The 57303-nt window shown below is 66.0% G+C and carries 52 protein-coding genes and 3 tRNA genes; 16 read left to right on the top strand and 39 right to left on the bottom strand.

Translation table 11 applies throughout. The features are described 5' to 3' along the window. The first annotated feature begins 7 nt into the window (after positions 1–7). The 5 genes from RT97_RS07785 to RT97_RS07765 all read left to right on the top strand — a co-directional run bounded on the left by RT97_RS07785 (position 8) and on the right by RT97_RS07765 (position 5539). A complete protein-coding gene (locus tag RT97_RS07785; protein ID WP_042578214.1) occupies positions 8–1528 on the top strand; it encodes a 3-hydroxyacyl-CoA dehydrogenase in 1521 nt (506 codons plus the stop codon). Positions 1529–1561: 33 nt separating this feature from the next. After that, positions 1562–2341, top strand: a complete 780-nt coding sequence (locus tag RT97_RS07780) for an oxepin-CoA hydrolase, alternative type (RefSeq protein ID WP_042578213.1) — start codon at positions 1562–1564, stop codon at positions 2339–2341. A gap of 61 nt (positions 2342–2402) precedes the next feature. Then, entirely contained in the window at positions 2403–3122 is a 720-nt protein-coding gene (locus RT97_RS07775) for a Crp/Fnr family transcriptional regulator (protein WP_042578212.1), read from the top strand. A 1-nt stretch (position 3123) separates the two neighbouring features. Then, the gene (locus tag RT97_RS07770) at positions 3124–4230 is read left to right on the top strand and encodes a phosphotransferase (RefSeq protein ID WP_042578211.1); all 1107 of its coding nucleotides are present in this window, start codon (positions 3124–3126) and stop codon (positions 4228–4230) included. A 37-nt stretch (positions 4231–4267) separates the two neighbouring features. Further along, positions 4268–5539, top strand: a complete 1272-nt coding sequence (locus tag RT97_RS07765; protein WP_042578210.1) for an acyl-CoA dehydrogenase family protein — start codon at positions 4268–4270, stop codon at positions 5537–5539. An 82-nt stretch (positions 5540–5621) separates the two neighbouring features. Here the strand turns inward: RT97_RS07765 and RT97_RS07760 are convergent, their stop codons facing one another. From RT97_RS07760 to RT97_RS07740, 5 genes are all read right to left on the bottom strand, one after another. Continuing rightward, a complete protein-coding gene (locus tag RT97_RS07760; RefSeq protein WP_042578209.1) occupies positions 5622–6104 on the bottom strand; it encodes a GNAT family N-acetyltransferase in 483 nt (160 codons plus the stop codon). Next, a complete protein-coding gene (gene glmM, locus RT97_RS07755; protein WP_042578208.1) occupies positions 6101–7438 on the bottom strand; it encodes a phosphoglucosamine mutase in 1338 nt (445 codons plus the stop codon). Before glmM ends, RT97_RS07760 begins: the two co-directional genes overlap by 4 nt. Then, positions 7435–8247 carry a dihydropteroate synthase gene (gene folP / locus RT97_RS07750; protein WP_042578207.1) on the bottom strand — a complete coding sequence of 271 codons (813 nt, stop codon included), beginning with the start codon at positions 8245–8247 and terminating at the stop codon, positions 7435–7437. Before folP ends, glmM begins: the two co-directional genes overlap by 4 nt. A gap of 118 nt (positions 8248–8365) precedes the next feature. Beyond that, on the bottom strand, positions 8366–10282 hold the full coding sequence (gene ftsH, locus RT97_RS07745; RefSeq protein ID WP_042578206.1) for an ATP-dependent zinc metalloprotease FtsH: 1917 nt from the start codon (positions 10280–10282) through the stop codon (positions 8366–8368). A 167-nt stretch (positions 10283–10449) separates the two neighbouring features. Continuing rightward, positions 10450–11118, bottom strand: coding sequence for an RlmE family RNA methyltransferase (locus tag RT97_RS07740; protein ID WP_042578205.1), 669 nt, complete (start codon positions 11116–11118; stop codon positions 10450–10452). A gap of 88 nt (positions 11119–11206) precedes the next feature. Between RT97_RS07740 and RT97_RS07735 the strand changes: the two genes are divergently transcribed. Next, positions 11207–11686 (top strand): YhbY family RNA-binding protein, encoded by a 480-nt coding sequence (locus tag RT97_RS07735; protein WP_042578204.1) that lies wholly within the window; start codon positions 11207–11209, stop codon positions 11684–11686. A gap of 41 nt (positions 11687–11727) precedes the next feature. After that, positions 11728–12447, top strand: a complete 720-nt coding sequence (locus RT97_RS07730; RefSeq protein ID WP_042578203.1) for a hypothetical protein — start codon at positions 11728–11730, stop codon at positions 12445–12447. A gap of 37 nt (positions 12448–12484) precedes the next feature. On the opposite strand, the gene RT97_RS07725 is transcribed toward RT97_RS07730, so the two are convergent. The 21 genes from RT97_RS07725 to rpsB all read right to left on the bottom strand — a co-directional run bounded on the left by RT97_RS07725 (position 12485) and on the right by rpsB (position 34174). Further along, complete coding sequence (locus RT97_RS07725) at positions 12485–12901, bottom strand: DUF4149 domain-containing protein (protein WP_042578202.1); 417 nt, start codon at positions 12899–12901, stop codon at positions 12485–12487. An 11-nt stretch (positions 12902–12912) separates the two neighbouring features. After that, positions 12913–13389: a transcription elongation factor GreA gene (gene greA, locus RT97_RS07720; protein WP_042578201.1), complete on the bottom strand. Its 477-nt coding sequence runs from the start codon at positions 13387–13389 to the stop codon at positions 12913–12915. A gap of 64 nt (positions 13390–13453) precedes the next feature. Continuing rightward, entirely contained in the window at positions 13454–14323 is an 870-nt protein-coding gene (locus tag RT97_RS07715; RefSeq protein WP_042578200.1) for a Kdo hydroxylase family protein, read from the bottom strand. 8 nt (positions 14324–14331) lie between these two features. Next, on the bottom strand, positions 14332–17580 hold the full coding sequence (gene carB / locus RT97_RS07710; RefSeq protein WP_042578199.1) for a carbamoyl-phosphate synthase large subunit: 3249 nt from the start codon (positions 17578–17580) through the stop codon (positions 14332–14334). Then, positions 17573–18766 (bottom strand): glutamine-hydrolyzing carbamoyl-phosphate synthase small subunit, encoded by a 1194-nt coding sequence (gene carA, locus RT97_RS07705; RefSeq protein WP_042578198.1) that lies wholly within the window; start codon positions 18764–18766, stop codon positions 17573–17575. The genes carB and carA overlap by 8 nt, the downstream gene beginning before the upstream one ends. A gap of 138 nt (positions 18767–18904) precedes the next feature. Continuing rightward, positions 18905–19690 (bottom strand): TrmH family RNA methyltransferase, encoded by a 786-nt coding sequence (locus RT97_RS07700; protein WP_042578197.1) that lies wholly within the window; start codon positions 19688–19690, stop codon positions 18905–18907. An 8-nt stretch (positions 19691–19698) separates the two neighbouring features. Further along, positions 19699–20418: a ribonuclease HII gene (gene rnhB, locus RT97_RS07695; protein ID WP_042578254.1), complete on the bottom strand. Its 720-nt coding sequence runs from the start codon at positions 20416–20418 to the stop codon at positions 19699–19701. Further along, on the bottom strand, positions 20390–21538 hold the full coding sequence (gene lpxB, locus RT97_RS07690; protein WP_080898224.1) for a lipid-A-disaccharide synthase: 1149 nt from the start codon (positions 21536–21538) through the stop codon (positions 20390–20392). The genes rnhB and lpxB overlap by 29 nt, the downstream gene beginning before the upstream one ends. Positions 21539–21548: 10 nt before the next feature. Next, positions 21549–22337: an acyl-ACP--UDP-N-acetylglucosamine O-acyltransferase gene (gene lpxA / locus RT97_RS07685; RefSeq protein WP_042578252.1), complete on the bottom strand. Its 789-nt coding sequence runs from the start codon at positions 22335–22337 to the stop codon at positions 21549–21551. 28 nt (positions 22338–22365) lie between these two features. Then, complete coding sequence (fabZ, locus tag RT97_RS07680; RefSeq protein ID WP_253278177.1) at positions 22366–22833, bottom strand: 3-hydroxyacyl-ACP dehydratase FabZ; 468 nt, start codon at positions 22831–22833, stop codon at positions 22366–22368. Positions 22834–22835: 2 nt separating this feature from the next. Continuing rightward, entirely contained in the window at positions 22836–23813 is a 978-nt protein-coding gene (gene lpxD, locus RT97_RS07675) for a UDP-3-O-(3-hydroxymyristoyl)glucosamine N-acyltransferase (protein ID WP_042578196.1), read from the bottom strand. A 14-nt stretch (positions 23814–23827) separates the two neighbouring features. Beyond that, entirely contained in the window at positions 23828–24373 is a 546-nt protein-coding gene (locus RT97_RS07670) for an OmpH family outer membrane protein (protein WP_042578195.1), read from the bottom strand. Further along, entirely contained in the window at positions 24374–26809 is a 2436-nt protein-coding gene (bamA, locus tag RT97_RS07665) for an outer membrane protein assembly factor BamA (protein ID WP_042578194.1), read from the bottom strand. It lies immediately after the preceding gene. 39 nt (positions 26810–26848) lie between these two features. Continuing rightward, positions 26849–28219 carry an RIP metalloprotease RseP gene (gene rseP, locus RT97_RS07660; RefSeq protein ID WP_042578193.1) on the bottom strand — a complete coding sequence of 457 codons (1371 nt, stop codon included), beginning with the start codon at positions 28217–28219 and terminating at the stop codon, positions 26849–26851. A gap of 24 nt (positions 28220–28243) precedes the next feature. Further along, positions 28244–29431 carry a 1-deoxy-D-xylulose-5-phosphate reductoisomerase gene (gene ispC / locus RT97_RS07655; RefSeq protein WP_042578192.1) on the bottom strand — a complete coding sequence of 396 codons (1188 nt, stop codon included), beginning with the start codon at positions 29429–29431 and terminating at the stop codon, positions 28244–28246. Beyond that, the gene (locus RT97_RS07650; protein ID WP_042578191.1) at positions 29428–30273 is read right to left on the bottom strand and encodes a phosphatidate cytidylyltransferase; all 846 of its coding nucleotides are present in this window, start codon (positions 30271–30273) and stop codon (positions 29428–29430) included. The genes ispC and RT97_RS07650 overlap by 4 nt, the downstream gene beginning before the upstream one ends. Positions 30274–30294: 21 nt before the next feature. After that, positions 30295–31014, bottom strand: coding sequence for a polyprenyl diphosphate synthase (uppS, locus tag RT97_RS07645; RefSeq protein WP_042578190.1), 720 nt, complete (start codon positions 31012–31014; stop codon positions 30295–30297). Positions 31015–31022: 8 nt separating this feature from the next. Then, positions 31023–31583: a ribosome recycling factor gene (gene frr, locus RT97_RS07640; protein ID WP_042578189.1), complete on the bottom strand. Its 561-nt coding sequence runs from the start codon at positions 31581–31583 to the stop codon at positions 31023–31025. 11 nt (positions 31584–31594) lie between these two features. Then, complete coding sequence (pyrH, locus tag RT97_RS07635) at positions 31595–32317, bottom strand: UMP kinase (protein ID WP_042578188.1); 723 nt, start codon at positions 32315–32317, stop codon at positions 31595–31597. A 96-nt stretch (positions 32318–32413) separates the two neighbouring features. Then, the gene (tsf, locus tag RT97_RS07630) at positions 32414–33337 is read right to left on the bottom strand and encodes a translation elongation factor Ts (RefSeq protein ID WP_042578187.1); all 924 of its coding nucleotides are present in this window, start codon (positions 33335–33337) and stop codon (positions 32414–32416) included. A gap of 81 nt (positions 33338–33418) precedes the next feature. Next, the gene (gene rpsB, locus RT97_RS07625) at positions 33419–34174 is read right to left on the bottom strand and encodes a 30S ribosomal protein S2 (protein ID WP_042578186.1); all 756 of its coding nucleotides are present in this window, start codon (positions 34172–34174) and stop codon (positions 33419–33421) included. Between the two features lie 212 nt (positions 34175–34386). On the opposite strand from rpsB, the gene RT97_RS07620 reads away from it, so the two are divergent. Both RT97_RS07620 and RT97_RS07615 read left to right on the top strand, forming a co-directional pair. Then, positions 34387–35712, top strand: coding sequence for an amidase (locus tag RT97_RS07620; protein ID WP_042578185.1), 1326 nt, complete (start codon positions 34387–34389; stop codon positions 35710–35712). A 55-nt stretch (positions 35713–35767) separates the two neighbouring features. Further along, on the top strand, positions 35768–37021 hold the full coding sequence (locus RT97_RS07615) for a D-amino acid dehydrogenase (RefSeq protein ID WP_042578184.1): 1254 nt from the start codon (positions 35768–35770) through the stop codon (positions 37019–37021). Here the strand turns inward: RT97_RS07615 and RT97_RS07610 are convergent. Further along, entirely contained in the window at positions 37011–37439 is a 429-nt protein-coding gene (locus RT97_RS07610; protein WP_042578183.1) for a hypothetical protein, read from the bottom strand. The two genes, RT97_RS07615 and RT97_RS07610, sit on opposite strands and share 11 nt — an antisense overlap. 30 nt (positions 37440–37469) lie before the next feature. Between RT97_RS07610 and RT97_RS07605 the strand changes: the two genes are divergently transcribed. Further along, positions 37470–38930 carry an NAD(P)H-hydrate dehydratase gene (locus RT97_RS07605; RefSeq protein ID WP_042578182.1) on the top strand — a complete coding sequence of 487 codons (1461 nt, stop codon included), beginning with the start codon at positions 37470–37472 and terminating at the stop codon, positions 38928–38930. A 7-nt stretch (positions 38931–38937) separates the two neighbouring features. On the opposite strand, the gene RT97_RS07600 is transcribed toward RT97_RS07605, so the two are convergent. Next, entirely contained in the window at positions 38938–39705 is a 768-nt protein-coding gene (locus tag RT97_RS07600; protein ID WP_042578181.1) for an SDR family oxidoreductase, read from the bottom strand. A gap of 48 nt (positions 39706–39753) precedes the next feature. Then, a complete protein-coding gene (gene rnr / locus RT97_RS07595) occupies positions 39754–42024 on the bottom strand; it encodes a ribonuclease R (RefSeq protein WP_253278176.1) in 2271 nt (756 codons plus the stop codon). An 81-nt stretch (positions 42025–42105) separates the two neighbouring features. Between rnr and RT97_RS07590 the strand changes: the two genes are divergently transcribed. Together RT97_RS07590 and RT97_RS07585 are read left to right on the top strand one after the other, a co-directional pair. Then, positions 42106–42190, top strand: a tRNA-Leu gene (locus RT97_RS07590). 164 nt (positions 42191–42354) lie between these two features. After that, positions 42355–42439, top strand: a tRNA-Leu gene (locus RT97_RS07585). A gap of 78 nt (positions 42440–42517) precedes the next feature. On the opposite strand, the gene rimO is transcribed toward RT97_RS07585, so the two are convergent. The 6 genes from rimO to RT97_RS07555 all read right to left on the bottom strand — a co-directional run bounded on the left by rimO (position 42518) and on the right by RT97_RS07555 (position 48547). Beyond that, a complete protein-coding gene (gene rimO / locus RT97_RS07580; protein ID WP_042578180.1) occupies positions 42518–43924 on the bottom strand; it encodes a 30S ribosomal protein S12 methylthiotransferase RimO in 1407 nt (468 codons plus the stop codon). A 78-nt stretch (positions 43925–44002) separates the two neighbouring features. After that, on the bottom strand, positions 44003–44563 hold the full coding sequence (gene phaR, locus RT97_RS07575) for a polyhydroxyalkanoate synthesis repressor PhaR (protein ID WP_013541748.1): 561 nt from the start codon (positions 44561–44563) through the stop codon (positions 44003–44005). Between the two features lie 70 nt (positions 44564–44633). Then, entirely contained in the window at positions 44634–45137 is a 504-nt protein-coding gene (locus RT97_RS33785) for a hypothetical protein (RefSeq protein ID WP_253278175.1), read from the bottom strand. A 36-nt stretch (positions 45138–45173) separates the two neighbouring features. After that, a tRNA-Val gene (locus RT97_RS07565) sits at positions 45174–45250 on the bottom strand. Positions 45251–45298: 48 nt separating this feature from the next. After that, on the bottom strand, positions 45299–47488 hold the full coding sequence (locus RT97_RS07560; protein WP_253278179.1) for a RelA/SpoT family protein: 2190 nt from the start codon (positions 47486–47488) through the stop codon (positions 45299–45301). A gap of 63 nt (positions 47489–47551) precedes the next feature. Further along, positions 47552–48547 (bottom strand): alpha/beta fold hydrolase, encoded by a 996-nt coding sequence (locus RT97_RS07555; protein ID WP_042578178.1) that lies wholly within the window; start codon positions 48545–48547, stop codon positions 47552–47554. Positions 48548–48573: 26 nt separating this feature from the next. On the opposite strand from RT97_RS07555, the gene RT97_RS07550 reads away from it, so the two are divergent. Continuing rightward, a complete protein-coding gene (locus tag RT97_RS07550; RefSeq protein ID WP_042578249.1) occupies positions 48574–49344 on the top strand; it encodes a 3-hydroxybutyrate dehydrogenase in 771 nt (256 codons plus the stop codon). A gap of 89 nt (positions 49345–49433) precedes the next feature. On the opposite strand, the gene RT97_RS07545 is transcribed toward RT97_RS07550, so the two are convergent. Together RT97_RS07545 and RT97_RS07540 are read right to left on the bottom strand one after the other, a co-directional pair. Continuing rightward, positions 49434–50135, bottom strand: coding sequence for an SIMPL domain-containing protein (locus RT97_RS07545; protein ID WP_042578177.1), 702 nt, complete (start codon positions 50133–50135; stop codon positions 49434–49436). A gap of 49 nt (positions 50136–50184) precedes the next feature. Next, complete coding sequence (locus tag RT97_RS07540) at positions 50185–50478, bottom strand: hypothetical protein (protein ID WP_253278174.1); 294 nt, start codon at positions 50476–50478, stop codon at positions 50185–50187. A 235-nt stretch (positions 50479–50713) separates the two neighbouring features. Here RT97_RS07540 and ompR point away from each other — a divergent pair, with 235 nt between their 5' ends. Continuing rightward, a complete protein-coding gene (ompR, locus tag RT97_RS07535; protein ID WP_007837017.1) occupies positions 50714–51445 on the top strand; it encodes an osmolarity response regulator transcription factor OmpR in 732 nt (243 codons plus the stop codon). Between the two features lie 74 nt (positions 51446–51519). Further along, positions 51520–52929 carry a sensor histidine kinase gene (locus tag RT97_RS07530; RefSeq protein ID WP_042578175.1) on the top strand — a complete coding sequence of 470 codons (1410 nt, stop codon included), beginning with the start codon at positions 51520–51522 and terminating at the stop codon, positions 52927–52929. Positions 52930–52947: 18 nt separating this feature from the next. On the opposite strand, the gene ispF is transcribed toward RT97_RS07530, so the two are convergent. Beyond that, a complete protein-coding gene (gene ispF, locus RT97_RS07525; protein WP_042578174.1) occupies positions 52948–53439 on the bottom strand; it encodes a 2-C-methyl-D-erythritol 2,4-cyclodiphosphate synthase in 492 nt (163 codons plus the stop codon). Then, a complete protein-coding gene (gene ispD / locus RT97_RS07520) occupies positions 53436–54149 on the bottom strand; it encodes a 2-C-methyl-D-erythritol 4-phosphate cytidylyltransferase (RefSeq protein ID WP_052810602.1) in 714 nt (237 codons plus the stop codon). The genes ispF and ispD overlap by 4 nt, the downstream gene beginning before the upstream one ends. Before the next feature lie 119 nt (positions 54150–54268). On the opposite strand from ispD, the gene mfd reads away from it, so the two are divergent. Then, positions 54269–57303, top strand: a 3035-nt coding sequence (gene mfd, locus RT97_RS07515) for a transcription-repair coupling factor (protein ID WP_042578172.1), incomplete at its 3' end; no start/stop codon positions are given.

Below are 57303 nucleotides of genomic sequence, written 5' to 3'. Positions count from 1 at the left end.
TCATCAAATGACAGTGAACTACCAAAGGATCGGGCTCATCGGCGCCGGCGCCATGGGTCGCGGAATTGCGCAGATCGCCGCCCAGGCCGGCAGCGAAGTGCTGCTTCTCGACAGCTTCGCGGGTGCCGCCGAACGCGGGCGCGAAGCCCTCATCGCCCAATGGAACAAGCTGCACGAAAAGGGCAAGCTCGACGCAGCGGCCCGCGATGCGCAGATCGCACGCGTGCGGGCGGTCGATACGATCCAGGCGCTCGCCGGCTGCGACCTCGTCATCGAGGCTGTGATCGAAGACCTCGAAGTCAAGCGCAAGCTCTTCCGCGAAATCGAGACCGTGGTGGCCCCGACGGCCACGCTGGTCACCAACACTTCGTCGCTCTCGGTCACGGCCATCGCAGCCGGCCTCTCGCATCCGGAGCGCTTTGCGGGCTTTCACTTCTTCAACCCCGTGCCGCTGATGAAGGTGGTCGAGGTGGTGGCGGGCTTCAAGACCGCGCCCGAGGTCTGCAAGCAGCTTGCCGGCTACGCGGTGCAGATGGGCCACAGCGCGGTGCAGGCGCAGGACACGCCCGGCTTCATCGTGAACCACGCGGGGCGCGGCTACGGCACCGAGGCGCTGCGCATCGTGAGCGAAGGCGTCACCGACTTCGCGACCATCGATCGCATCCTCAAGGACCAGGCGGGCTTTCGCCTCGGCCCGTTCGAGCTGCTGGACCTGACGGCGCTCGACGTGTCGCACCCGGTGATGGAGTCGATCTACCACCAGTACTTCGAGGAGCCGCGGTTCCGCCCGAGCGTGATCACCGCGCAGCGCCTGGCCGCTGGCGCGCTCGGCCGCAAGACCGGCGAAGGCTTCTATCGCTACACCGATGGCGTGATGCAGCGGACGCCCGAGGCCCCCGCGCCCGTGGTGGACGGCACGCCCTCAGTCTGGGTTTCGCCCCGCGCTGCACGCCGTGCCGAGTTGCTGCGCCTGATCAACACGCTGGGCGCCCAGATCGACAGCGGTGCCACGGCCGCGCCGCACTCGCTGATCCTCGTGGCCCCGCTGGGCTTCGACGTGACCACCGTTGCGGCGGTCGAGCGCCTGGACGCCACGCGCACCGTCGGCATCGACATGCTGATCGACGACGCCGCCACCAAGCGCCGCGTGCTCGCCACCAACCCGGCCACCCGCCGCGACATCCGCGATGCCGCGCACGCCCTCTTCGCGCGCGACGGCAAGGCGGTGAGCGTGATTCGCGACAGCGGCGGCTTCGTCACGCAGCGCGTGATCGGCACCATCGTCAACATCGCCACCGACATGTGCCAGCAGCGCGTGTGCTCGCCGGCCGACCTCGAGACGGCCGTGCAGCTGGGCCTCGGCTACCCGCGCGGCCCCCTGGCCATGGGCAACCTCTACGGCCCGACCAACATGCTCGAGGTGCTGTTCAACCTGCAGACGGTCTACGGCGACCCGCGTTATCGCCCGAGCCCGTGGCTGCGCCGCCGCGGCGCGCTGGGCCTGAGCCTGCTGCACGAAGAAGAATAAATAAACCACCAACCGACTGGAAACGCGACAGCGATGACCGCCGAACTCAAGAGCACGAGCGAAGGCAGCACCATGGTGCTGACAATCGCCAATCCCACCCAGCGCAACGCGCTGGGCCCCGAGATCTACGCCGCCGGCATCGAGGCGCTCAATGGCGCCGAGAGCAGCAGCGAGATCCGCAGCGTCGTCATCGTGGGCGAAGGCGCATGGTTCTGCGCCGGCGGCTCGCTGCAGCGCCTCTTGGCCAACCGCGAACTCGACCGCTCGGTGCAGGCCGAGAGCATCGAGGGCCTGCACAACTGGATCGATTCGATCCGCACCTTTCCCAAGCCGATCATCGCGGCCGTCGAAGGCGCTGCGGCCGGCGCGGGCTTTTCGCTCGCCCTCGCCTGCGACTTCGTGGTGGCGGCGCGCGATGCGGTGTTCGCCGCCTCCTACAGCAACGTGGCGCTGTCGCCCGACGGGGGCCTCAGCTGGCACCTGGGGCAGCAGCTGCCGCGGCAGCTTGCCAGCGAATGGCTCATGAACGGCGAGCGCATCGGCGCGCCGCGCCTGCATGCGGCCGGCCTGGTGAACGAGCTCACCGAGAACGGACAGGCCCTGGCGGGCGCGCTGTCGCTGGCGAAAAAGCTCAACGCCCGCGCACCGAACTCGCTGGCCAGCATCAAGGAACTGCTGAGCGAAGCGCGCGGCGCCACGCTGGCCGCGCAGCTGTCGCAGGAGCGCGATCACTTCGTGCGCAACCTGCACCATGCGAACGCGGGCATCGGCATCGCCGCGTTCCTCGAGAAGAAACCGCCGCAGTACGAGTAGCGCCTTATGGCGTCGCTCCCGTGACACCCCCCAGCTTTCCAGTCGCCGAGAGGACAGACCAATGGACGACCCCATTCTTACCATCGAAGAACGTGAAGCGATCAACAGTGGTCGCTGGTTCTCTTCCTTATCTCCATCGCTACGGCACGACATCCTCCGATGCGCTTTCGTCAAACGCTACAAAGACGGCGACCTGATCGCCGCACGCGGCGACCCACCCGAACACTGGATTGCCTGCGCCAAGGGCGCGGTGCGGGTCAGTTCGACGGCCGTCTCGGGCAAGCAGGTGACGCTGACGTACGTGGAGCCGGGCATCTGGTTCGGCGACGTGGCGATGTTCGACGGGGACCGGCGCACGCACGACGCCTATGCGCATGGAGACAGCACCATCCTTTGCGTGGCGCGCGCCGACTTCCAGAAGATCCTCAACTCGCACGTGGAGCTGTACGAGGCGCTGATGCGGCTGCAGGCGCGCCGCATCCGCACGCTGTTCGGGCTGGTGGAAGACCTCAACACCCTGCCCTTGCGCGCCCGGCTGGCCAAGCAACTCATTCACCTGGTGCGCAGCTACGGCGTGCCGAACCTGGACGACGGCAGCCAGATGCGCATCGGCCTGCAACTGGCGCAGGAAGAACTGGCGCAACTGCTGGGCGCATCGCGCCAGCGGGTCAACCAGGAACTCAAGACCATGGAACGCGAAGGCACCATCCGGATCGAGCCGGGCGGCCTTGTGGTTCTGGATCGCGCCGCGCTCATGCGCGTCTCGGAAGCGGATATCTGACATGAGCCAGGACTTCTCCAACTTCGTCGGCACCCGCGCGGTGTCGCAGCAGCACGCCTTCGACATCGAGGTGCTCGCCGCCTGGCTCGAAAAGAATCTCGAAGGCTTCAAAGGGCCGCTGACCGTCGAGATGTTCAAGGGCGGTCAGTCGAACCCGACGTACAAGCTCGTCACGCCGTCGCAAAGCTACGTGATGCGCGCCAAGCCCGGCCCGGTCGCCAAGCTGCTGCCCTCGGCGCATGCGGTGGAGCGCGAGTTCAAGGTCATGAGCGGCCTGCAGGGCACCGACGTGCCCGTGCCGCGCATGCACTGCCTGTGCGAGGACGAATCCATCATCGGACGCGCCTTCTACGTGATGGAGTTCATGCAGGGCCGGGTACTCTGGGACCAGTCGCTGCCCGACTTCAGCAACGCCGAGCGCGCGGCCTACTACGACGAGATGAACCGCGTCATCGCGGCGCTTCACACGGTCGACTTCGCAGCGCGAGGCCTGGCCGACTACGGCAAGCCCGGCAATTACTTCGAGCGCCAGATCGGCCGATGGAGCAAGCAATACAAGGCCTCTGCCGACGGCGCCGGCGAACTGTCGCAGCCGATCGAGGCCATGGAGCGCCTGATCGACTGGCTCCCCGCGCACATGCCGGCAAGCGCGCGCGACGAGAGCAAGGTCTCGATCGTCCATGGCGACTACCGCCTGGACAACGTGATGTTCCACCCCACCGAGCCGCGGATCATCGCGGTGCTGGACTGGGAGCTCTCCACGCTGGGCCATCCGCTTGCGGACTTCAGCTACCACTGCATGTCGTGGCACATGCCCCCCACCACCGGCCGCGGCATCGGCGGCGTCGATGTGGCTGCGCTGGGCATTCCCACCGAAAGCGAATACATCGCCCGCTACTGCGAGCGCACGCGCATCAGCACGCCCGAGGCGCTGGCGCCGGACTGGAATTTCTATCAGGCCTACAACCTGTTCCGCATGGCTGCAATCCTGCAGGGCATCGCGAAGCGGGTCGAGGCCGGTACCGCATCGAGCGAGCAAGCCGTGGCGTCAGCACGCGGCGCGAGACCGATGGCCGAGATGGCCTGGCAATTCGCCCAAAAGGCGTAACCAGGCACCTCCCCCGACAACCCCACCAGGAGACAGCATGGACTTCGAATATTCGGCCAAGACCAAGGAACTGCAAAAGCGCGTCAAGGCGTTCATGGATGAAAACATCTACCCGGCAGAGGCCGAGTACAGCGCCGAACTTGCTGCGAACACCGCTGCCGGCAAGCGATGGACCGCCTTGAAGACCGTGGAGAAGGTCAAGGAGAAGGCCAAGGCCCAGGGCCTCTGGAACCTCTTCCTGCCGGTCGACAGCGCCTCGGCCTCGGGTTACGCGGGCGCTGGCCTCACGAATCAGGAATACGCGCCGCTGGCCGAAATCATGGGTGCGGTGCCATGGGCGAGCGAAGCCTTCAACTGCTCTGCGCCCGACACCGGGAACATGGAAACCATCGCCCGCTATGGCTCCGAGGAGATCAAGGCGCGCTGGCTCAAGCCGCTGCTCGAAGGCCAGATCCGCTCGGCCTTCGCGATGACCGAACCCGACGTGGCATCGAGCGACGCCACCAACATCTCGACCCGGATCGAACGCCAGGGCGACGAGTACGTGATCAACGGCCACAAGTGGTGGATTTCGGGCGCTGCCGATCCGCGCTGCGCCGTCTTCATCACCATGGGCAAGAGCGATCCGGACGCGCCACGCCACTCGCAGCAGAGCATGGTGATCGTGCCGGCCGATGCCAAGGGCATCCGCATCGTGCGTCCGCTCAACGTGATGGGCTACGACGACGCGCCGCACGGCCACGTCGAGATGTATTTCGAGAACGTGCGCGTGCCCGTCGACAACATCCTGCTGGGCGAAGGCCGCGGCTTCGAGATCGCCCAGGGCCGCCTTGGCCCGGGACGCATCCACCACTGCATGCGCCTGATCGGACTGGCCGAGCGCGCGCTCGAGCTGATGTGCAAGCGCGCCTCCTCGCGCGTCGCCTTCGGCAAGACCGTCGCCTCGCAGACCGTGACGCAGGAGCGCATCGCCGAAGCGCGCTGCAAGATCGACATGGCGCGCCTGCTCACGCTCAAGGCCGCCTGGCTGATGGACGTGGCCGGCAACAAGGTCGCCAAGAACGAGATCGCGATGATCAAGGTGGTCGCGCCGAGCATGGCCTGCCAGGTGATCGACTGGGCGATGCAGGTCCACGGCGGCGGCGGCATGTCCGATGACTTCCCGCTCGCCTACGCCTATGCCGGCGCGCGCACGCTGCGCTTCGCGGACGGCCCGGACGAAGTGCACCGCAATGCGATCGCGAAGTGGGAGCTGGGCAAGTACGCGCCCAGCAAGACCGACGCCGAGGCGCCCGTCACGCGCTTCTGATTCGTCGTCTTGCACCCTCTCCCCTCGGGGAGAGGGTTGGGTGAGGGCCGATGGCGATCAATTCGCCTCGGCCCTTTCCTTTTCAGAGCTTCTTCTGAAGAAAGACCGCGTGCCCGAAAGCCGGATCGAGCTGGGAGCCGGCGAAACCCTCGCGCTCATAGGAGCGCAGCGCCGATGCGTTGCCCGACAGCACTTCGAGCGTGAGCTTGCAGGCGCCCCGCCTCCGCGCCTCCTCCTCAACCCGCGCGAACATCTGCTGCGCCACGCGCTGGCCGCGATGACTGGGCAGCACGACCACGTCGTGCACGTTGACCAGCGGCTTGCAGGCGAAGGTCGAGAAGCCCTCGATGCAATTGATCAGGCCCACGGGCGTGTCGCCATCGAAGGCCAGCACGCTGAAGGCCTGCGGACGTGCCGCCAGCGCGGCCGGCAGGCCTTCGCGCACGGCGGCAGCCAGCGGCGTGCCGCCACCGGCCGGATCGCGGGCGTAGGCGTCGAGCAGCTCGACCAGCGCCGCGGCCTGCGCGGCATTGCCGTAGTCCGCGATCAGGGTCTCGACGCTCATTGCGCCGGCTCCAGCGTGGCAGCGAGGCGCTTTGCGCACGATTGCGACTGCGCCGCGTCGCGCGCCTCGACCATCACGCGAACCAGCGGCTCGGTGCCGCTCGCACGAATGAGCACGCGGCCCCCGTCGCCCAACTCGGCCTCGATGCGCTGGGTTTCGCTGGCCAGCGCCTTGTTGCTCTTCCAGTCCTGACCGGGCGCGAGGCGCACGTTGATCAGCGTCTGCGGGAACAGCGTGACGCCTTCGAGCAGCTGCGCCACCGTCTTGCCGCTGCGCACGCACGCCTGCAGCACCTGCAGCGCGCTCACGATGCCGTCGCCGGTGGTGTGCCGGTCGAGCGCGAGCAGATGGCCCGAGCCTTCGCCGCCAAGGATCCAGCCGCGTTTGTCGAGCTCTTCGAGCACGTAGCGGTCGCCGACCTTGGCGCGCACGAACTCGATGCCCTGGCGGCGCAGCGCGACTTCCACCGCCTTGTTGGTCATGAGCGTGCCGACCACGCCCACCGGTTTTTCGCCGCGCGCGATGCGCTCGGCCACCATCAGGTAGAGCAGTTCGTCGCCGTTGAAGAGACGGCCGCTGGCATCGACCAGTTGCAGGCGGTCGGCGTCGCCGTCGAGCGCGATGCCGTAGTCGGCCTTCTGCGCCGTCACCGCGGCGACCAGCGCTTCGGGGTGGGTCGCGCCGAAGCCCTTGTTGATGTTGAGCCCGTCGGGCGCACAGCCGATGCTTGTCACTTCGGCGCCCAGCTCGTGGAACACATTGGGCGCCACCTGGTAGGCGGCACCGTGCGCCGCATCGACCACGAGCTTCATGTCGCGCAGCGTGAGGTCGTTGGCGAAGGTGCTTTTGCAGAACTCGATGTAGCGGCCGGGCGCATCGTTCAGGCGGCGCGCCTTGCCGATGTCGGCGGAAGCGGCCCACACCGGCGCCTCTTCGAGTGCCGCCTCGACCGCCAGCTCCCAGGCATCGTCGAGCTTGGTGCCCTGCGCGCTGAAGAACTTGATGCCGTTGTCCGGAAAGGCGTTGTGGCTCGCGCTGATCACCACGCCCAGGCTGGCGCGCTGCGCCCGCGTGAGGTACGCCACACCCGGCGTGGGCAGCGGGCCCAGCAGCACCACGTCGACGCCGGCCGAGTTGAAGCCCGATTCGAGCGCCGATTCGAGCATGTAGCCGGAAATCCGGGTGTCCTTGCCGATCAGCACCGTGGGGCGCGACTGGCTCTTCTTGAGCACGCGGCCCACGGCGTGCGCGAGACGCAGCACGAAGTCGGGCGTGATGGGCGATTGGCCGACCGTGCCGCGGATGCCGTCGGTGCCGAAGTATTTGCGGGTCATGGGGTTTCCTCTTTTCTTTGTTGTGGTTGTTCTGACGCTTTCATCGCGCGCCATACGGCGAGGGCCGCCACCGTGTCGCGCACGTCGTGCACCCGCACCACGGCGGCGCCGCGGTCCACGGCCAGCACTGCCGCTGCAACGCTCGGCACGATGCGCTCGCCCGCGGCCTCGATGCCGGTGACCGCGCCGATCGACGACTTGCGCGACCAGCCCAGCAGCAACGGGTAGCCGGCGTCGAGCAGCTCTCGCTGCCGTCCCAGCAAGGCGAAATTCTGCGCAACGGTCTTGCCGAAGCCGACGCCTGGGTCCAGCGTGACGCGCGACGGATCGATCTGCAGCGCGCGAAGCTGCGCCACCTGCTCCGCCCAGAACGCCATCACTTCGGGGATCACGTCGCCCTGCATGGGCACGGCCTGCATCGTCTGCGGATCGCGGTGCATGTGCATCAGGCAGATGCCGCAAGAGGGATGCGCCGCGACGGCTTCGCGCGCGCCGGGCTGGCGCAGCGCCCAGATGTCGTTGACGATGTCCGCGCCCAGGTCGAGCACGGCGCGCATGATCTCGGGCTTGTAGGTGTCGATGGAGAGCGGCACGTTCAGCTTCACGGCCTCGCGCACCACGGGCAGCACGCGTGCCAATTCCGCATCGAGCGGCACGGCGGGGCTGCCGGGGCGGGTCGATTCACCGCCGATGTCGAGGATGTCGGCGCCCTCGTTCAGCAACTGCTCGCAATGCCGCAGCGCGGCTTCGGTGGAGGCATGCGCGCCGCCATCGGAAAAGGAATCGGGCGTGACGTTGACGATGCCCATCACGCGCGGCTGGGCGAGGTCAATCCTGAAGCGCGACGTCTGCCAGACCGCTCCTGCACCGGGCTCACCATGGAAAACGGGGCCAGAGGCCCCGTTGTTGCTTGGTATCAAGCCCACCTCAAGCGGCGGTCGGCGCCGGGTCGGTATTGACGGCCGGCGTGCCGCCACTGCCACCGCTGCCCGAAGGAGGAGTGCGCGGCGTCCAGTCCTTGGGCGGACGCGGTGCGCGGCCGGCCATGATGTCGTCGAGCTGTTCGCTGTCGATGGTTTCCCATTCGAGCAGCGCCTTGGCCATCGCGTGCATCTTGTCGCTGTTCTCTTCGATCAGGCGGCGCGCCAGGGCGTACTGCTCGTCGATGATGCGGCGCACTTCGCCGTCGACCTTTTCCATGGTCTGTTCGCTCATGTTCGTGGTCTTGGTGACCGAGCGGCCAAGGAACACTTCGCCTTCGTTCTCGGCGTAGACCATCGGGCCCAGCGCATCGGTCATGCCGTAGCGCGTGACCATGTCGCGGGCGATGGAGGTCGCACGCTCGAAGTCGTTGCTGGCGCCGGTGGTCATCTGGTGCATGAACACTTCTTCGGCGATGCGGCCACCGAACAGCATGCTGATCTGGTTGAGCATGTATTCGCGGTCGTAGCTGTAGCGGTCTTGCGCCGGCAGGCTCATGGTCACGCCCAAGGCGCGGCCGCGCGGAATGATCGTGACCTTGTGGACCGGGTCGCACTTGGGCAGCAGCTTGCCGATGAGGGCGTGGCCGGACTCGTGGTAAGCCGTGTTGCGGCGCTCTTCCTCGGGCATGACCATGCTCTTGCGCTCGGGACCCATGAAGATCTTGTCCTTGGCCTTCTCGAAGTCCTGCATCTCGACCACGCGCGCATTGCGGCGTGCAGCCATCAGGGCGGCTTCGTTGCAGAGGTTGGCCAGGTCGGCGCCGGACATGCCGGGCGTGCCGCGGGCGATCACGCTCGGGTTCACGTCCTGGCCCAGCGGGACCTTGCGCATGTGCACGCCGAGGATCTGCTCGCGGCCGCGGATGTCGGGTAGCGTCACGTACACCTGGCGGTCGAAACGGCCGGGGCGCAGCAGCGCGGCGTCCAGGATGTCCGGACGGTTGGTCGCAGCCACCACGATCACGCCGAGGTTGGTTTCGAAACCGTCCATCTCGACCAGCATCTGGTTCAGGGTTTGCTCGCGCTCGTCGTTGCCGCCGCCGAGACCGGCGCCGCGCTGACGGCCCACCGCATCGATTTCGTCGATGAAGATGATGCAGGGTGCATTTTTCTTGGCGTTCTCGAACATGTCGCGGACACGCGCAGCGCCCACGCCGACGAACATTTCAACGAAGTCGGAGCCGGAGATCGAGAAGAAGGGAACCTTGGCTTCGCCGGCGATCGACTTGGCCAAGAGGGTCTTGCCGGTGCCGGGAGGGCCGACCAGCAGCAGACCGCGCGGAATGCGGCCGCCAAGTTTCTGGAAGCGCTGCGGGTCCTTCAGGAAGTCGACGACTTCGCGGACTTCTTCCTTGGCCTCGTCGCAGCCAGCGACGTCGGCGAAGGTGACCGTGTTGTTGTTCTCGTCCATCATGCGGGCCTTGCTCTTGCCGAAGCTGAACGCCCCGCCCTTGCCGCCGCCCTGCATCTGTCGCATGAAGTAGATCCAGACGCCGATCAGGAGGAGCATGGGGCCCCAGCTCACCAAGAGCGTCATGAGGAGCGAGCCCTCTTCGCGCGGCTTGACGTCGAACTTGACGTTGTGGTCGATCAGGTCGCCCACGAGGCCGCGGTCAAGGACCGTCGCGGTCGTGCGGATCTTTCGGTCGTCGTTGGTGACGGCAATGATTTCGCCGCCGCCAGCGCCCTCAGGGATGACAGCGCTCTTGATCTGGTTGCTGCGGACCTGGTCGAGAAACTCGGAGTAGCTGACTGCGCCAGAGCCGACACCACCGCGGGTGTCGAACTGCTTGAACACAGTGAACAACACCATGGCAATGACGAGCCATACGGCAACTTTGGAAAACCACTGATTGTTCAAACGAAGCTCCAGTCGAAAGCGCGTGACGAGGATATGAAAAAACGCGCTATGGGTACGCAATTGCGCCCCATTTTAGGCTTTTCAAGCTGCGAAAAACGGGCATTTCCCTAAAGCAGCCATAGCCTGACAAGGGTTTGCGCCCCCTGACGCCCCTTGGCGGCAAGGTATCAATGCGTATCCAGGGTCTTCAAACCCATCCCGACAAGGAAGGTCTCTGCTGATTTGTCGCGCGAAGCCTTGGGCTTGAACGGCTTGACGGTGCGGAAATTGGCCTTGAACAGCTTGACCGACTCGTCGTAGCCGCCCCCATGGAAAAGCTTGGCCACCAGCGCCCCCTCGGGCTTGAGGTGGTGCTGGCCGAAGTCGACTGCCAGCTCGATCAGGTGCGCAATGCGGGCGCCGTCTGCCGAATGGATGCCCGACAGGTTGGGTGCCATGTCCGAGACCACCAAATCGGCCTTTCTGCCTGCCAGCACACCCAGCACCTGCTCCAGGAACTCCGCCTCGCGGAAGTCCCCCTGGAGGAAGGTAACGCCCTCGATGGGCTCCATGGCCAGCATGTCGAGCGCGATGATCGTGCCGTTCAGCGTTCCGACTGCCGCGCCTTCGGGCGACATGCGCCGCCGCAGATACTGGCTCCAGGCCCCCGGTGTGGAGCCCAGGTCGACCACCAACTGGCCCGGCTTGACCAGCCCCAGCGACTCGTCGATCTCCTTGAGCTTGTAGGCGGCGCGGGCGCGATACCCCTCCCGCGTGGCCAATTTCACGTACGGATCATTGATGTGATCGTGAAGCCAGGCTTTGTTGACTTTTTTGCTTTTTGCTTTGGTGTTCATCAGAAACCTCCGTGCTCCGCACTGCGGTATTCGCCTTGGGAACGGCCCGGCGGCTCGGGGGGTGCTTTCTACCCTCGATAATACGGGGATGCCCGCCATTCAACTTACCCCTGCCGAGCGCAAGGTGCACCGCGCCGAAGCTCACCACCTGGATCCGATCGTCATGGTCGGTGGAGACGGGCTCACCCCTGCCGTGAAAAAAGAAGCCGACGCCGCGCTCAAGGCCCATGGCCTGATCAAGGTCCGCGTCTTCTCGGACGATCGCCTTGCCCGCGACGCCATGCTGCGCGAACTCGCCGAAGAGCTCGATGCCGCCCCGATCCAGCACATCGGCAAGCTCCTGGTGCTGTGGCGCCCGAAGCCTGAAAAGGAGCGTGTGATCGATGAAGACCGCATGCCCGGCCCGCGCGACGTCAAGGTCCTGAAGTACAGCAAGCGCGGCGGCCAGCGCCCCGAAATCAAGACTCTGCGCGTGCTCGGCAACCAACGCCTCACCCCTGGCGGCACCATCAAGCGCGCCAAGGCCAAGCGGCCGCTGTCGGCCAAGAAGCGCAACCAGTCGGATTGAGCTGGGTGGCAGCGCAAGGCGCCCAGCGCCATATCCTCTGCATGAAATGGGGCACGAAATACGGCCCCGAATACGTCAACCGCCTCTACGCGATGGTCCGCCGCAACTTGAGCGGCGACTTCAAGTTCGTCTGCCTGACCGATGACGGCACGGGCATCCGCCCCGAGGTGACGTGCCTGCCGATTCCGCCGCTGAACCTGCAACTGGCCCCCGGCCAGCGCGACGGCGCCTGGAAAAAACTCACCACCTTCGAGCAGGACCTGCACGGCCTGCGCGGCACCGCCCTCTTCCTGGACGTCGACGTGGTCGTCGTGGGCAGCCTGGACGCCTTCTTCGAACAGCCTGGCGAGTTCCTGATCATTCACGACTACGCCCGCCCCTGGCGGCGCGAGCGGATCACCGGAAACTCTTCGGTCTACCGCTTCGAGCTGGGCGCGCATGCCGACGTGCTGGCGAATTTCCGCGCCAACATGGACAAGGTGCAGGCCGAACACCGCAACGAGCAGGCCTACCTGTCGGACTTCCTGCACAAGCAGGGCAAGCTTTGCTACTGGCCCGAGGCCTGGTGCCCGAGCTTCAAGTACCACGGCATCCCGACCTGGCCGACGAATTACTGGGAAGAGCCCTTCGTCCCCGAGGGCGCACGCATCATGATTTTTCATGGCGAGTGCAATCCGCCCGATGCGCTGGCGGGACGGCGCAATCGCGCGTTCCGCTACATCCGGCCCGCGAACTGGGTCGCGAAATTCTGGAAAGAGTGAGTGTGCAGATGGCGGCGAAAGCCGCCATCGCCGCTTTTCAGCGAGCGGGCCGAGCGCCCATCCGCCAGAGCAGCGCCAAGGTGCAGACCCATTGCACGACATACATGCCGCTGCCGACGGCGTGCCACAGCTTGAGATTGTCCCGCGCCAGGATGCGCGGCGCCACGGCGTACTGCTGGAGCAGCGCCAGCAGCAGGGCGCCGAGGACGATGCCAATGGACGTCATCGTGGCCGCGTCCATACGCTCATCGGCCTTGCTTCGGAAATGAATCAAGAGGATCAGGCCGCAGCCAATGGCGACCCAGCTCTGCGCTTCGAACAGTTGGCCGGCGAAATTGCCCGCGACCGCCGGATTGCCGAGCTTGGCGAACAGCATCGGCACCACCAGGAAACCGATCGTCGTGAGGCTGCCCCACCAGAAGGCGGCCAGCAGCAAAGCCAGGCGGTCTTTCATCGAAGAACCGGTCAGAGGTAGCGAACGGCCACGATCTCGTAGCGCTTCAGGCCACCCGGAGCCTGCACTTCGGCGGTGTCGCCCTCTTCCTTGCCGATCAGCGCGCGGGCGATCGGGCTGGAGATGTTGATGAGGCCCAGCTTCAGGTCGGCCTCGTCCTCGCCCACGATCTGGTACTTGACGGCTTCGCCCGACTCTTCTTCCTCGAGTTCCACGGTCGAGCCGAACACCACCTTGCCGCCGGCATCGAGCTCGGTCGGATCGATGATCTGCGCGGCCGAGAGCTTGCCCTCGACCTCCTGGATGCGGCCTTCGATGAAGCCCTGGCGGTCCTTGGCGACTTCGTACTCGGCGTTCTCGCTCAGGTCGCCCTGCGCGCGGGCTTCGGAAATCGCGTTGATGACCCAGGGGCGGTCGACAGTCTTGAGCTGGTGCAGCTCGGCGCGCAGCTTTTCGGCACCGCGCTTGGTGATTGGAATGGTGGCCATGTTTGGTTCTCCATAAAGCGAAACCGCCGAACGATGCCGTTCGGCGGTCGATTGGGGGGACAGATCAGACGAGATTGCGTCCGGTCAGCCGGCTCAGGATGGCGAGCGGGCTCGAGTCGGGATTGTATTGCTTCGAAGCGGCCAGATGAAGGGTCTGCTCGAGCATGTACTGGCCCGCCATCACGGCGTGCGAAGTCTGGTCGGAAAAGCAAACCCACACCGAGCCGGGCGGGAACTCGGCCTTCTCCTGCGGCGACGTTTCCTGGTACGACATGTCCGACTTCATGCCGTCGTGCAGCTGAAGCATCAGGTGGTCGTACTCGCTGCGGAACGACTTGGTCACGTGCAGCGCCTGCAACAGCTTCGCCTGCCAGCGCACGTACGGCTTGGCCCGCGGCAGGAAGCGCCTGGCGATGTCCTCGAACGGCTCGCCCACGCGCCACACGCGCGGCGCGCCCTCGGGATTGACGTTGGTGAACACACGCAGGATGCGCTCGCCGTAATTGGGCCGCGAAGGAAACGCATCGACGTGCAGCCGACGGTCGTCAGCACGCCACGACTGCACGCGCGTCTCGACCTGCGCCGGCCGGTAGCTCGTGGGCGCCAGCCGCAGGGCCGGCGTGTAGTGCGGCAATAGGCCGTGGATCAATTGCTGCGCCTGCGCACGAAACCGCCCCACCATCGCCGCCGCCGTGCGCTGCACTGCCTCGTCCCCGACGGCGCCCTTGAGCTTGCCGTTGGCATCGAGACTGATGTTCCGCACGTCCGGCGACAGCAGGCTCGGCGTGAGCAGGCTGCGCTCTTCGGGCAACAGCTCGAAGCCCAGGCGCGGAAAGTACAGCACCTTGCCCGCTTCCAGCTCCGCGATCCACGCCTCGTTGGGCGTGGCCGCGTTCCAGTCGTGGAGGTCGAGTTCGACGAGCTGCGTTTCCATGATGGCGTTCAGGCCGCGGCGAGCTGCGCGTGCATCTCCTGCACCGAGATCACGCCCAGTTCATCCATGAAGCCCATGCCTTCGACCGCGGCTTCGGCGCCGAAGATCGTGGTGAAGGTCGTCACGCGGGCCAGCAGCGCCGAGGTGCGGATCTGCCGCGAATCGGTGATCGCGTTGCGGCGCTCTTCCACCGTGTTGATGACCAGCGCGATCTCGTTGTTCTTGATCATGTCCACGATGTGCGGGCGGCCTTCGGTCACCTTGTTCACCGTAGCGCATTCGATGCCCGCGGCGGCGATGGCGGCGGCCGTGCCCTTGGTGGCGATCAGCTCGAAGCCCAGCTTGGCCAGGCCGCGTGCCACTTCGACGGCGCGCGCCTTGTCGTTGTTCTTCACCGAGATGAAGACCTTGCCCGACTTCGGCAGATGCGTGCCCGCGCCCAGCTGCGACTTCACGAAGGCCTCGCCGAAGGTCTTGCCCACGCCCATCACTTCGCCGGTCGACTTCATCTCGGGGCCGAGGATGGTGTCCACGCCCGGGAACTTGACGAACGGGAACACGGCTTCCTTCACGCTGAAGTACGGCGGCGTCACTTCCTTGGTCACGCCCTGCGACGCGAGCGACTGGCCGGCCATGCAGCGTGCAGCCACCTTGGCCAGCTGGATGCCGGTGGCCTTGCTCACGTAGGGCACGGTGCGCGACGCGCGCGGGTTCACTTCCAGCACGTAGATGACATCCTTGCCGTCCTTCTGCTGGATCGCGAACTGCACGTTCATGAGGCCCACCACGTTGAGGGCGGCCGCCATGGCGGCGCTCTGGCGCTTCAACTCGGCGATGGTGTCGGCGCTCAGGCTGTACGGCGGCAGCGAGCAGGCGGAGTCGCCCGAGTGCACGCCGGCCTGTTCGATGTGTTCCATCACGCCGCCGATCAGCGTGGCGCCTTCGCCGTCACGGATGCAGTCGACGTCGCACTCGACGGCGTCGTTCAGGAAGCGGTCGAGCAGCACCGGCGAGTCGTTGCTCACCTTGACCGCTTCGCGCATGTAGCGCTCGAGGTCGCGCTGCTCGTGGACGATTTCCATCGCACGGCCGCCGAGCACGTAGCTCGGACGCACCACCAGCGGATAGCCCAATGCCGCAGCCTTCTCGAGCGCTTCGGGTTCGGTGCGCGCGGTGGCGTTCGGCGGCTGGCGCAGGCCCAGCTCGTGCAGCAGCTTCTGGAAGCGCTCGCGGTCTTCCGCCGCGTCGATCATGTCGGGCGAGGTGCCGATGATCGGCACGCCGTTCGCTTCGAGGTCGAGCGCGAGCTTCAACGGCGTCTGGCCGCCGTACTGCACGATCACGCCGAGCGGCTTTTCCTTGTCGACGATTTCCAGCACGTCTTCGAGCGTGAGCGGCTCGAAGTACAGGCGGTCGGACGTGTCGTAGTCGGTCGACACGGTCTCGGGATTGCAGTTGACCATGATGGTCTCGTAGCCGTCCTCGCGCATCGCGAGCGCGGCGTGCACGCAGCAGTAGTCGAACTCGATGCCCTGGCCGATGCGGTTGGGACCGCCGCCGAGCACCATGATCTTCTTTTTGTCCGTCGGATCGGCTTCGCACTCGTCTTCGTAGGTCGAGTACATGTAGGCCGTGTTGGTCGCGAACTCGGCCGCGCAGGTGTCCACGCGCTTGTAGACCGGGCGCACGCCCAGGGCACGGCGCTTCTCGCGGATGGCCGTATCGGAGGTCTTGAGTTGCTTGGCGAGACGGCGGTCGGAGAAGCCCTTCTTCTTGAGCGCGAGCAGCGTGTCCTTGTCGATGTCGTCCAGCGACTTGGTTTCCAGTTCGAGCTCGATCTTCACGATCTCTTCGATCTGCACCAGGAACCACGGGTCGATCTTGGTCAGCGCAAACACTTCGTCGACGCTCAGGCCCATGGCGAAGGCGTCGCCCACGTACCAGATGCGCTCGGGTCCGGGCTCGCCCAGTTCTTTCTCGAGCACTTCGCGGTCCTGGGTCTTTTCGTTCAGGCCATCGACGCCCACTTCGAGGCCGCGCAGGGCCTTCTGGAACGATTCCTGGAACGTGCGGCCCATGGCCATCACTTCGCCCACCGACTTCATCTGCGTCGTGAGGCGCGAATCGGCCTGCGGGAATTTCTCGAACGCGAAACGCGGGATCTTGGTGACCACGTAGTCGATCGACGGCTCGAACGACGCGGGCGTGGCACCGCCGGTGATTTCATTGCGCAGCTCGTCGAGCGTGTAGCCCACGGCCAGCTTGGCCGCGACCTTGGCGATCGGGAAGCCGGTGGCCTTGGAGGCCAGCGCCGACGAACGCGAGACGCGCGGGTTCATCTCGATGACGACCATGCGGCCGTCCTTCGGGTTGATGGAGAACTGCACGTTCGAGCCGCCGGTGTCCACGCCGATCTCGCGCAGCACGGCCAGAGAGGCGTTGCGCAGGATCTGGTATTCCTTGTCGGAGAGCGTCTGTGCGGGCGCCACGGTGATCGAGTCGCCGGTGTGCACGCCCATCGGGTCGAGGTTTTCGATCGAGCAGACGATGATGCAGTTGTCGGCCTTGTCGCGCACGACCTCCATCTCGTACTCTTTCCAGCCGAGCAGGGATTCTTCGATCAGCAGCTCGTTCGTGGGCGAGGCTTCGATGCCGCGCTTGCAGATGGTCTCGAATTCGTCGGGGTTGTAGGCGATGCCGCCGCCCGTGCCGCCGAGCGTGAAGCTGGGGCGGATCACGGTCGGGAAGCCGAGCGTCTTCTGCACGGCCCAGGCTTCGTCCATCGAGTGGGCGATGCCCGAGCGGGCCGAACCGAGACCGATCTTGGTCATCGCGTCCTTGAACTTCAGGCGGTCCTCGGCCTTGTCGATGGCTTCGGGCGTGGCGCCGATGAGCTCGACCGGCTTGTTGGTGGACGCGCCCGTGTACTTGTCGAGCACGCCGTTGCGCCAGAGGTCCAGCGCGCAGTTCAGCGCGGTCTGTCCGCCCATGGTCGGCAGGATCGCGTCGGGGCGTTCCTTGGCGATGATCTTTTCAACCGTCTGCCAGGTGATGGGCTCGATGTAGGTGACGTCGGCCGTAGCCGGGTCGGTCATGATCGTCGCGGGGTTGCTGTTGATCAGGATGACCTTGTAGCCCTCTTCGCGCAGCGCCTTGCAGGCCTGCACGCCGGAGTAGTCGAACTCGCAGGCCTGGCCGATGATGATGGGGCCGGCGCCGATGATGAGGATCGATTTGAGGTCTGTGCGCTTAGGCATTCTTGCTCTCCGTCTTTTCCGTCTTGTTCTTTTCCATGAGTGCCGTGAAGCGATCGAACAGATAGCCGATGTCGTGCGGGCCCGGCGAGGCTTCCGGGTGGCCCTGGAAGCAGAACGCGGGCTTGTCGGTGCGCGCCAGGCCCTGCAACGTGTTGTCGAACAGGCTGATGTGCGTGGGACGCAGGTTGGCCGGCAGCGACTTCTCGTCCACCGCGAAGCCGTGGTTCTGGCTGGTGATGCTCACGCGGCCGTTGTCCAGGTCCTTCACCGGATGGTTCGCGCCGTGGTGGCCGAACTTCATCTTGAAGGTCTTGGCGCCCGAAGCCAGCGCCATGATCTGGTGGCCGAGGCAGATGCCGAAGGTGGGAATGCCGGTCTCGATCAGTTCCCGGACGGCGCTGATGGCGTAGTCACAGGGCTCCGGGTCACCGGGGCCGTTGGCCAGGAAGATGCCATCGGGCTTGAGCTTGAGCACGTCGGCCGCGGGCGTTTGCGCCGGGACCACGGTGATGCGCGCGCCGCGCTGGGCGATCATGCGCAGGATGTTCTTCTTCACACCGTAGTCGAAGGCCACGACGTGGAACTGCGGCGTGATCTGCACGCCGTAGCCTGCACCCAGCTTCCACTCGGTCTCGGTCCACTCGTAGGTCTGCTTGACCGACACCACCTTGGCCAAGTCCAGGCCCGCCATGCTTGGCGCGGCCTTGGCGGCGGCGATGGCCTTGTCGATCAGCGCCTGCGTCACGGCTTCGCCTTCGGCCAAGCCCAGGATGCAACCGTTCTGCGCGCCGTGGGTTCGCAGGTGGCGCGTGAGCTTGCGGGTGTCGATGTTGGCGATGGCCACCGTCTTGCCAGCCACGAGGTATTCGCTCAGCGTGGCGGTCTGGCGAAAGTTGGAGGCGACGAGGGGCAGGTCCTTGATGATCAGGCCCGCGGCATGGATCTTGTCAGCTTCGATGTCTTCCCCGTTGACGCCGTAGTTGCCGATGTGCGGATACGTGAGGGTCACGATCTGCTGGCAGTAGCTCGGGTCGGTGAGGATTTCCTGGTAACCGGTCATGGCGGTGTTGAACACCACTTCACCGGTCGTGGAGCCGCTGGCCCCGATCGAATTGCCTTGAAAGACCGTGCCGTCTGCGAGCGCCAGGATGGCGGGCGGGAAACTTCCCTTGAGAGACAAAAGCACTGGGTTCTCCGGATGGTTACGGTCGCCCGGAGCCCCAGGCGCGTTGCCTGCGGACTTGCTTCAAGGGGATTTTGGCGTTAAAGGCGGCCGGGCGACGCTATTGCGAGTAAGCCCCCGATTGTAGCCCGGACTGAGGGCCTATCCGGCCCGAAGGGCCGCTCCGCTTGCATGCAGGCAGATCGCGGCGGCCGCGGCCACGTTGAGCGACTCCTCGCCGCCGGGCTGGGCAATTCGGATGTGATGGGTCGCCCGGGCTTCCAGCGCGGGAGAAACGCCCTGCCCTTCGTGGCCCATCAGCCAAGCGCAGGGGTGCGGCAAGCGGGCCTCGTGCAGCCATTCGCCGCGGTGCGAACTGGTCGCGACCAAGGGGATCTGCAGCGCGCCCAACGCATCGGCTTCGACGCCTTCGATCAGCCGCAGCCCGAAATGGGCGCCCATGCCGGCGCGCAGCACCTTCGGCGCCCACAGCGCGGCGGTGCCCTTGAGGGCGATCACTTGGGTAAAGCCGAAAGCGGCCGCGCTGCGCAGGATGGAGCCGGCGTTGCCGGCATCCTGAAGTCGATCGAGCACCACGCTCGGGGCATCGGGGATCAACTCCGGCCGCGCCGGCTGGTCGAGCACGAAGCCCATTGGCGCTGGCGACTCCAGCCCGCTGACGCCGCGCAGCAGATCGTCGGCGACGACTACGGTTTTGATAGCACTCGCGCCCCATTCGGCTGGGGCAGTCGGCCAGAAGGACTCGGAGAACACCGCGATCGCCGGCCTGACGCCGCGCGCCAGCGCCGCCCGGCACAGGTGATCGCCTTCGAGCCAGATCCGCCCCAGCTTGCGGTAGGCACCCGGATCCTGGGCGAGCTTGCGCAGGTCCTTGAGCAACGGGTTGTCGCGCGAGCTGATGTGGCTCGCGCCGGTGTCGGTGGTCATTTGGGGAATCAGGGCGCGGCGCGCAGGTCGAGATGCACGGTTTCGACCGTTGCAACCACCATCGGCATCGGCGCTTGCGTTTCGATGACCAAAGGAACGCCGGTCGACGTCCGCGTCAGCGCCGCGGCCACGGGACTGAACGACCTGCGGTGATGCACGCAGGCGCCGTGCTTCTGCAGCGCTTCAAGGTGCTCCGGCGTGCCGTAGCCCTTGTGGCCCGCAAAACCGTAGTGCGGAAACTCGACATGCAACTGCTCGCAGAGCCGGTCGCGATGGACCTTGGCCAGGATCGAGGCGGCGGAAATCGCCTTGACGAGCGCGTCACCCTTGACCACGGCCTCGGCCAGCACGTCCAGCGTCGGCAGGCGGTTGCCGTCGACCAGCACCTTGGCGGGCTTGAGCCGCAGGCCCTCGACGGCGCGACGCATGGCGATCATCGTGGCCTGCAGGATGTTGTGGGTGTCGATCTCCTCGACGCTGGCCTGCGCGACGGAGCAACACAGGGCCTTGGCCAGGATCTGGTCGTGCAGGCGTTCGCGCTGCAGCGGGGTGAGGGTCTTGGAATCGGCCAGGCCACGGATCGGCCGCGTGTCGTCGAGGATCACCGCCGCGGCCACCACAGGCCCCGCCAGCGGGCCCCGGCCGGCCTCGTCCACGCCAGCGAGCAGACCTGGCGCGTCCCAGACCAAACGGGCCTGCTCAGCCTTCAAGAACTTTCTGGATCGCATCGGCGCAAAGTGTCGGCGTATCGCGCTGCAATTGCACGTGCAGCTCGGAAAATCTTTGTTGCAGGGCCCGGGTCTGGTCGGGCGCATCGAGCCAGGCCAGCGTGGCCTGGGCCAGCGCCTCGGGCGTGGCGGCTTCCTGCAGCAACTCGGGCACCACGAACTCGCGGCACAGGATGTTGGGCAATCCGACCCATGGCTGCAACTGCTTGCGCTGCATCAGGCGCCACGAGAGCCCGTTCATGTTGTACGCGATGACCATCGGCCGCTTGAAGAGCGCCGCTTCGAGGGTGGCAGTGCCGCTGGCGATCAGCGTGGCGTCGCAGGCGGCCAGCGCGGCGTGCGACTGGCCGTCGAGCAGCTTCACCCGGCCGGCCATGCCGCTGGCCTGGAGCAACGCGTCGACCTCTGCGCGCAGGCTGGAAATGATAGGCGCCACGAACTGGAGTTCGGGCCGGGACTTCTGCATCAGCGCGGCGGCTGCGAAGAATCGGGCGGCCAGGTAGCGGATTTCGGAGCGGCGGCTCCCGGGCAGCAAGGCGACGATCTGCGCGTCGGGCGCGAGGCCAAGCGCGGCGCGCGCCGCGGCGCGGTCGGGCGTCATGGGGATCACGTTGGCAATCGGGTGACCGACGTAGCTCGCGCCAACGCCCTGCTTCTCGAGCAGTTCGGGCTCGAACGGGAAGATGCACAGCACGTGGTCGGCCGCCGCCCGGATCTTCTCGATACGCTCCGGCCGCCAGGCCCAGATCGAGGGGCACACGAAGTGCACGGTCTTGATGCCCTGGCTGCGCAGGGCTGCCTCGAGGTCGAGGTTGAAATCGGGCGCATCGACGCCGATGAAGAGCTCGGGCCGCTCCTGCAGCAGCCGGGCCTTGAGCTGGCGGCGGATGCCGGCGATTTCGGCGTAGTGCCGCAGCACCTCGATGTAGCCGCGCACCGCGAGCTTTTCCTGCGGCCACCAGCTCTGGAAGCCATGCGCCAGCATGCGTGGACCGCCGATGCCGGCGGTCTGGAGGTCGGGCCAGCGAGCTTGCAAGCCGTCGAGTAGAAGCCCGGCGAGCAGGTCGCCGGACGCTTCGCCCGCGACCAGCGCGAAGCGTCGCTGTTCGGCTGTCTGCATCGGCGTCACGTCAACGCGCGATGCCGCGCGTCGAGCTGGCGAGGAAGTCTTCCATCAAGGCGACGTCTCCCGCCGCCTCGGGCATCTCGGCCGTCAGCGCGGCGATGCCGGCGCGTGCCTCTTCGAGCGTCTTGCCCTGGCGGTACAGCAGCTTGTGCATCTGCTTGACCGCGGCCATCCGCTGCGCGGAGAAATCGCGCCGGCGCAGACCCACGACATTGAAGCCGCGGACTGCCAGCGGATTGCCGTCGACCAGCATGAAGGGCGGCACGTCCTGCGAGACCGCGCTCGCGAAGCCGACCATGGCGTGCGCGCCGACCGAAACGAACTGGTGGATGCCGGTGAGCCCGCCGACCGTGACCCAGTCGGCCAGGTGCACATGGCCAGCGAGCGTCGTCTGGTTGGCTAGCGTGGTGTGGTTGTCGACATGGCAGTCGTGTGCGATGTGCGTGTACGCCATGATCCAGTTGTCGTTTCCTACGCTGGTCACACCTCCCGCCCCTGGCACGCCGAGGTTGAAGGTGCAGAACTCGCGAATGACGTTGCGGTCGCCGATGACCAGCTCGGTCGGCTCACCCGCGTATTTCTTGTCCTGCGGGATCGCGCCCAGCGACGAGAACTGAAAGATCCTATTGTCGCGCCCGATGGTCGTACGCCCCTCGATCACGCAGTGCGCGCCGATGGTGGTGCCCGCCCCGACGCGAACGTGCGGGCCGATGACGGTATAGGGGCCTACCGACACCGAGGCGTCGAGTTGTGCCTGGGGGTCGACGAGCGCTGTCGGATGAACCTGGGTCATGCCTTGCAAATGACGGAAGGCGGCCGAATCAGCTGATCTGGCGCATGGCGCACATCAGGGTCGCTTCGCATGCCAGTTCGCTGCCCACCAGCGCGCGGCCCTTGAACTTCGAGATGCCGGCTTTCATGCGTTCGATCTCCACTTCCAGCGTGAGCTGGTCACCCGGCTCCACGGGACGCTTGAAGCGCGCGCCATCGATGGCGGCGAAGTAGTAGACGGTGTTGTCGTCCGGCACGATGTCGAGAGAGTGGAACGACAGCAGCGCCGCAGCCTGCGCCATGGCTTCGAGCATCAGCACGCCTGGCATCACCGGACGGTGCGGGAAGTGACCGTTGAAGAACGGCTCGTTCATCGTCACGTTCTTGAGCGCCGTGATGCGCTTGCCCTTTTCCATGTCCAGCACGCGGTCCACCAGCAGGAACGGGTAGCGGTGGGGAAGCAGCTTGAGGATTTGATGGATATCGAGCGTCGTCGTCATGATTTTCTGGTCCTGCATCGTCATTTTTTCGGGGGAGCCTTCTCCAGCGCCTTCAGTCGTTCGCGCAGGCTGTGCAACTGCTTGAGCGTTGCCGCATTTTTTTCCCAGCTCGCATTGTCATCGATGGGGAACATGCCGGTGTACTGGCCGGACTTGTGAATCGATCGGGTCACGGTGGTCGCGGCGGACACATGCACGCCGTCGGCTACCGTCAAATGGCCCAGCACGATGGCGCCGCCGCCGAAGGTGCAGTTCGCGCCGATGGTGGCGCTGCCCGCCACACCGACGCAGCCCGCCATGGCGGTGTTCTTGCCAACGCGCACGTTGTGGCCGATCTGGATCAGGTTGTCGAGCTTCACGCCGTCTTCGATGACCGTGTCGTCGAGCGCGCCGCGGTCGATGCAGGTGTTGGCCCCGATCTCCACGTCATTGCCGATGCGCACTGCGCCCAGCTGTTCGATCTTGACCCAGGCACCCTGGTGCAAGGCGAGGCCGAAGCCGTCGGCCCCGATCACCACGCCCGGATGCAACAGGCAGCGATCGCCGATCGTGCAGTCTTCGCTGACAGTGACGCGCGACTTCAGGACGGTACCTGCACCAATGCGTGCCCCCCGCTCCACCACGCAGAGCGCGCCGATGCGCGCCGTGGCGTCGATGTGGGCTTCCGGATGGATCACGGCGGACGGATGGATGAGATCGGCTTCCGGGCGCGCATGGTGCGACTTCCAGAGCTGCGTCAGGCGCGCAAAGTAGAGGTAGGGATCGGGCGTGACGATGAAGGCGCCGCGCGCAGCGGCCGCCTCTTGCATGGCCGGCGACACGATCACGCAGGCGGCCTTCGAAGCAGCCAGTTCCTGCTGATATTTGGGATGGCTCAGGAAACTGAGCGCATCGGGCTGTGCATTCTGGAGCGGCGAGAGCCGCTCGATGGACAGCATGGCATCTCCATGAAGCTCGCCCCCCAGGGCGTCAACGATGGCTCCGAGCTGCAGCGACACGCCGGTTCGCGGCGCTACTTGCCGGCCGCGGGCGTTGAAGAGCCGACCGACGCGTTGAGCGCCTTGATCACCTTGTCGGTGATGTCGTGCTTCGGATTGATGTAGATCGCTTCCTGCAGGATGGCGTCGTACTTTTCAGCTTCGGCCACCTGCTTCACGACGCGGTTGGCGCGTTCGTAGACCTGCTGGAGTTCTTCGTTCTTGCGCGCATTCAGGTCTTCCTGGAATTCGCGGCGGCGGCGCTGGAACTCGCGATCCTGGTCGATCAGCGCCTTCTGGCGCGTCGCGCGCTGGCTCTCGGAGATGGTCGGCGCTTCGCGCTCGAACCGCTCCGAGGCCGTCTTCAGTGCGTCGCCCTGCGCGGTCAGGTCTTTTTCGCGCTTGAGGAACTCGGCTTCGAGCTTGGCTTGGGCCGCCTTGGCCGGTTGTGCTTCACGCAGCACGCGGTCCGGATTCACGAAGCCGATGCGAAAGGTTTCCTGCGCCTGTGCAGGCGCAGCGACGATCGCGAAAGCTGGAATCAACAGCGCGCCAGCCGCGGCGCGAATCAAATGCTTCATTTAGAAAGACGTTCCGATCTGGAATTGCAAGCGCTGAATTCTATCCTTCGGGATCACGATGAAGCCGGTGGCGGGGTCCAGCACTTCCTTTTGGGACTTGACGGGGATGGCGTAGGCAAGGCGCAGCGGGCCGAGCGGCGAGATCCAGCTGATGCCGAGGCCGACCGAGGCACGCAACTTCTTCTGCGCCTTGTACTGCTCGTCGGTGAGGCCCGGCGCGCGCGACCCGAAGACATTGCCCACGTCGAAGAAGCCGTACAGACGCAGCGTGCGGTCGTTGCCCGCACCCGGGAACGGCGTGCTCAGCTCGGCGTTGAAGACCGCCTTCTTGGTACCGCCCAGTGCAGCGCCTTCGGTCTGGCCGATCAGCGGCACATCGCGCGGACCGAGCGAGTTCTGCTCGAAACCGCGGACCGAACCCAGGCCACCCGCATAGAAGTTCTTGAAGATCGGGTAGACCTTGCTGCCAAGCGCCTTCGCGTAGCCCACATCGCCGTTGATGGCGAAGGTGTACTGCTTGTTGATCGCGAAGAACTGCTGGTACTGGTAGTTCGTCTTGAAGTACTGCATGTCGCCGGCGACGCCGACTTCGAGGTTGGCGCGCTGCAGACGGCCGGTGGTCGGGATCAGCGCGCTGTCTCGGCTGTCGCGGCCCCAGCCGACAGTGAGAGGCACGCCCCAGACGCTCTTCTGGTCGCAACCGGTCACGAACAGGCCCGTCGCATCCTTTTCGCACTGGAAATAGCGAAGGTAGGACGGCGGCGTAAAGAGCCCCGAGAAGGACGTCGAAGTGTTCGGATCGAACGCATACCGCTCGAGCCCGACGCCGAAGAACACGGTGTCGACTTCGCTGAACGGCACGCCGAAACGAATGGACGCGCCCTGGTTGACCAGCTTGTAGTCGCCATCGATGTTCGTCGAATACGGACGCGTCGTCGTGTGATAGACGCTGATCGTGCGCGAGATGCCGTCCTTCGTGAAGTACGGGTCGGTGGTTGTGAGCGACAGCGTACGGTTGTACTTGCTGGTGTTGACCGATACGCCCAGGAAATTGCCCGAGCCGAACACGTTTTCCTGCGAGATGCCGAAGGTCAGCGCGACCTTTTCAGCGCTTGAATAGCCGGCACCCAGTTGCAGGCTGCCGGTTGGCTTTTCAGCCACGTTGACGGTCAAGTCCACCTGGTCGGGCGAGCCAGGAACTTCCTGGGTCTCGACGTTCACTTCGGTGAAGAAGCCCAGGCGGTCCACGCGGTCGCGCGAGAGCTTGATCTTGTCGCCGTCGTACCAGGAGGCTTCGAACTGGCGGAATTCGCGGCGAATCACTTCGTCGCGGGTCTTGTTGTTGCCACCGACGGACACGCGTCGCACGTACACACGGCGCGAAGGCTCGGCCTGCAGCGTGAGCGTGACGCGGTTGTTGACGCGGTCGATATCTGGCACGGCCTGCACACGGGCGAAGGCATAGCCGAAGGTGCCGAAATAGTCGCTGAAAGCCTTGGTGGTCTCGGTGACCTGTTCACCGTTGTAGGCTTCGCCTGGCTTGATCGTGATGAGCGACTTGAACTCGTCGTCGCGGCCAAGGTAGTTGCCGTTGAGCTTGACGCCCGCCACCACGAACTTCTCGCCTTCGGTGATGTTGACCGTGACCGACAGGTCCTTGCGGTCCGGGGAGATGGCGACCTGCGTCGAATCGATGCGGAACTCGAGGTAGCCGCGCGTGATGTAGTACGAGCGCAGGGTTTCGAGGTCGGCGTTGAGCTTGGCGCGCGAGTACTGGTTGGACTTGGTGTACCAGCTCATGAAGCCGCCGCTGTCCTGGTCGAACAGGCTCAGCAGCGTCGATTCGCTGAAGGCCTTCCCGCCGACGATATGGACTTCGCGAATGCGTGCGGAGTCGCCTTCCGTGACGGTGAACGTCAGGTTGACGCGGTTGCGCTCGATGGGCGTGACAGTCGTCACGACCTGGGCGTTGTAGAGGCTGCGGCTCACGTACTGGCGCTTGAGCTCCTGCTCCGCACGATCGGCCAGCGCCTTGTCGTAGGGACGGCCATCGGCCAGGCCGACTTCGCGCAGCGCCTTCTGCAACGCAGCCTTCTCGAATTCCTTGGCACCCACGAAATCGACGTCTGCAATGGTCGGACGCTCTTCGACGATCACCACCAGCACGTTGCCGTTCACGTCGATGCGGACATCCTTGAACAACCCCAGGTCGAACAGCGCGCGAATGGCGGCCGAGCCGCGTTCGTCGCTGTAGGTATCGCCCACGCGCAATGGCAGCGACGCGAAGATCGTGCCGGCCTCGACGCGCTGCAAGCCTTCGACGCGAATGTCGCGCACCGTGAAAGGCTCGACGGCCCAGGCTGCCGTGGCTGCGAGTGCACTGGCAACCACCGCGACAACGCTACGCAGGCGAAAGCGATTGGAGTTTTTGTTCATCTGAGAATTGAGCCGGCACGGAAAGGGCCGGACAGAAAGTTAACCAAAGAGCCGCGTGACGTCGTTGAAGAGTGCGACCGACATCATGACCAGCAACAAGGCGACACCGCCGCGCTGAAGCCGTTCCATCCAGGCGTCAGAGACGCTTTTGCCGGTCAGGCCCTCCCAAAGATAATACATCAGGTGTCCCCCATCGAGGACCGGCAGCGGCATGAGATTGAGCACGCCCAGGCTCACGCTGATGACCGCGAGGAAGATCAGGTACTGGGTCAGGCCGAGGCTTGCGGACTTGCCCGCGTAGTCGGCAATGGTCAACGGACCGCTCAAGTTCTTGAGCGAAGCCTGGCCGGTCACCATCTTGACCATCATGCGAACGGTCAATGCGGACATCTCCCACGTGCGCACCACGCCGCGCCAGACGCCGTCGACCGGGCCCTGGCGCACGGTCACCATGTCGGGCGGGGCACCGACGTAGGCGCCGATGCGGCCGACCTTGACGGCGCCCTCCTCGCGCAACTCGGGCTTCACCTGGAGCGTCAGCGCCTGGCCGCCGCGCACGATCTGCCAGGCCTGGGTGCGCGGCTGATCGCCTTCGACCGACGCCCGGATCACCTCGCGCAGTTGCTGTCCGTCATGGATCACCGTATCGCCAATGGCGCGCACCACGTCGCCCTTGCGCAGCCCCGCCTGCTCGCCGGCGCTACCGGCCATGACGTCGCCGATCTCCGGGCGCGTCAGGGGCGCGAGCACGCCGATCTTGCGGAACATCTGCGGATCCGCATCCTTGGCCTCCATCCGGCTCAACGGCAGCACCAACTGGCGCGCGGGCTTGCCGTCTTCGGCTGCCACTTCGAGCGTGAGGTCGCGGGCGTCGAGCGCGCCCTGGGTCATGCGCCAGCGCAGGTCCTCGAAGGACTGGACCGGCGTCAGATCGCCGTCGAAGCCGGCACGCGTGACGTGTTCACCGCCCCGCAAGCCCGCGGCCTCGGCCAGCGAAGCCGCCACCGGCGGCGCCAGCCTGGCAACCGGCTCTTCGACGCCGATCCAGTTGACCGCCGTGTAAAGCGCGATCGCCAGCAGCAGGTTGGCAATGGGTCCAGCGGCCACGATGGCCGCGCGCGACTTCAGGGGCTGGGTGTTGAAGGCCCGGTGCCGCTCCTCGGGGGCCACCGGCCCTTCGCGCTCGTCGAGCATCTTGACGTAGCCACCCAGCGGGAACGCAGCAATCACGAATTCGGTCTGCTGCCCCGGATGCTGGCGCTTGGGCTGCCAGCGGAACAATGCCTTGCCGAATCCGACCGAGAAGCGCTCCACCTTGACGCCGCAGGCGACTGCGACGCGGTAATGACCGTATTCGTGCACGGCGATCAGCACACCGAGTGCAACCACAAAGGCTATGACAGTGAGCATCGGGTCCTCTGCGAATGGGAAAAGTCAGGCCGCGAAACGCAGCGCCGCGGCATTGGCGGCTGCCCGGGCACTGGCGTCGAGCGCCAGCAGGTCGGCGAGCGATGCGGGCTTGGAGGGGGCGACGGTTTCCAAAGTTTCCATGTTGACCGCATGAATTCGGTCGAAACGCAGGCGCCGGTCGAGAAAAGCCTCGACGGCGACCTCGTTGGCCGCATTGAGCACCGCCGTCGTGCCGGGCGCAGCACGCAACGCATGCCACGCAAGCCCCAGGCCGGGAAACAGGGCCGCATCGGGCGCATCGAAGGTCAGCGACGCCATCTGGCGGAAATCGAGCCGCGCCGCCCCGCTCTCGATGCGCTCGGGCCACGCCAGGCCGACCGCGATCGGCACCCGCATGTCGGGCGTGCCGAGCTGCGCGATGACCGAGGCGTCGGTGAACTGCACCATCGAATGCACCACGCTCTGCGGATGGATGACGACCTCGATCTGCTCGGGCGAGACGCCGAACAGGTGGCGCGCTTCGATCACCTCGAGCGCCTTGTTCATCATCGTGGCCGAATCGACCGAAATCTTGCGGCCCATGACCCAGTTCGGATGCGCGCAGGCTTGCTCGGGCGTCACGGCGCCCAGCGAGCCGGGCGAACGGGTGAGAAACGGGCCGCCCGAAGCGGTCAGGATGATCTTGTCGATGCGCCGCGCCCAAGTGGACGGGTCTTCGGGCAACGACTGGAAGATGGCCGAATGCTCGCTGTCGATCGGCAGCAGCGTCGCGCCGCCCTCTCGCACCGTGCGCATGAAGAGCTCGCCGCCGACGACCAGGGCTTCCTTGTTGGCTAACAGGAGGCGCTTGCCGGCGCGAGCCGCGGCCAGGCACGGCCCAAGCCCGGCCGCGCCGACGATGGCCGCCATGACGGCATCCACGTCTTCGTGCGCGGCTATGTTTTCAATAGCATCCGGGCCCATCAGCACACGCGTCTTCAGGCCGCTTTGCTCGAGCTTCTCGGCCAGCAGTTCGGCGTGCGGCGCGCTCGCCATGACGGCGAACCGAGGCGAAAACTGCGCGCACTGCGCGAGCATCTCGTCCACCTTGGTCGCGGCCGACAGCGCAAATACCTCGAAGCGCTCGGGGTGCCGCGCAATGACGTCGAGCGTGCTGACGCCGACCGATCCGGTCGAGCCCAGCACGGTGACGCGTTGTTTGGGAGTGTTCACAGGAAAGCCAGCATCATGGCAATGGGAAGTGCCGGCAAGAGGGCATCCACGCGGTCGAGAACGCCGCCGTGGCCGGGGAGCAGCCGGCTGCTGTCCTTGGCGCCGGCGCTGCGCTTGATCAGCGATTCGACCAGGTCGCCCACGACGCTCATCGCCGCGAGAAACACCGCGCCGATCAGCAGCAGCCACCAGCCGCGTTCGAACAGCCGGGTATAGAGGCTGGGCACCGTGGCGCCGAAGTAGCGGTCGGCCCAAACCCAGGCAAACGCCAGCACGACGACGCCGATCATTCCGCCCCACACGCCTTCCCAGCTCTTGCCCGGGCTGATGGCCGGGGCCAGCTTGCCGCGCGTGAACTTCAGGCCGAAGGCGCGGCCCGCGAAATAGGCGAATACGTCGGCTACCCAGACCAGCACCAGAATCGACAGCAGGAAGTTGATCCCGACCATTCGGGCCTGCACCGCGGCGAGCCACGCGACCCACAGCGCGAGCAGACCGCCCACCAGGCGCAGCCCGCGCGGAATGCGGGGCCAGCCCGGCACCGCCACGCGCAGCAGTGCGGCGCCGCCGAGCACCCAGGCCGCGCTGGCCAGGGTCCACATGAGGAGCAACGGCTGTTCGAGCAGGCCCAGCCACCACGAAAGCCCGCAGAGCACCACCGTCTCGGCGCCCAGGAACAGCGACATGCCCTGTCCGTAGCCGTTCAGGCGCCCCCACTCCCACGCTGCCGCGCCGATCAGCACGAGCATCACGCAGGCGAAAGGAATGTAGTGTCGATAGAACAGCGCTGGCAGCAGGATCGCGAGCAGCACGATCGCCGTGAGGATGCGTTGTTTGAGCATGCGGGAAGTTGTGAGGTCTTCTCAGGCCGCAGCCGTCGAGACCTGTGCCGAGGTTTGGCCGAAGCGGCGTTCGCGGCTCTGGAACGCGGCGATGGCCTCGTCCAGAGCGGCCTCGTCGAATTCGGGCCAGAGCTTGTCGCTGAAGAAGAGCTCGGCGTAGGCACTTTGCCAGAGCAGGAAATTCGACAGCCGCTGCTCGCCGCCGGTGCGGATGAACAGGTCGGGGTCGGGCACGTGGGCCAGCGCCATCGCGCGGTCCATGTTCATCTCGGTCATCGGAAGGCCCTGCTCCGCGAGCTTGGCCGCGGCCTGGGCGATGTCCCAGCGTCCGCCGTAGTTGAAGCAGACGTTGAGCACGAGCCGCGTGTTGTGCGCGGTCGACTCCTCGGCACCGACCAGCCCGCCCACCAGCTTGGGGGACAGCCCAGCACGCTCGCCGACGAAATGCAGCCGCACACCATCGCGGCTCAGGCGCGGCACTTCGCGTGCCAACGCGCCCACCATCAGCTCCATCAAACCGGAGACTTCTTCGACGGGACGGTTCCAATTCTCCGAGGAGAACGCGAACACGGTGAGCACGCCCACGCCGCGATCGGCACAGGCCTTGACGCAGCGCCGCAGCGATTCGACGCCCTGCTTGTGCCCCGCCACACGGGGCATGAACCGCCGCGTCGCCCAACGGCCGTTGCCGTCCATGACGATGGCAACGTGGTGGGGAATGCGCGGCGGTGAAGAGGCCATGACAGGCCTCAAACGGCCATGATCTCCGCTTCCTTGGCCGCGACCAGGCGGTCGATTTCCGCGATATGGCGGTCGGTGACCTTCTGGATGTCGGATTCGGCGCGCTTCTGGTCGTCCTCGGACGCCAGCTTGTCTTTCACCAGCTTCTTGACCGACTCGTTCGCGTCGCGGCGCAGGTTGCGCGTGGCGACCTTGGCGGTTTCGCCTTCGTTTCGGACCAGCTTGGTCATTTCCTTGCGGCGCTCTTCGCTCATGGCGGGCAGCGGCACGCGGATCAGGTCGCCCATCGACGCAGGGTTCAGGCCCAGGTCGCTCTCGCGGATGGCCTTCTCGATCTTGGCGCCCATGCCCTTTTCCCAGGGCTGGACGCTGATGGTGCGCGAATCGAGCACCGACACGTTCGCCACCTGGCTGAGCGGCACCTGCGAGCCGTAGTACTCGACGTGGATCGAGTCGAGCAGCGCCGAATTGGCACGGCCGGTACGGATCTTGGTGAGGTTGTTCTGGAATGCGGCGAGCGACTGATTCATCTTCGCGTCGGTCGCATTGCGAATGTCTGCAATGGTCATCTCAAATACTCCTAGGCATGCACCAGCGTGCCCTCGTCCTCGCCCATCACGACGCGCTTGAACGCGCCGTTCTTGAGGATCGAGAACACCTTGATCGGCAGCTTCTGGTCGCGGCACAGCGCGAAGGCCGTGGCGTCCATGATGCCGAGATTCTTTGCGATCGCCTCGTCGAAACTGAGCGAGACGTAGCGCGTTGCGTCGGGGTTGGTCTTGGGGTCGGCGGAATAGACGCCATCCACCTTGGTCGCCTTAAGCACCAGCTCGGCGCCGATCTCGGCACCGCGCAGCGCAGCAGCCGTATCGGTGGTGAAGAACGGATTGCCGGTACCGGCTGCGAACACCACGACCTTGCCCTCTTCGAGGTACTGCAGGGCCTTGGGGCGCACATAGGGTTCGACGACCTGCTCGATCGCGATGGCGGACATCACACGGGCCACGAGGCCCTGCTTGTCCATTGCATCGGCCAGCGCCAGCGAATTCATGACGGTGGCCAGCATGCCCATGTAGTCGGCGGTGGCGCGGTCCATGCCGACCGAGCCGCCGGCAACGCCGCGGAAGATGTTGCCGCCGCCGATCACGACTGCCACCTGGACGCCCATGTTCACCACCTCGGCCACTTCCTGGACCATGCGAACGATGGTCGCCCGGTTGATGCCGAAGGCGTCATCGCCCATCAATGCCTCTCCCGACAGCTTCAACAAGATTCGCTTGTGGGCTGGGCGGGCATCAGACATGGGCAATTTCCTTTGAGTTGGCGGTGACGAGTGTAAAACGTAGCGATGAAAAAACGACGGCACGCGAGCACGCGCCGTCGTTGGAAGCCTTATGGCTTAAGCAGCGGCCTTGGCTGCTGCAACTTGCGCGGCCACTTCGGCGGCGAAGTCGTCGACCTTCTTCTCGATGCCTTCGCCCACCACGTACAGGGTGAAACCCTTGATCGAGGTGTTGGCGGCCTTGAGCATCTGCTCGACGGTCTGCTTGTCGTTCTTCACGAACGGCTGGTTGTGCAGCGAGACTTCCTTGAGGTACTTCTGCACGCCGCCTTCGATGCGCTTGGCAACGATGTCGGCCGGCTGCGGCTTCTTGCCCTCGGCTTCGGCCGTCTTGCGGTCTTCCTCGGCCTTGCCGGCGGCAACGGCGCGCTCTTTCTCGATCAGGTCGGCAGGCACGTCCGACGCCTGGATGGCGACCGGCTTCATGGCGGCGATGTGCATCGCGACGTCCTTGGCCGACGTGTCGTCGCCCTCGAACTCGACCATGACGCCGATGCGCGTGCCGTGCAGGTACGAAGCCAGCTTGCCGTTGCCCGTGAAATGCTTGAAGCGGCGGAAGCTCATGTTCTCGCCGATCTTGCCGATCAGGCCCTTGCGCACGTCTTCGAGCGTGGGGCCGAAGCCGTCTTGCTCATAGGGCAGCGCGCCCAGCGCGGCGATGTCCGCGGGGTTGTTCTTGGCGACCAGCATCGCAGCAGCATTGGCCAGGGCCAGGAAGCTGTCGTTCTTGGTGACGAAGTCGGTTTCGCAGTTGATTTCGATCATGCCGCCTGCAGCGCCGTCGACGAATGCGGTCACAACGCCTTCAGCCGTAATGCGACCCGATGCCTTGCCAGCCTTGTTGCCGAGCTTGATGCGCAGCAGCTCTTCGGCCTTTTCCATGTTGCCTTCGGCCTCCGTCAGGGCCTTCTTGCATTCCATCATCGGCGCGTCGGTCTTTGCGCGCAGTTCGCCGACCATGCTTGCGGTGATTGCAGCCATTTGTGTATCTCCGTAAATCCAAAAATCAGGTTAAAAAAAAGGGGCACCAAAGCCCCTTCTTCAGGCTCGCGAAAGAACCGATCAGGCCGAAGCGCCTTCTTCGACTTCGACGAACTCGTCGCTGCTGCCTTCGGCGATTGCCTTGACCACGTCACCGGTGGCGCTGTTGCGGCCTTCGATGATCGCGTCGGCGATGCCGCGCGCGTACAGCGTGACGGCCTTGGACGAGTCGTCGTTGCCGGGGATCACGTAGTCGATGCCTTCGGGCGAGTGGTTGGAGTCAACCACGCCGATCAGCGGAATGCCGAGCTTCTTGGCTTCGGCCACGGCGATCTTGTGGAAGCCCACGTCGATCACGAAGATGGCGTCGGGCAGCGCGGTCATGTCCTGAATGCCGCCGATGTCCTTCTCGAGCTTCTCGATTTCGCGTGAGAAGGTGAGCTGTTCTTTCTTGCTCAGACTGTCAAGGCCGGCTTCCTGCTGGGCCTTCATGTCCTTCAGACGCTTGATCGAGGTCTTGACGGTCTTGAAGTTGGTCAGCATGCCGCCGAGCCAGCGGGTGTCGACGAAAGGCACGCCGGCGCGGCGGGCTTCCGCAGCGACGATTTCACGGGCCTGGCGCTTCGTGCCGACCATCAGGATCGTGCCGCGGTTGGCCGTGAGTTGCTTGGCGTACTTCATCGCGTCCTGGAACATCGGGAGCGACTTTTCCAGGTTGATGATGTGGATCTTGTTGCGATGGCCGAAGATGAACGGGGCCATCTTGGGGTTCCAGAAGCGGGTTTGGTGACCGAAATGGACACCGGCTTCCAGCATTTCGCGCATGGTGGTAGACATTAGAAATTACTCCAAAGGTTGGGTCTAAAATCCAGCCCGTTTTGCGCTCCTTTCGAATGGAGTCACAACACCTTGATTGGGCCGGTTTGCGGATGTGTTTGGCTGGATGCAACGGGAGCCGTCGCTCGACCAGCGAAACCCAAAGAGTATAGCACGGCCGCAGCCCCTCTTTCCCCCTTGAACCGAGCCGCCCACGGCACCCGCAGCCACCCATGAACGACCTTCACGCCACCCGTCTCACCCTTCAGGCAGGTGGCTCCGATGCACGCACCGAAATGGCGCGCGCCATCGAAATCTCCCAGTCCCCGGCCTGCGCCCACGTTTTCACCCGCACGATGTTCGACGAGGCCCGCCGGGACGCTGCCCAGGCGAATCCCGACAGCAGGCTCGCCGGCCTCGCCTTCACCTCCAAGGACCTTTTCGACATCGCCGGCCAGGCGACGCCCGCAGGGTCCGTCGTCCTGTCCCATGCGCCGGCCGCCAAGGCCGACGCCGTTGCAGTGGCACGGCTCCGCGCTGCGGGCGGCGTGCCCACGGGCCGCACGAACATGAGCGAATTCGCCTTCTCGGGCGTCGGCACCAACCCGCATCACGGGACGCCCATGAACGTGAGCGACAAGGCTACCCCGCGCATCCCCGGCGGCTCGTCTTCGGGCGCGGCGATCTCCGTGGCCAGCGGCGCAGCCTTCATCGGCCTGGGCTCGGACACCGGAGGCTCGATCCGCATCCCGGCCGCGCTGAACGGCATCGTCGGCTTCAAGAGCACGGCCCGCCTGGTGCCCACCGACGGCGCGCTGCCGCTGTCGACCACGCTCGACACCGTCTGCGCCATGACGCGCTCGGTGCGCGACGCGATCACCGCGCACGAAATCCTCGCAGCGCGCCGCGTGACTGCAGGCACCGCGCCACTCGCCGCCTACAGATTGGCCGTCGTCAAGAACGTATTTTTCGACGGCATCGAGCCGGCCGTGGCTGCCACCTTCGAACGCACGCTGAAGACGCTTCGCGCCGCAGGCGCCCGCATCGATGAAATCGAGTTACCCGAACTGGCTGACCTGCCATCCATCAATGCCACCGGCGGCTTCTCGGCAGCCGAATCGCACGCCTGGCACCGCCTGCTGCTGGAGCGCAGCGGCGCGGGCTACGACCCTCGCGTGGCCCAGCGCATCCTGCGCGGCGCCGCAATGAAGGCGCACGAATACATCGACCTCATCAATGCCCGTCGCGACTGGATCGCCCGCGTCGAGACGGCGCTGGCGCCCTTCGACGCCGTGCTCTCGCCGACCGTGCCGCTCATCGCGCCGTCCATCGCCAGCGTGGCGCCGGGCGCTGAACGCGACGATGAATTCTTCCGCGTCAATGCGCTGCTGCTGCGCAATCCGTCGATCGTCAACATGCTCGACGGCTGCGCCATCTCGTTGCCCTGCCACGCCGCGGGCGAATTGCCGGTCGGCCTGATGCTGTGGCACGCCGGGCTGCATGATGACGCCGTGCTCGCCATCGCCCTGCAGGCGGAGCGGGCGCTGCAAAACCAATAGCTGTCCACGCCTCTCTCCACGGGCGTCAGCCGTCTCCTTTACCTCTGAACAATCAATGAAAATCGCGATCGTGGGCGCCGGCATCATCGGCGTCACCACCGCCTGGGAACTGGTCTCCGACGGCCATGAAGTGACCGTGTTCGAGCGCCGCGGCGCCGCGGCCGAAGAAGCCAGCTTCGCCAACGCCGGCGTTGTCGCGCCGGGCTACGTCACGCCGTGGGCCGCGCCGGGCATGCGCATGAAGGTGCTGCGCTCGCTGCTCTCCTCGCACGGCGCCATCAAGCTGCGCTGGCCGCTCGGCGCACGCGACCTGGGCTGGATGTCTCGCTGGCAAAAGGCCTGCAAGCTCGAGACATACCTGGCCAACCGCGCCCGCATGCAGCGCTTGGCCTTCTACAGTCGCACCCGTCTGCACGAAGTGAGCGAGGCGCGCGAACTGAGCTACGAGCGCAGCGACGGCTACCTCGTGCTGCTGCGCTCCAAGCGCGAGAAAAAGCTGATCCAACCCGGCCTCGAAGTGCTGCGCACAGCCGGCAGCGTGTTTCGCGAAGTCGATGCCGACGAGGCCCGCCGGATCGAACCTGCGCTCAACGCCGACACGCCACTTGCGGGCGCCATCCACCTGCCTGAAGACGAAGTCGCCAACTGCCGCCAGTTCGCGCTGCTGCTCAAGTGGGAGGCCGAGGCGCACGGCGCGCAGTTTCATTTCAACTGCGACATCGCACCGCTCAGCCGCGCGGCGCCCACCTCGCTGTCGCTGGCCAGCGGTTCGGAGGCACTGCGCTTCGACGCGGTCGTCGTGTGCGCCGGCCTGGCCTCGGCGACGCTGCTGAGGCCGCTGGGCTTGCGGATTCCGCTCGCACCGGTCTACGGGCACTCGGTCAGCGCGCCGGTCCGCGAGCCGCTCAATGCGCCGCGCAGCGCGGTGATGGACGAGCGCTACAAGGTCGCCATCTCGCGCCTGGGCCAGCGTGTGCGCGTGGCCGGCAGCGCCGAAATCGGCGGCTCGCTCGACACGATGAATCCGGCTGCGATCCAGACGCTCTACAAGGTGCTGCACGACTGGTTTCCCGGCGCGGCCACGCTGCAATCGGGCGTGCAGCAATGGAAAGGCGCGCGGCCGATGCTGCCCGACGGCCCCCCGGTGCTGGGCGCCAGCGGCATTCCCGGCGTGTGGCTCAACCTCGGGCACGGCTCGAGCGGCTGGGCGCTGTCGTGCGGCAGCGCGCGGGTGCTGGGCGACCTGATCGGCGGACGCGATCCGGGCGTCGATCTCGAAGGCCTGGGCGTCGAACGGCTCAGTCTCTAGGGCCCCACCGCCGAAGCATTTCGGGACTTGGCGGCTGCTCGACCGGCAGGTCGGGCTGCGCTGCCGGCCTGAGCTTCTGGGCGACCCACGCCAACAGCGCGGGCGCCACGAATGCAAAGAAGACAAGACAAAGCAGATCCGCACCCATCATCAGCCAACGCTGAATGAAGGACAGCCCCTCTGCCGGCAGGTCGAACCAGCGGATTACGCCCACGCCGTAGGCGACACCTGCGACCCAAGCCACATCGCGCAGCGGCACCCAGCGCTTCCGCTCCGCCAACAGGAACCCACCCCACACGACGCCCAGCAGACCGAGCGACCACGCCACGCCACCGATCCATGCCATCGTCGCAATCACGAAAAAGACGATTCCCGCGAGCAGCAGGACCAGCACCCAGCCAAGGCTCTTGAGCTTCATCCGTCGATCATAGGACGGCAAAATGCCTCGATGCACCGCATCACCTCCGCCACCGTCGCGAACCTGTTCGACATCGCGGCAACGCGCCGCATCGAACAGGCCGCAGTCGCCGCCCTGCCCGCCCACACGCTGATGCAGCGCGCCGGCCTCGCCGTGGCGCGGCTCGCGATGGCGATCGCGCCGCACGCGCGCACGATCTGGATCGCGTGCGGGCCGGGCAACAACGGCGGCGACGGCTTCGAAGCCGCGGCGCAGCTTCAGCACCGGGGCTTCATGCCGATCGTCACCTTCGTGGGCGACGAGAGCCGGCTGCCGCCCGATGCCAAGGTATCGCTGGAGCGGGCCCGCGACGCCGGCGTCATCTTTGCGCAGAAGCCGCCCGCCGAATACGAGTTGGCAATCGATGCGCTGCTGGGCATTGGATCGACCCGGCCGCCCGACGGCGTGATGGCCGATTGGCTGCGCGAGATGGATGCATCGGGCCAGCCGGTGCTCAGCGTCGATGTGCCGTCGGGACTGAATGCGGACACCGGAGTGCTGTCGGGCAGCATCGGCGCCCATCCGGACACGGTCCGCGTCTGCGTGACCTTCCTCACCCTGAAGCCCGGCCTCTTCACCGCACACGGCCGCGATGCAGCGGGCACGGTGTGGTTCGACGACCTGGCCGGCGGCAACACCGCCGAGCCTTCGACCGCGCGCCTGGCAGGCGCGCCCAAGGCACAGCTGCGCACCCACGCATCGCACAAGGGCAGCTACGGCGATGTCGCGGTGATCGGAGGGGCCTCGGGCATGGCGGGCGCCGCGTTGCTGGCCGGATCGGCCGCGCTGCACGCGGGCGCCGGCCGGGTGTTCGTCGGTTTGCTCGGCCCCAGCGCTGCGCCCGTGGACGCGGCGCAACCCGAGCTGATGCTCCGGGACGCCAGCGAGCTCGATCTCTCGGGCATGACTGCAGTCTGCGGCTGCGGCGGCGGCACGGACGTTCGCTCGGTGCTGCCACGCGTGCTCGCGACGGCCGCCGCCCTGGTGCTCGATGCCGACGCCCTCAACGCCATCGCAACCGATAGTGCGTTGCAGGCCCAACTCTCATCACGTGCGCGGCGTGGGCGACCGACCGTGATCACGCCGCATCCACTGGAAGCGGCGCGCCTCCTCGGCTGCACAGCCGGCGACATTCAGGCAGATCGGTTGGCAGCGGCCCGCCAGCTCGCGTCGCGCTTCGGCGTCGTCGCCGTGCTCAAGGGCTCGGGAACAGTGATCGCCGACGGCGGCGGCGCGCCGGCGGTGCTTAACCTGACGGGCAACGCGCGGCTTGCAACCGCCGGGACCGGCGACGTGCTCGCCGGCATGATCGGCGCCGCGCTCGCAGCACAGCGACCGGCCTTCGAAGCAGCATGCGAGGCCGTCTGGAGACACGGCCACATCGCCGACGCCTGGCCGGCCGATGCGGCCCCGCTCACGGCGGGCACGCTCGCACGCCGGGCGCCCGTCTGACAGCTTCCTAGCCGCGCCCGACGAAGGGCATCTTCGTCGCCATGATGGTGTGGAACAGCACGTTGGCTTCCAGCGGCAGGTTCGCCATGTAGAGCACCGACTGGCCCACGATCTTGACGTCGATCAGCGGCTCGATCGCGAGTTCGCCATTCGCCTGCGGCACGCCCTTGGCCATGCGCGCGGCCAGCTCGGTCATTGCGTTGCCCACGTCGACCTGACCCACGGCGATGTCGTACTTGCGGCCATCGAGCGACGCGGTCTTGGTCAGCCCTTCGACCGCATGCTTGGTCGCCGTGTACGCAATCGAGTTCGGACGCGGTGCGGTCGCCGAGATGGAGCCGTTGTTGATGATGCGGCCGCCCATCGGCACCTGCGCCTTCATCGTGCGGAACGCCTGCTGGATGCAGAAGAACATGCCGGTGAGGTTGATGTCGACGACGCCCTGCCACTGCGCGGGCGTCCAGTCTTCGAACGGGCCCGGCGGGTTGCCCACGCCGGCGTTGTTGAACAGCAGATCGACGCGCCCGTAGCGCTCGACGGTAGCCGCGAACAGCGCCTGCACCGATTCCGCATTCGACACATCGGTCGGCACCGCGAAGGCGCGCGCACCAGCGCCGGACTCCTCGGCCACCTGCTCCAGCGGTTCGAGGCGACGGCCCGCGAGGACCACGCTCCAGCCGTCGCCCAGCAGCGCCAGCGCGGCGGCCCGACCGATGCCGGTGCCCGCGCCGGTGACGATCGCGATGCGGCCCTTGTTGTTGCTTTCAACGCTCATGCTCAATGTCTCCTTCTCGGCTTGTCTGTCGTATGGGTTCCGTCGGGGTCATCCGCGGCGAGGCTTGCGCCCCTTCATCTTGTTGGCGGCCTTCTTGACCGCCGACTTGAAGGCCTGCATCGCCGACTGCGGCCCGGCGGCAACCGCGGCCGTGCTGCGGTCCGCGCGCTGATCGCTGGAGGCCGCCTCCGCCTTGTGGCGCGAACCACGCTTGGCCGATGCCTTGACAGGCACACCGCCGGAGCCGGCACCCTTGTCCTTCATGGCGCGTGCCGTGAGGTCTTCGCCCTCGCGCACGAGGCGGAAGTCGATCTTGCGGCCATCCAGGTCGACGCGGCTCACCTGCACCCGCACGCGCGTGCCGATGGCGTAGCGAATGCCGGTGCGCTCGCCGCGCAGTTCCTGGCGCATTTCGTCGAACTTGAAGTATTCGCCGCCGAGCTCGGTGATGTGGACGAGGCCTTCGACGTACATCGCATCGAGCGTGACGAAGATGCCGAAGGTCGTGGCCGCGGTGACCACGCCGCCATATTCCTCGCCCAGATGCTCGCGCATGTACTTGCACTTGAGCCAGGCCTCGACGTCGCGGCTGGCTTCGTCGGCGCGGCGCTCGTTGGCGCTGCAATGCAGGCCCGCGGCTTCCCAGGCCAGCACTTCCTTGGTGGGCGCGATGGTCGCCTTCTGCGGCTTGGTCGTCGGCGCCTTCACGCGCGAGGCCAGGCGCTTGGCCAGCTTGGCATGCGCTTCGCCCGGCGTCGGCAGCATCGGCAGCTGGTAGCGCGTCTTCGTGAGGATCGCCTTGATCACGCGATGCACCAAGAGGTCTGGGTAGCGACGGATCGGGCTCGTGAAATGCGTGTACGCCTCGTACGCCAGGCCGAAGTGGCCGCTGTTGAACGGCGTGTAGATGGCCTGCTGCATCGAGCGCAGCAGCATGGTGTGGATCTGCTGCGCGTCGGGGCGCTCCTTGGTGGCTTCGGCGATTGCCTGGAATTCACCGGGCTTCGGATCGTCGGTGATGCTGAGGCCGACGCCCATGGCCTTCAGATAGCCGCGCAGGATTTCTTTCTTCTCGGGCGTCGGGCCTTCATGCACGCGGAACAGGCCCGGGTGCTTGCCTTCGGCGATGAAGTCGGCGCTGCAGACGTTGGCCGCGAGCATCGCCTCTTCGATGAGCCGGTGCGCCTCGTTGCGCGTGCGCGGCACGATCTTCTCGATGCGGCCGGCGTCGTCGCAGATGATCTGCGTCTCGGTCGTTTCGAAGTCGACCGCGCCGCGTTTGCCGCGCTGCTTGAGCAGGGCCTTGTAGACGTCGGCGAGGTTCAGCAGATCCTTGACGCGGTCCTTGCGCTTGGCGGCTTCGGGGCCGCGCGTGTTGCCAAGGATCGCGGCCACTTCGGTGTACGTGAAGCGCGCGTGGCTGAACATCACGGCCGGGTAGAACTGGTACGCGTAGATCTCGCCGTCGGCAGCCACGAGCATGTCGCACACCATGCACAGGCGCTCGACCTCGGGGTTCAGCGAGCACAGGCCGTTCGAGAGCTTCTCGGGCAGCATCGGGATGACGCGGCGCGGAAAGTAGACGCTGGTGGCGCGGTCGTAGGCATCGATGTCGATCGCCGAGCCGGTCTGCACATAGGCGCTGACGTCAGCGATCGCGACCAGCAATCGCCAGCCCTTGCCACGGCCCACCTTGGCGGGCTCGCAGTACACGGCGTCGTCGAAGTCGCGGGCGTCTTCGCCGTCGATGGTGACGAGCGGGATGTCGGTGAGGTCGACGCGGCCCTTCTTGTCGGCGGGGCGAACCTTCTCGGGCAAGGCCTTGGCTTCGGCCAGGCATTCCGCGGAAAACTCGTGCGGTACGCCGTACTTGCGCACCGCGATCTCTATCTCCATGCCGGGGTCGTCGATCTCGCCCAGCACTTCCCTCACGCGGCCGACAGGTTGACCGAACAGCGCCGGCGGCTCGGTGAGCTGCACCACGACAACCTGCCCCACCTTGGCGGGACCGGTCGCGCCCTTGGGGATCAGGACATCCTGCCCGTAGCGCTTGTCTTCAGGGGCTACGAGCCAGATGCCCCCCTCGTGCAACAGGCGGCCGATGATCGGCTGCTCGGGACGCTCGACGATCTCGACCACGCGTCCTTCGGGACGACCGCGGCGGTCCTGGCGCACGACGCGCGCCTTGACGCGGTCCTTGTGCAACACCGCACGCATCTCGTTCGGGGGCAGGTAGATGTCTGCCTCGCCGTCATCGCGTTGCACGAAGCCGTGACCGTCGCGATGTCCTTGAACAGTGCCTTCGAATTCGTCCAGCAAGCCGCTGGAATTGACATTATTTTTGATATGATCTCCTTCTTTCCTGAAATTCAAAACGTACTTGCTTTTGCAGGTATGTGGGCCCAGATGGCGGAATTGGTAGACGCACTAGTTTCAGGTACTAGCGAGTAACATCGTGGAGGTTCGAGTCCTCTTCTGGGCACCAAGTTTAAACAGACCCTCATCGGGTCTTTCGATTCAAGCCACCGGCCTCCGGTGGCTTTTTTCTTGCCTGCTCGAGTTCGTGCCAGCATCGAACGGCTCACGAATTCCTTCGCTAAGATGAAATCGCTGCATTCGATTTGGTATACTCGTGGGCTTTCCTGAGATGCCCAGATGGCGGAATTGGTAGACGCACTAGTTTCAGGTACTAGCGAGTAACATCGTGGAGGTTCGAGTCCTCTTCTGGGCACCAAAGACAAGCAGACCCCTACCAGGTCTTTCGAATGAAGCCACCGGCATCCGGTGGCTTTTTTCTTGCCTGTTCGAATCATCAAATCGGCAATGCGATCAGGTCGTGGCCCTCGGCGCCCACGATGCGCGCGCGAGTGAATTCACCGACCTTCAGCGTCTTGCTGATCTTCTCGGGCGGCAGCAGCCGCACGGTGCCGTCGATCTCCGGCGCATCTGCGTAGGTACGACCCACTCCACCCTTGCGGCCCATGCCGGGAGCGGAATCGACCAGCACCTGCATCGTCGCGCCGATGCGTTTTTGCAGTTTTGCGATCGACACCGCCTCGGCCACTTCCATGAAGCGGGCGCGGCGCGCTTCGCGCTCGGCCTCGGGCAGCATGCCGGGAATGTCGTTGGCCGTCGCGCCCTCGACCGGGCTGTAGGCGAAGCAACCGGCGCGATCGATTTCGGCCTCGCGGATGAAGTCGAGCAGATGCTCGAATTCCTGCTCCGTCTCGCCGGGGAAGCCGGCAATGAAAGTGCTGCGGATCACGAGCTCCGGGCACACCTCGCGCCAACGCGCGAGCCGCTCCAGATTCTTTTCGCCGCTGGCCGGACGCTTCATGCGCTTGAGCACATCGGGGTGGCTGTGCTGTAGCGGCACATCGAGGTAAGGCAACACCTGGCCGCTCGCCATCAACGGAATGATTTCGTCGACGCTTGGGTACGGGTACACATAGTGCAGACGGACCCACGCGCCGTAAGGCTCGGCAATTTCGCCGAGCGTGCGCACCAGTTCGAGCATGCGGGTCTTGACCGGCTTGCCGTCCCAGAAACCGGTGCGGTATTTGACGTCGACGCCGTAGGCCGAGGTGTCCTGGCTGATGACCAGAAGTTCTTTCACGCCGCCTTCGAACAGGGCCTTGGCCTCGCCGAGCACGTCGCCCACCGGCCGCGACGCAAGGTCGCCGCGCATCGACGGAATGATGCAGAAGGTGCAGCGGTGATTGCAGCCTTCGCTGATCTTCAGGTAAGCGTAATGCCGAGGCGTCAGCTTGAGTCCGGCGACGCCGAAGTTGTTCGGCACCAGGTCGATGAAGGGATCATGCGGCTTCGGCAGGTTGGCGTGCACGGCATCCATCACCTCTTGCGTGGCGTGGGGGCCGGTCACGGCCAGCACGCTCGGGTGCATCTGGCGCACCAGGTTGCCGCCCTGATCGCCCGTCTTGGCACCGAGGCAACCGGTGACGATCACTCGGCCGTTCTCGGCCAACGCTTCACCGATGGTGTCCAGGCTTTCCTTCACGGCATCGTCGATAAAGCCGCAGGTGTTGACGATCACCAGATCGGCACCTTCGAAAGTCTTGGAGGTCTGGTAACCCTCGGCACTCAGCCGGGTCAGGATCAATTCGGAATCTGTCAGGGCCTTGGGGCAGCCAAGGCTCACGAAACCGACCTTGGGGGCGGTCGACGTGGTCGTTCGTTCGGGGGAGGCAACTTCGCTCATATCCCTCTATTGTCCCAGCTATCGGTGACAGTCGGGCAATCATTGGGCAAGCCCCGCCTCCGCGCGGGCCGCAGGGGCTCAGGGACGCTTGATGCCAAAGGCCCCCAGCACCTGCTCGGTGTTTTTCTGCATCTGCTCCTGCATCTGCAGGAAGACGTTCTTGGATTGCTCGACGTAGTTGCCCATGAGGCCCTGCAGCATCGGCGACTGCATGGTCATGAACTTCGACCACATCTCGGGCGTCAGCCCCTCGGCCTTGTCGGCAAGCTGGGCCTGGACTTCGGTCATGGCCTGGATATTCTTCTCGAGGTACGGGCCCATGTAGCCCTGCATCGCCTGGCCGTAGAAACGGATGATGTTGGCCAGCACCTGCTCGGTGAACATCGGCGCACCGCCCGCTTCTTCTTCCAGGATGATCTGCAGGAGGATGCTGCGCGTGAGGTCGTCGCCGGTTTTAGCATCGCGCACCACAAACTGGGCATTCTGGATGACCAGCTGCTTCACCTCGGTCAGCGTGATGTACGTGGATGTCTCGGTGTCGTAGAGCCTTCGATTGGGGTACTTCTTGATCACACGCTGTACCGGCTTGACCCCGGACTTCTTGCTCTGCACTGCGGACTCCTTCACATGGACGCCCATGTCATCGGATGATTCTAGGGAGCGGTTTTGCTGCATCGCGACAAGGTTTACCCTGACCGCGCGCCGCACTTCAGCCGTGCGATGTCGCGTACTCGGCGCCGCAAGCGTGGCAAGCGGCTGTTTCTGGGCGCTCTTCGGTCGCTTCGCGAAAACGAAGCGGGCTCTTGTGACCGTAGACCACCCAGCAACGTGGGCAGTGCTCCTGCCCCACGGTCGGCAGATAGGCACGGGCACGCTGCTCGGCACGCTCTTCAGTCACCGCCACGCCCTGTCGCAGAGCCCGCGCCACTTCGCGCGCGGCCATGGTGTCGGTGCGGCCGCCTGTATGGTCATTGATGCCGTAGACAGCGCGCGCAAACTCGATGGGAGCCTGCCGCAACAACGCGGCAATGCGCATGTCGGCGTGAGTCCGATCAACAAGAGTTGATCGCGTATTCATCGGATCGCTTGTCAAGAAATTGGGAAAGGATTTGCAGAACGACCAAGGTAGCACAACAAGATGGCCATGGTCTTTTTCTGCATCACCACAAGGGACGATTGAAACACCGGGGAACCCGGTGAAAGCTCTGCTCAACAGACCCGGTGGTTGGCCGGAAGTTGAAACAGAAATTGGTAGGCGCGATTGGACTCGAACCAACGACCCCCACCATGTCAAGGTGGTGCTCTAACCAGCTGAGCTACGCGCCTAAGGATGTGTCCGAGAAGCAGCTATTGTAGCAGGAGAAAACACGCTTTTTAGCGGCGACGTGCAGATCGCACACCAACAACTGCAGTGACGATGCCGAGCACCTGCGTCAGCCGCGCTGCATCGGCGATTTCCACAGTAAACGTCATCCACGCCGTGCCCTTCACCGACTGCGTCTGCACGCCGATCACGTTCATCTTTTCCCGAGCGAACACATCGGAGATGTCGCGCAGCAGCCCCTGGCGATCGGCTGCCTCGACGGCCACGTCGACCGCGTAGACCGGCGCATCGCCGCCCTTCTTCGGCGTGCCCCATTCGACGTCGATCACGCGCTCGCCATCCCGCGTGGCCATCATGCGGAAGTTGCTGCAATCGCTGCGGTGCACGCTCACGCCGTGGCCGCGCGTCACGAAGCCGCTGATGGCATCTGGCGGTGCTGGCTTGCAGCACTTGGCCAGTTGCGTCATCAGCGACGACACACCGACCACCAGCACGCCGCCCTTGCCGGACTTCTCGCTGCCGCGCGCCTTCTTGATCTGCACGCCGTCGTCGGGATTGGGCGCGGGCTCCGGCGGACGCAGCAGCGTCTCGATGTTGCGCAGGGAAAACTCGTCCTTGCCCACCACCTCGAACAGATGGTCCGCCGACTTGAAGCCGAGTTGCGAGGCCAGGTCTTCCAGCCGCATGGCCGTCTTGCCTTCGCGCTGCAACAGCTTCTCGACGGCCTCGCGTCCGCGCGCGACGGTCTCGTGCGTGATTTGCGCGTTGAACCATGCGCGCACCTTGGCGCGTGCACGGTGGCTCGCTAGATAACCCAGCTCGGCATTGAGCCAATCGCGCGACGGACCACCCTCCTTGGCCGCAATGATCTCGACCGTCTGTCCATTCGAGAGCGGCGTGTTGAGCGGCACCATCGCGCCATCCACACGCGCACCGCGGCAGCGATGGCCCAGCGTGGTGTGCACCGTGTAGGCAAAGTCCACGGGCGTCGCGCCCTGCGGCAATTCGACGATGGCCGCGTCCGGCGTCAGCACATAGATGCGGTCGTCGAACAGCCCCTGTCCCTGCAAGCCGCCCGAGAGATCGCGCTCCCAGGCCAGCAACTGGCGCAGCACGGCGATCTTCGCGTCGTACTCGCCGCTCGCCCAAACGCCCGCATAGCCCTTGTGCCCCGCTTCCTTGTAGGCCCAGTGCGCCGCCACGCCATGTTCGGCGTGATCGTGCATTTCTTCAGTGCGGATCTGGATCTCGATCGGCTTGCCCGGCTTGCCGTCGACCAGCTCGCGCACCACGGTATGCAGCGACTGGTAGCCGTTCGGCTTGGGCCGCGCGATGTAGTCGTCGAACTCCTCGTCGATCGGCAGGAAATGCGTGTGCACCCAGGCGAGCGCCGCATAGCAATCCTTCACGTCCGCCACCACCACGCGCAGCGCGAGGATGTCGAACACCTGCGCGAAGTCGAGCGACTTGCCGCGCATCTTCTTCACGATGCTGTAGATGTTCTTGGGCCGGCCCTGCACCGTGGCGTGCACGCCTTCGGCCTGCAGTTCGCGCTCGAGTTCCGAGCGCAGTTGCTCGACGTGGCCTTCGCGCTCGATGCGCTTCTCGTCGAGGAGGCGCGCAATCAGCTTGTAGGTTTCAGGTTCGATGAAGCGGAACGAAAGATCCTCGATCTCCCACTTCACCTGCCAGATGCCCAGGCGATTGGCCAGCGGCGCAAACACCTGCAGCGACTCGCGCGCCACGCTCTCGGGCGCCGGCTGCTTGCTGGCGGCCGCATGGCGCAGGGTCTGCAGGCGAGAGGCAAGCCGCAGCATCACGACGCGCAGGTCGCGCGAGAAGGCCAGCAGCATCTTGCGCACGTTCTCGGTCTGCGCACCTGCACCTTCGCCGTGATGGCCCTGCGACGCCGAGCGAGCCTGCTCCTGCACGCGCACCAGCTTGGTTGTCTCGACCGCAAGCGCCGCGAAGTTGTCGCCGAACACCTTGGCGATCACTTCCTGCGGACGGTTCAGGTGCTGGCACGAATAGACAAGATAACTCGCCGCCTGCATGGCTTCGGAGCCACCCATCTTCGCGACGATGGCGGCCACCGCATCGGCATGCGCCAGCGTGTTCTCGCCCGTGTCCAGCTTTTCATCGGCGATCAGCGGCTCGGCGAACGCACGAGCGCGGGCGAGCATGTTCTCGATCACCGGCGTACGGTCGGCCGTGGCCGCGGACAACGGGTAATCGACCACCGCGGTATCGGACAACGGTGCCGTCTGCAGGCTCGAAGACTCGCGCTTCACGCTTTCACCCCATCAATCGAACAGGAACGACGTGACGACGGCAACCTGCGCGGGATCGATGAAGGTCGGCGCATGGCCCACACCCTCGAACTCGACCAGCGCCGCCTTCGGGCCGCGCTGCGTCATGGCCACCGCGGTCTCCCGCGCCAAGAGGTCGGACACGGCGCCACGCGTCACCAGCGTGCGCGCAGTGATGGCGTCGTAAAGGCTCCACATGATCGCGCCGCCCTGCGCCGCAGCCTCGGGCGTGATCGCGCGCAGCGCCACGGCGATGGCCGGGTCGTAGTGCAGCAGCCAAGGGCCGGCAACGTTGTCGTTGCCCGCCTCGATCTTTGCGGCGCCGTCGGGCGTGCGCTGCGATGCAGGCACCACCATGTGCTGCGACAGCGCGAGCCACTGGTCTTGCGTGTGCGGGCCGAAGCCGGTCGAAATCGCCCACATCGCATCGGCCGCTGCCTGCACGCTCGCATAGCGACCGCCCTGCCCCACGTACGCCGCAATGCGCTGCAGCGCGACAGGCTCGATGGTCGGGCCGACATCGTTCGCGATGAAGCGGCGCACCGGGCGCGCGAGTGGAAGCTCCCTGTGGCCGGCCAGCACGAAGCCGATCAGTCCGCCCATGCTGGTGCCGAAGTAGTCGAGCGCGTCGATGGCCTGCTCGCGTTGCAGCTGGGCGATGAGCGCCACCATGTCTGCTGCATAGACAGGCACTTGATAGAAGGCCGGCTCACGCAGCCAGTCGCTGCGCCCGCGCCCCACGACGTCAGGGCAGATCACCCGCACATCGCCGCCCGCGCGCGCTACGATGGCCTGCGCCAATACGTCGAAGTCGCGCCCTTGCCGGGTCAGCCCGTGCACGCAGACCACGACATGCGCGCTGCGTGCGTCGCCCCATTGCCAATAGGCCATGCGATGGCCGCCCTGGGCGTCGTCGCATGCCACGTAATGAAGCGTCGGTTCGGTCATGAAAACGGGAGAGTCGTGGTGCGGATAATGGTCTCGTTGCATCCTAATTCATCCGGAGATTGATCTTCATGCTCAAAGGCAAAACCGCGCTTGTCACGGGGTCCACCAGCGGCATTGGCTTCGCCATTGCCAAGTCGCTCGCCCAGCAAGGCGCACACATCGTGCTCAATGGTTTCGGCGATGCCGAAACGCCCAAGTCCCAGATCGAAGCGCTCGGCGTTCGCGCCGAGTACCACGGTGCCGACATGAGCAAGCCCGGCGAGATCGAGGACATGATGAAGTTCGCCGCGTCCAAGTTCGGCCGTGTCGACATCCTTGTGAACAACGCCGGCATCCAGCATGTCGCCAAGGTCGAGGATTTCCCGGTCGAACGTTGGGACGCGATCATCGCAATCAACCTCACCAGCGCATTCCATACGACGCGCCTGGCGATTCCCGCGATGCGCGAGGCCAACTGGGGCCGCGTCGTCAACGTCGCATCGGCCCATGGCCTGGTCGCCTCGGCGCAGAAATCGGCCTACGTGGCGGCAAAGCACGGCATCGTCGGCTTCACCAAGTCGGTCGCGCTCGAAACCGCGACCACAGGCATCACCAGCAACGCGATCTGCCCCGGCTGGGTGCTCACGCAACTCGTGCAAAAGCAGATCGACGACCGCGCGGCGCGCGAAGGCATCTCGGCCACGCAGGCGCAGAACGATCTGCTGGGAGAGAAGCAGCCTTCGCTGCAGTTCACGACGGTCGAGCAGCTCGGCGGCCTTGCGGTCTTCCTGTGCTCGCCGGCGGCCGACCAGGTGCGCGGCGTCGCCTGGCAGATGGACGGCGGCTGGACAGCGCAGTGACCAAGGCCTCCGGGCTTTTCGCGCCGCTTCACAGCCTGTAATTCGCCGCCTCTCAAGGAAGAGGCGCGGCTGCCGAGCGCCCCTTCCGCTTACTTGAGCTGCACCGACCCCGACACGTTGACGATCACGCTGGTCTTGCCGGCTTCGACCGGCACGGCCGAATCGGCCGAGAAGGACTTGGCCTGCATCGCCATCACCCGCGGACGCGGGCCGCCGTCGTTCGCGTTCACCGACACCTCTCGCAGCGTGTAGCCCACGAAGCCGAAGCCCTTGGCCAGTTCGTTGGCCTTCTGCTTGAAGTTCTCGATCGCGATATTCTGCGCCTCGGCCTCGGTCTTGGCGCGCTGCTCGCGGCTCAGGCCGAAACCGACGTTGCCCACGCTGAGCGTGGTGATGCGGCCAGCCGTCTGGGTGATGCGCGGAAAGTCGCGGCCTTCGAGCACCAGCTCGGTCGAGCCCTGCCAACCGTTGATCTTGCCGTCCTTGGTATAGCGGGGCGAGAGGCTGAAGTTGCCGGTGCGCACGTCGAGCTGGCCGGTCTGCGCGTTCTTCTTGGCCTCGGTCAGGGCGGCGTCGAGCGCAGCCTTCAGCTGGGTTTGCACGGTCGCAGCATCGGTCGCGTCGCGGGTGGTCACGAGCGTCATGCTCAGGAGGTCCTGCTGGACCTCGACCGTTCCGGAGGCGGTGAGCTGCAACACGTTCTGCGGTGCCGGCGCGACCACGTTCTGGGCCAGCGCGGAACCGGCGGCAGCCAGGAAGGCGCAAACGGCGAGCAGTTTGATTTTTTTCAAGACAGGGGACTCCCTAGGTTGGATGCGAGGATTGCCCGCGCCAAGGCCCTCAGGGGCGTTGGCTGCGCGGCGCGGTCAGCGAACGGGCGGCGGGCATCGGTGCCGGCGCGATTCGCTCGGCTGGCTGCGATTCTGCCGAATTCGCAATGGCACCCACGCTCGGCGGCATCCACTGCCCTCGCACCTGCTGCCGCAATTCGAACAGCTCGGCAGCTGTCAGGCGCCGTCCGGCGGCGGCTTCCTCGCGGCGGATTTCCTCGCGCTGCGCCGCCCGGTGGGCGGCCACTGCATGCCGCACTTCGCTGCGGCGTACCTCGCCGACCCTGAAGAAATCGCCGGACACCGCCCAGGTCGAACCACAGGCGCAGGCAAGGAGCAATGGCAGTGCGGAATAAGGAAGTCTCATTGAGCGTTTGTCATAAGGCAGGAGGACTTTGCCACTGCCGCGCTAACGCCGGATGACCAGAGGGCGAGCGTCCGCAAGTTTTGTAACTTAGTGTCAAACCATAAGTAAATCTGGCTCGATGGGGTGCTAACGCCTTCAGAATCGGCGCTGTTACAAATTCAACGTTGTAGAAATGACTCAAGTTCCCGCTCGCACTGACAAGATCGTGATCGTCGATGACGACGCCCGCATCCGTGACCTTCTTCGCCGCTACCTGACCCAGGAAGGTTTTGAAGTGATCGTGGCCGAGGACGGCAAGGCGCTCAACCGCATCCTGTTGCGCGACACGGTCGACCTGATCGTGCTCGACCTGATGATGCCCGGCGAGGACGGGCTCTCGGTCTGCCGGCGACTGCGCGCCGCCAACGATCGCACGCCGATCATCATGCTCACGGCCAAGGGCGAGGACGTGGACCGCATCGTCGGCCTGGAAGTCGGCGCCGACGACTACTTGGGCAAGCCCTTCAACCCCCGCGAACTGCTGGCCCGCGTGCACGCCGTGCTGCGCCGCCGTCCGCCGCTGGAGGCACCGGGCGCCCCTTCCACCGAGAACGAGACCGTCACCTTCGGCCCGTTCGCCTTCGACCTGGGTTCCCGCACGCTCAAGAAGGACGGCGAGGAGCTCTCGCTGACCACCGGCGAGTTCGCGATGCTCAAGGCGCTGGTGCGCCATCCCCGGCAGCCGCTGTCGCGCGAAAAGCTCGCCCAATTGGCCCGCGGCCGCGAATTCGAACCCTTCGACCGCAGCCTGGACGTGCAGATCTCGCGCCTGCGCAAGCTGGTTGAGTCGGACGCCGCGGCGCCCCGCTACATCCAGACCGTCTGGGGCGTGGGCTACGTCTTCGTGCCGGACGGCACGGCCTGACGCGCTGTTGAGAGGTGGCCATCGGCCAATACGCCAGACCCGGCTCCCAGCAGGAAGACGGTGCGCAGGTCACGATGCCGAGCCCGCTGGAGGGCTCGCACCGTGACCGCCGCCCCGGCCTCAAGCTGGGCTTCAGCCTTTTCTGGCGCACTTTCTTCCTGCTCGCGCTGCTGCTGATCGGCTGTACGGTCGCCTGGCTGCAGACTTTCCGCTCGCTCGAATACGAGCCGCGTGCCATTCAAACGGCCCACCAGATCGCCTCGCTCGTGAACCTCACGCGCGCGGCGCTGGTGTATTCGGACGCCATTACCCGGGTGTCGCTGATCAAGACGCTGGCCGACCAAGAGGGCGTGCGCATCCTGCCGCGCGAGCCCAACGACCGTTTCCAGCCCTACACCAGCGGCGCGCTCGACCTGCGCGTGACCGAGGAGCTGATCGACCAGCTCGGCGAAGGCACCACCGTGGCCAGCCGCGTGAACGACGAGGCGGGCCTGTGGATCGGCTTCACCATCGAAAGCGACACCTACTGGCTGCTGCTGGACCCGACGCGCTTCAGCCGCGTGGGCGGGCGCACCTGGCTGGTCTGGCTCAGCACCGCGATGGCGCTGTCGCTGGCGGGCGCGGCGCTGATCACGCGGCTCATCAACCTGCCGCTCAAGCAGCTGTCGCGCGCGACCATGCAGGTGCGCGAAGGCGAATACGAGGCGCACCGGCTCGACGAGCGCGCCCGCACCAACGAGATCCGCGCAGTCAACATCGGCTTCAACCGCATGGCCGACCAGCTCGCCAAGATCGAACAGGACCGCGCCATCATGCTGGCCGGCATCTCGCACGACCTGCGCACGCCGCTCGCGCGGCTTCGGCTCGAAACCGAGATGAGCGTGGCCGACGAAGACGCGCGCGACCACATGGCCGCCGACATCGCCCAGCTCGACGCGATCATCGACAAGTTCCTCGACTACGCCCGGCCCGACCATGTCGATCCGCGGCCCGTGCTGCTGCGCGACGTGGTCGATGCCTGTACCTACGCCGTGCAGGACTACGAAGAGATGAACATCAAGGTCGAGGTCCCGCCCGACCTGCGGGTGCTGGGCGACGAGGTCGAACTCACGCGCGTGATCTCCAACCTGGTCGAGAACGCCCGGCGCTACGGCAAGACGCCGGCCACGGGCGTCGCGGACGTCACGATCCAGGCGCAGGCGAACAACGACGCGGTGCTGATCAAGGTGCGCGACCACGGCGCGGGCGTCGAGCCTGCCCTGCTCTCGCAACTGACCAAGCCGTTCTTTCGCGGAGACGCGGCGCGCACCTCGGCGGCGGGCGCAGGTCTGGGCCTGTCGATCGTGGCGAAGAACATCGAGCGCATGGGCGGCACCTTCGCGCTCACCAGCACGCCGGGGCGTGGGCTTGCGGCCCACATCCGCATGCCGCGCGCGATGCCGACGCCCAAGCCGGGCGAATTGCCGGGCAAGAAGCCGGCCTGATCCGGGTCCTTCAGCCGCTCAGCGGTGGAGCAGCACGGCCGCGCGCGCTTCCATCGCGCGGCCCTCGCCCACCGGCCCGAGCTTCTCGGCCGTCTTGGCCTTCACGTTGACCTGATCGAGCGCAATGCCCAGCGTGTCCGCGATGCGCTGGCACATGAGCGGAATGTGCGGCGCGAGCTTGGGCGCCTGCGCGATCACGGTGCTGTCGACGTTGCCGATCTCCCAGCCGGCCGCCCGCACGCGGCGCGCCGCCTCGGCCAGCAGCACGGCCGAATCGGCGCCGCGGAACTGCACGTCGGTGTCGGGAAAATGCCGGCCGATGTCGCCCAGCCCCGCACCGCCCAGCAGCGCATCGGTGATCGCATGCAGCAGCACGTCGGCGTCCGAATGCCCCAGCAGGCCCGTGGTGTGGGGTACCTCGACGCCGCCCAGGATGAGCCTGCGCCCCGCCACGAGCTGATGGACGTCCCAGCCCTCGCCCACGCGGATGTTGAAAGGAGATGCGGTCATACGGTGGCCTTCTTGCGGCTGAGCAGAACCGCCTCGGCCAATGCGAAATCTTCGGGAAAGGTGATCTTGAAGTTCTGGGCGCTGCCCGGCACCAGCAGCGGCGCAAGGCCGATCGCCTCGATGGCGCTGGCCTCGTCGGTCACCGCATCGCCCACGCGCTCCAGCGCGTCGAACAGCATGCCGATGCGGAACATCTGCGGCGTCTGGGCGAGCCACTTGTCGGCCCGGGAGAGGGTCTCGGAGACGCGGCTGTCGGTCGAGGACACCTTCAGCGTATCGGCCAGCCGGTGCGCCAGCAGGCCGCCGACAGAATCGTGCTCGCAGGCGGCGATCAGCGCCTCGATCTGGCTGGCTGTGACGAGGCAGCGCGCCGCGTCGTGCACCAGCACCCAGTCGTGCGCCCCGGCGCCCTTCTGCCGCAATGCAGCCAGGCCGTTGCGCACCGTGGCCGCCCGGGTCAGGCCGCCTACCTGCAGCAGGTATTCGTCGTCGCCCGGAAAACGCGGCAGCGCGGCCTGCACTTCGCGGTCGTCCGGCGACACCACCACCGCCAGCCCTGCGAAACGGCCGGCCAGCGCGCGAAAAGCTTCCACCGTGTGCGCCACCATCGCCGCTCCCGCGAGCCGCTGGTACTGCTTGGGCTGGACGCCTCCTGCGCGGTGGCCGGAGCCGGCACAGGGGATCAGCACGAAGAATCGGGAAGAAGACATGGGTGGGTGCGGCACGGGCCGATGGCCGACAAGCGGATGAGGGGCCGCCATTCTAGAATTGCCCCTCGCACACCCCTCGCCAGCCGGCGCGGGGTGTTGTGCATTTTTCGAAGCGTTCCATGGACCTCCCCCACCTCACGGCGGGCAAGCGTTTCACGCTGCCGCGTCCCCCTCTGTCGGCCGATGCCCTGCTGCTCGCGCAGCTGGGGATGCGCGAGAAGGCCGCCGGCCGCGCCACCGCGATGTTCACGGCCGACGCCAACGACGCGCAGCGCCTCATCGACGAGATCGCCTTCTTCGCGCCCGACCTGCGCTGCGCCCTCTTTCCCGACTGGGAAACGCTGCCCTACGACAGCTTCTCACCGCACCAGGACCTCATCAGCGAGCGCCTGGCCACCCTCTGGCGCATCAGCCAGAAAGAGGCCGACGTGGTGCTGGTGCCGGCCACCACCGCGCTCTACCGCCTCGCGCCCCCGGCGTTCCTGGCTGGCTACACCTTCCACTTCAAGGCCAAGCAGAAGCTGGAGGAGTCCAAGCTCAAGGCCCAGCTCACGCTGGCCGGCTACAGCCACGTGACGCAGGTGGTGAGCCCCGGCGAATACGCAGTGCGCGGCGGCCTGATCGACCTCTTTCCCATGGGCTCGCTGGTGCCGTTCCGCGTCGACCTGTTCGACGACGAGATCGACTCCATCCGCACCTTCGACCCCGACACCCAGCGCAGCCTCTACCCCGTGCCCGAGGTGCGCCTGCTGCCCGGCCGCGAGTTCCCGATGGACGATGACGCCCGCGCACGCTTTCGCAGCCGCTGGCGCGAACTGCTCGAGGGCGACCCGACCAAGAGCCGCATCTACAAGGACATGGGCAACGGCGTGGCCACCGCCGGCATCGAGTACTACCTGCCCCTCTTCTTCGACGAGACGGCCACGGTGTTCGACTACCTGGGCCCCGACGCCACCGTGGTGCTGCACGGCGACCTGGAACCCGCGTTCCAGCATTTCTGGCAGGACGCGAACGAGCGCTACCGCCTCGTGCGCGGCGACCCCGAGCGCCCCGCGCTGCCGCCCGAAGCGCTGTTCCTGAACGCCGAGCAGTTCTACCAGCGCGCCAAACCGCACGCGCAGTTGGCCATTCGCGGCGACATCGCCACCGACACGCCCTACGCCGAGTTCGACAGGCTCCCGCCCTTTGCGGTGGTGCGCGGGGCCGAAGACCCGCTGGTCGGGCTCAAGCTGCACATCGGCGCCACGCCGCACCGCGTGCTGCTGATCGCCGAGAGCGACGGCCGGCGCGAGAGCCTGCTCGACTTCCTGCGCGCGAGCGGCGTGAGCCCGCCGGCCTTCGACTCGCTCGCCGAGTTCGAGGCGTCCACCGACGAGAAGATCGGCATCGTCACCGCCGCGCTCGCGTCGGGCTTTGCGTGGCGCGAACAGGGCATCGACCTCGTCACCGAGACCGAGCTCTTCGCCACCGCCCCCACCACGCGCCGGCGCAACAAGAAGCAGGAACAGGTCAGCGACGTCGAGGCGCTGATCAAGGACCTTTCGGAGCTCAACGTCGGCGACCCGGTGGTCCACACCGCGCATGGCATCGGACGCTACCGCGGCCTCATGCACATGGACCTGGGCCAGGGCGTCGATGCCGAAGGCAAGCCCTTGCTGCAGGAAATGCTGCACCTGGAGTACGCCGACAAGGCCACGCTCTACGTGCCCGTGTCGCAACTGCACCAGATCAGCCGCTACACGGGCGTGAGCGCCGACGAGGCGCCGCTCCACCGGCTGGGCTCCGGCCAGTGGGAAAAAGCCAAGCGCAAGGCCGCCGAGCAGGTGCGCGACTCGGCCGCCGAGCTGCTCAACATCTACGCCCGCCGCGCCGCGCGCGAAGGCCACGCCTTCCGCTACTCGGCCGCCGACTACGAGGTGTTCGCCAACGACTTCGGCTTCCAGGAAACCGCCGACCAGAAGGCCGCGATCCATGCCGTGGTGCAGGACATGATCTCGCCCCAGCCGATGGACCGCCTGGTCTGCGGCGACGTGGGCTTCGGCAAGACCGAGGTCGCGCTGCGCGCCGCCTTCATCGCGATCACCGGCGGCAAGCAGGTGGCGTTTCTTGCGCCGACCACACTGCTGGCCGAGCAGCACTACCAGACCCTGGTCGACCGCTTCGCCAAGTGGCCGGTCAAGGTCGCGGAAATGAGCCGCTTCCGCTCGGCCAAGGAAATCACGGCCGCTGCGAAGGGGTTGGCCGAGGGCCAGATCGACATCGTGGTGGGCACGCACAAGCTGCTCTCGCAGTCGGTCAAGTTCAAGAACCTGGGCTTGCTCATCATCGACGAGGAGCACCGCTTCGGCGTGCGCCACAAGGAGGCGATGAAGGCGATGCGCGCCGAGGTCGACGTGCTCACGCTCACCGCCACGCCGATTCCGCGAACGCTCGGCATGGCGCTCGAAGGCCTGCGCGACCTGAGCGTGATTGCCACCGCGCCGCAGCGGCGGCTGGCCATCAAGACCTTCGTGCGCAACGAAGGCACCGGTGTCATCCGCGAAGCCGTGCTGCGCGAATTGAAGCGCGGCGGGCAGGTCTATTTCCTGCACAACGAGGTCGAGACGATCGAGAACCGGCGCCAGAAGCTCGAAGAAATCCTCCCCGAAGCCCGCATCGCGGTCGCCCACGGCCAGATGCCAGAGCGCGAGCTGGAGCGCGTGATGCGCGACTTCGTGGCGCAGCGCTACAACCTGCTCCTGTGCTCGACCATCATCGAGACCGGCATCGACGTACCGACCGCCAACACCATCGTGATGAGCCGCGCCGACAAGTTCGGCCTCGCGCAGCTGCACCAGCTGCGCGGCCGCGTCGGACGCTCCCACCACCAGGCCTATGCGTACCTGATGGTGCCGGACACCGAGGGTCTCACCAAGCAGGCGGCCCAGCGCCTCGACGCCATCCAGCAGATGGAAGAACTGGGCTCGGGCTTCTACCTCGCGATGCACGACCTCGAGATTCGCGGCACGGGCGAAGTGCTCGGCGAAAACCAGAGCGGCAACATGATGGAGATCGGCTTCCAGCTCTACAACGAGATGCTCAGCGAAGCGGTGCGCGCCCTCAAGGCCGGGCAGGAGCCCGACCTCCTGGCGCCGCTGTCGGTCACCACCGAGAT

This window comes from Variovorax paradoxus (genome assembly GCF_000834655.1).
GTDB classification, from domain to species: Bacteria; Pseudomonadota; Gammaproteobacteria; order Burkholderiales; family Burkholderiaceae_C; genus Variovorax; species Variovorax paradoxus_F.
The sequence above is the reverse complement of the archived record's forward strand: the minus strand, read 5'-3'. Positions and strand labels throughout refer to the sequence as shown.

Coding starts and splice junctions, on each gene's coding strand:
- ompR (WP_007837017.1), top strand. CDS start 50,714: ATGACTCAAGTTCCCGCTCGCACTGACAAGATCGTGATCGTCGATGAC.
- RT97_RS07785 (WP_042578214.1), top strand. CDS start 8: ATGACAGTGAACTACCAAAGGATCGGGCTCATCGGCGCCGGCGCCATG.
- tsf (WP_042578187.1), bottom strand. CDS start 33,337: ATGGCTGCAATCACCGCAAGCATGGTCGGCGAACTGCGCGCAAAGACC.
- rimO (WP_042578180.1), bottom strand. CDS start 43,924: ATGAGCGAAGTTGCCTCCCCCGAACGAACGACCACGTCGACCGCCCCC.
- RT97_RS07650 (WP_042578191.1), bottom strand. CDS start 30,273: ATGCTCAAACAACGCATCCTCACGGCGATCGTGCTGCTCGCGATCCTG.
- RT97_RS07780 (WP_042578213.1), top strand. CDS start 1,562: ATGACCGCCGAACTCAAGAGCACGAGCGAAGGCAGCACCATGGTGCTG.
- RT97_RS07610 (WP_042578183.1), bottom strand. CDS start 37,439: ATGAAGCTCAAGAGCCTTGGCTGGGTGCTGGTCCTGCTGCTCGCGGGA.
- ispD (WP_052810602.1), bottom strand. CDS start 54,149: ATGTCTTCTTCCCGATTCTTCGTGCTGATCCCCTGTGCCGGCTCCGGC.
- RT97_RS07765 (WP_042578210.1), top strand. CDS start 4,268: ATGGACTTCGAATATTCGGCCAAGACCAAGGAACTGCAAAAGCGCGTC.
- ispF (WP_042578174.1), bottom strand. CDS start 53,439: ATGACCGCATCTCCTTTCAACATCCGCGTGGGCGAGGGCTGGGACGTC.
- RT97_RS07700 (WP_042578197.1), bottom strand. CDS start 19,690: ATGACCACCGACACCGGCGCGAGCCACATCAGCTCGCGCGACAACCCG.
- RT97_RS07605 (WP_042578182.1), top strand. CDS start 37,470: ATGCACCGCATCACCTCCGCCACCGTCGCGAACCTGTTCGACATCGCG.
- RT97_RS07530 (WP_042578175.1), top strand. CDS start 51,520: ATGCCGAGCCCGCTGGAGGGCTCGCACCGTGACCGCCGCCCCGGCCTC.
- frr (WP_042578189.1), bottom strand. CDS start 31,583: ATGACCATTGCAGACATTCGCAATGCGACCGACGCGAAGATGAATCAG.
- RT97_RS07775 (WP_042578212.1), top strand. CDS start 2,403: ATGGACGACCCCATTCTTACCATCGAAGAACGTGAAGCGATCAACAGT.
- rseP (WP_042578193.1), bottom strand. CDS start 28,219: ATGCTCACTGTCATAGCCTTTGTGGTTGCACTCGGTGTGCTGATCGCC.
- RT97_RS07735 (WP_042578204.1), top strand. CDS start 11,207: ATGCCCGCCATTCAACTTACCCCTGCCGAGCGCAAGGTGCACCGCGCC.
- phaR (WP_013541748.1), bottom strand. CDS start 44,563: ATGGGCGTCCATGTGAAGGAGTCCGCAGTGCAGAGCAAGAAGTCCGGG.
- RT97_RS07730 (WP_042578203.1), top strand. CDS start 11,728: ATGAAATGGGGCACGAAATACGGCCCCGAATACGTCAACCGCCTCTAC.
- greA (WP_042578201.1), bottom strand. CDS start 13,389: ATGGCCACCATTCCAATCACCAAGCGCGGTGCCGAAAAGCTGCGCGCC.
- RT97_RS07760 (WP_042578209.1), bottom strand. CDS start 6,104: ATGAGCGTCGAGACCCTGATCGCGGACTACGGCAATGCCGCGCAGGCC.
- RT97_RS07555 (WP_042578178.1), bottom strand. CDS start 48,547: ATGCAACGAGACCATTATCCGCACCACGACTCTCCCGTTTTCATGACC.
- bamA (WP_042578194.1), bottom strand. CDS start 26,809: ATGAACAAAAACTCCAATCGCTTTCGCCTGCGTAGCGTTGTCGCGGTG.
- glmM (WP_042578208.1), bottom strand. CDS start 7,438: ATGACCCGCAAATACTTCGGCACCGACGGCATCCGCGGCACGGTCGGC.
- RT97_RS07740 (WP_042578205.1), bottom strand. CDS start 11,118: ATGAACACCAAAGCAAAAAGCAAAAAAGTCAACAAAGCCTGGCTTCAC.
- folP (WP_042578207.1), bottom strand. CDS start 8,247: ATGGGCATCGTCAACGTCACGCCCGATTCCTTTTCCGATGGCGGCGCG.
- RT97_RS07550 (WP_042578249.1), top strand. CDS start 48,574: ATGCTCAAAGGCAAAACCGCGCTTGTCACGGGGTCCACCAGCGGCATT.
- pyrH (WP_042578188.1), bottom strand. CDS start 32,317: ATGTCTGATGCCCGCCCAGCCCACAAGCGAATCTTGTTGAAGCTGTCG.
- uppS (WP_042578190.1), bottom strand. CDS start 31,014: ATGGCCTCTTCACCGCCGCGCATTCCCCACCACGTTGCCATCGTCATG.
- carB (WP_042578199.1), bottom strand. CDS start 17,580: ATGCCTAAGCGCACAGACCTCAAATCGATCCTCATCATCGGCGCCGGC.
- RT97_RS07670 (WP_042578195.1), bottom strand. CDS start 24,373: ATGAAGCATTTGATTCGCGCCGCGGCTGGCGCGCTGTTGATTCCAGCT.
- RT97_RS07770 (WP_042578211.1), top strand. CDS start 3,124: ATGAGCCAGGACTTCTCCAACTTCGTCGGCACCCGCGCGGTGTCGCAG.
- RT97_RS07715 (WP_042578200.1), bottom strand. CDS start 14,323: ATGGAAACGCAGCTCGTCGAACTCGACCTCCACGACTGGAACGCGGCC.
- fabZ (WP_253278177.1), bottom strand. CDS start 22,833: ATGCAGGACCAGAAAATCATGACGACGACGCTCGATATCCATCAAATC.
- rnhB (WP_042578254.1), bottom strand. CDS start 20,418: ATGCGATCCAGAAAGTTCTTGAAGGCTGAGCAGGCCCGTTTGGTCTGG.
- lpxA (WP_042578252.1), bottom strand. CDS start 22,337: ATGACCCAGGTTCATCCGACAGCGCTCGTCGACCCCCAGGCACAACTC.
- lpxB (WP_080898224.1), bottom strand. CDS start 21,538: ATGCAGACAGCCGAACAGCGACGCTTCGCGCTGGTCGCGGGCGAAGCG.
- RT97_RS07615 (WP_042578184.1), top strand. CDS start 35,768: ATGAAAATCGCGATCGTGGGCGCCGGCATCATCGGCGTCACCACCGCC.
- RT97_RS07620 (WP_042578185.1), top strand. CDS start 34,387: ATGAACGACCTTCACGCCACCCGTCTCACCCTTCAGGCAGGTGGCTCC.
- RT97_RS07600 (WP_042578181.1), bottom strand. CDS start 39,705: ATGAGCGTTGAAAGCAACAACAAGGGCCGCATCGCGATCGTCACCGGC.
- rpsB (WP_042578186.1), bottom strand. CDS start 34,174: ATGTCTACCACCATGCGCGAAATGCTGGAAGCCGGTGTCCATTTCGGT.
- RT97_RS07725 (WP_042578202.1), bottom strand. CDS start 12,901: ATGAAAGACCGCCTGGCTTTGCTGCTGGCCGCCTTCTGGTGGGGCAGC.